Genomic DNA, 55,275 nt, shown 5'->3' on the forward strand with positions numbered 1-55,275 from the left:
TTTTTTACAGCCAAATAGGCAAGAGCATCCTCGATGCTCAATTCGAACGAAAGATGCTCTGACTCTTTTACTTCAGTGGGGTCTTTCAGTTGCAGCGAATTTTGTAGATAACCCGCAGTTTCGAAGTCGCCGAACGGATCAAAAGTCATGCGCTGCGTTTCTTTGAACGCCTTTCCTGAAGGTAACGTCCTTGGAGCGTCAGGATCTCAGACTTGCTCAGAACGCCTTTTTTCTTGAGATTGACGAGCAACTGCTCGACGCCATCCAGCTCGACGTCATCGCCAGCCAAACGGGTGATGCTCACGGCCATACGGCTCATGCCGTCAGGGTCAGCAGTGACTTTGTGGTCCCTGGCAAGCTTGCGGACCTGACTTGCAACACTGACAGCCGCTGTTTGGGTCATCGGGAAGCCCTCTATTTACAGTCAAATCATAGCAGCGCGCTTGCTTTCCGTCTTCGCTGGCTCATCGAGGGAAAGAGCATGACATTTGTACCGGCAAGGCTGGGGTGTATGCCGATGCCGAGCCTGCGTTTGCGATTGCCTTTTAAGATGGGCCTAGGGTTTCGCCACGGGGATTCAGGACCAGTCGATTCAGATCAAGGGTAACCCGGCGCTGGTGATCTGGTTTCAGGGGTAGACCGAGTTGGATTCTTCGCGAGCGGGCTCGCTCCCACAGGGTTTAGGTGATCTGTGTGGGAGCGAGCCGGCTCCGGGCGGCGATCCGACGAATGCTTTTAGGCCGGGGTAAATTGCGAGGCGAGCTCGCGCAGCAGCACTTCAGCTTCGAGGACTTTGCTGACTACGTCGTTGGCTTTTTCGCGCGTCAAACCAACACGCTCCAGCAACGCATCCGGGATGTCTTCATCCGGGCCAGAGCCGATGCCACGGCTACGCAGCAGGCGCACGGACAGGCAGACAAGGTTCGGGTACTCGGCGTACGCGCCGTCGTAGCTTGGGTCGTGCTGGAAGCGCAGCGCGGTGGCCAGTTCGTCCGGCATGTCCCAGTAGCGCATCAGCCATGCGCCGATCTGTTCGCGGCTGATGCCCAGCAGGTGTTGCTCGACGTAGCTGTGGCACAGGTGCGGGTTGACCTCCAGGTGGCGGCAGATCAGCGAGAAGTGCGGCGGAAACACGTGGGCCAGCAGCAAGTAGCCGAAGTTGTGCAGCAGGCCGGCGAGGTAGGTCAGGCCGGCTTCCGGGCGCTGGGCGCGCGGCATGGCGCGGGTCAGGCCTTCGATGACGGCGGCGGTGTAGATCGATTGCTGCCAGTACGGGGTGGTGTGTTGCGGGTGGTCTTTGGGCAGGCTCAGGGTTTTACCCAGGGCCAGGCCCAGCGCGAGGTTGATCACCAGGTCGAAACCGAGCACGCGCACGATGGCGTCTTCAACTGAACGGATCTTGCCCGGCGAGGCGTAGTACGGCGACGCAGCCCAGCTCACGACTTGTGCCGCCAGGGCCGGGTCGGTTTCGACGACGCCGGTAATGTCGTCAATGGTGGCGTTGGGGTCGACGCGCAGTTTGATGATTTTCTGTGCGGTCTCGGCCAGCGGTGGAATTTCGATGGTTGCTTCCAGGCGTTGCTGGATGCGTCGCGCGGTGAACGCTTGAACGGCCTGGGTGATTTCCTGGCGGTCATCGTCGGGGCGGTCGAGGTTCGGGCGGATGCTGGTCAGGGCTTCGCCGAAGTTGGCGGCGCTGGCCTTGGTCAGCATGGTTTTAAAGGCTTCGCTGGTGATTTCCAGCAGCACACCCGGCTCGCCCGAGTTGATCAGCAACTTCGGTTCGCGCAGCAGGCTTTCTTCGTACAGGCACGGTGAAGTGGTCAGCGCCGGCAGGCCGGGCAGCAGACTCAGGTTGTGTTTGCCGAGCATTTTCACCAGGCGCTCGGTGGACACTGCGGTGAGGCGGCGGCCGGTGAGTTCAGCGAGACGGTTGAGGTCCAGCAACTGACTCTGTGGGAACAGCACCATCAGTGCGCCAACAGCGTCATCGACCAGAACCGCCTGGACCTTGCGCGAGGCATTCAGGCCGTGGTGGTCGAGGACTTCTTCATAGGCGATGCCTAGTTTGCCCAGCAACAGCCGAATAACCGACGGAGCGTGCGGGGGGGCGGGTGCGTAGGCAACTTCGGTCATGGTCTGTATCCGTTCGAAAACAATTGCAGGAGTATAACCAGCTTGTTTAAAGCCAGGGCCCGGAAACTGAGACGGTGCTCACACTTGGCCGTATTGCTGTCCATGGCGCAACCAACGGTCGAGCAACGGGCTGACGTGATCCGGCCAGCGTTCCAGCAGCGCCTGAGCGGCGTCGCGCACGGCGGGTAACAGGTCGGCGTCGCGCATCAGGTCGGCGACCTTGAATTGCAGCAGACCGGTCTGGCGCGTGCCGAGCATTTCGCCGGGGCCGCGCAATTCGAGGTCTTTTTCAGCGATGACAAAGCCGTCGTTGGTTTCGCGCATGATGCCCAGCCGCTGACGCCCGATCTGTGACAGCGGCGGATGGTAAAGCAGCACGCAATGGCTGGCGGCGCTGCCTCGACCGACTCGGCCGCGTAACTGGTGCAGTTGCGCGAGGCCGAGGCGCTCGGGGTTTTCGATGATCATCAGGCTGGCATTCGGCACGTCGACGCCGACTTCAATCACCGTGGTGGCGACCAGCAGCTGCAAGTTGCCCGCCTTGAATTCTGCCATCACGGCGGCTTTCTCGACGGGCTTCATGCGGCCGTGGATCAAGCCGACCTTCAGCTCGCCGAGGGCGGCGGTGAGGTCTTCGTAGGTGGTTTCGGCCGCTTGGCAGGTCAGCTCTTCCGACTCTTCGATCAGCGTGCACACCCAATAGGCCTGGCGCCCTTCTGCACAGGCACCGCGCACGCGTTCGATGACTTCGACGCGCCGGGTATCGGTGATCAATACCGTGTTCACCGGGGTTCGGCCGGGTGGCAATTCGTCGAGGATCGAGGTGTCGAGGTCGGCGTAGGCGCTCATGGCCAGCGTCCGTGGGATTGGCGTGGCCGTCATGATCAGTTGATGCGGACACATCCGCCCGCCGACGCCTTTCTGCCGCAGCGCCAGCCGCTGTTGCACGCCGAAGCGGTGTTGTTCGTCGATGATCGCCAGCGCCAGGTTCTTGAACTGCACTTCGTCCTGGAACAGCGCGTGAGTGCCGACCACCATGGGTGTACCACTGGCGATCTGTTCCAGCGCCGCAACGCGGTTCTTGCCCTTGAGCTTGCCGGCCAGCCACGCGACTTCGATGCCCAGCGGTTCGAGCCAGCGCTTGAAGGTGATGAAGTGCTGTTCGGCGAGAATCTCGGTGGGTGCCATTAGCGCCACCTGATAACCCGCTTCCAAAGCCTGGAGCGCGGCGAGGGCAGCGACCACGGTTTTACCCGCGCCGACATCGCCCTGAATCAGTCGTAGCATGGGTTCGTGCTGACTGAGGTCGTATGAGATTTCGTTGCCGACTCGTTGCTGCGCGCCGGTCGGCGTAAAGCCCAGATTGGCCAGGTACCTGGCCGGCAGTTGGGTGGCCTTGGGCATCGCCGGCGCGCGCAGGGAGCGCATGCTTTCGCGCAGGCGCTGCTGGGACAGTTGATGGGTCAGCAGTTCTTCGAAGGCCAAACGGTGCTGCGCCCAGTGATGACCGAGGGCCAGCTCGTCGACATCGGCATCGGCAGGCGGGTGATGCAGGTAGCGGATTGCATCGGCCAGCGGCGCCAGTTGATAGTCCCGCGCCAGTTCGGTCGGCAACCAGTCGGGCAGACTTTTGGGGCCGAGCAGCGTCAGGGTTTGCATGCACAGTTGGCGCAAGCGCTGTTGGGTCAGGCCTTCGGTGAGCGGATAAACCGGGGTCAGGGTTTCATCCACCGGCGGCGGCTCGTCACCGGTAATGGCGCGGTATTCCGGGTGGTAGATTTCCAGCCCCGACGCACCGGGCCGAGCTTCGCCGTAGCAGCGAATCCGCGTGCCGCGTTTGAGGCCTTCTTTTTGCGCGTTGCTGAAATGGTAGAAGCGCAGACTCAGCCCGCCGGTGCCGTCTTGAAGGCGAACCACGAGGCTGCGGCGACGGCCCATGACCACGTCGGCGCCGCTGACGGTGCCTTCGATCACGGCGTCTTGCCCAGGTCGCAAGTGGCCGATCGGGACCACGCGAGTTCGGTCTTGATAACGCAACGGCAGGTGGAACAGCACATCCTGGAGATTCTCCAGGCCGACTTTGGCCAATTTCTCGGCCATGGCCTCGCCGACACCCTTGAGCGCCGTCACCGACACTTGCGACAACTCGGTCATGGCAGCAACTTAAGCCGCAACCACCGGCACCGGCGGCTTGGCCACCGAGCACAGGCGAATGGAGTCAGCGAGAATCTCAATCGCTTTCGGTCGCGGGAAGCTCGCACGCCAGGCGATCGCCACGGTGCGGAACGGCACTGGCGGCGTCAGTGGACGCACTTCGAGGACGCCAGGGGCGTAGTGATGGCTGTCCACCGCCGACAGCGGCAGGATCGAAATGCCCAGGCCGGACGCGACCATGTGACGGATGGTTTCCAGGGAGCTGGATTCCACGGTGGTGTGCTTGGCGCCGTCGTTGCCTTTGGCCAGGGTCGGGCAAGCTTCCAGCACTTGATCGCGGAAGCAATGGCCTTCGCCGAGCAGCAGCAGGCTCTTGTCGTTGAGCAGGGCTGCGTCGATGGATTGTTTTTGCGTCCACGGGTGCTGGGCCGGCATCAGGACGTAGAACGGCTCGTCATAGAGTGGCAGGGTCAGCACATCGGCTTCGTTGAACGGCAGGGCGATGATGATCGCGTCCAGTTCGCCGTTGCGCAGTTTGTCGCGCAGGACGTGGGTGAAGTTTTCTTCGATGTACAACGGCATCTGCGGGGCGACCCGGTGCAGTTGTGGAATCAGGTGCGGGAACAGGTACGGGCCGACGGTGTAGATCGCGCCGACTTTCAGCGGGGCGGTCAGCTGGTTCTTGCCGGCCTGGGCCAGTTCGCGGATGCCTTGGGCCTGTTCCAGGACTTTCTGCGCCTGGGCCACGATGCCTTCGCCGACCGGGGTCAGGCGCACGGCGCTTTTGCTGCGCTCGAAAATCAGCACACCGAGTTCGTCTTCAAGCTTTTTCACGCCCACCGACAGAGTCGGCTGGCTGACGTGGCAACGCTCGGCCGCGTGGCCGAAGTGCTGCTCTTGGGCGAGAGTAACGATGTAGCGTAATTCTGTAAGAGTCATAGCAAGCGTCCATGAAGTTGCGGGCCAAGCATACCGGCTGCAATCGATAGACGCACGTTATCAGACTGAGTGCGTGTAGGAGCGAGCTTGCTCGCGAAAAACCTGAGACCATCGCGGGGTGTCAGGCTTCAAGCGTTATCGTTCACCCTCTTCGCGAGCAAGCTCGCTCCTACAGGGGGGCAGCGGTGGTTTACCGCCGACGTTCCAGCGAATAAACAAACGGTGCAACGATTTCGATGGAGCCGTTGTTCAGCATGTTGGCCGGTGGCTTGGGCAGCGGTTGGGCGCGGCGGATCATTTCCAGGGTGGCCCGGTCCAGATCGGCGTTGCCGGAGAGGCCCACCAGTTCGAACGACAACACGTTACCTTCGCCATCCACCACGAAGCGCAGACGGTTCAACCCTTCCTTGCCCCGGGCCTGTGCGCTGGCCGGGTACTTTTTGTACTTGGCCAGGTGAGCGAGCAGGGTGCCTTGCCAGTTGGCGTTGGCAGCCTGCTGCGCTGGCGACGGCCCTGGTGCCGGTTGAGCGGTTTTTTCCGTGGGTGCCTGAGTCGGTGGCGTGTCGCTCGGTTTTTCCTCGGGCGGCTTTTCCTTCGGCGGTTCCGGTTTTTTCTCCACCGGCTTGGGCGGTTGAGGCTTCGGCTTGGGTTTGACCGGCTTTGGCACGGCAATCTCGGCCTTCGGTGCTTCAGCCAGTTTCGGAATGGGCAGTTCTTCCACCGGGGCGGGTGGCTGTGGCGGCGTTATCACCTTCGGCGGGGCCGGTGGTGGCGGGGCCGGAGCGGGCGCCAACTCGACCATCATCGCCTGCGGTGGCAGCTCGATGGGTGGGCGCGCTGTCCAGTTCAGCGCCAGCGCAATGGCCAGCGCGTGGACACCCAGCACCACGGCCAGACTCCCGCTATAACGCGTCAGCTTTTGGCGCGTCGTGATCATTTCTTGACTGCCGTCTCGAGTCCGACCAGACCTACCTTCAGGTAACCGGCGGCGCGCAAGTTGTCCATCACGCTCATCAGGTCGCCGTAGTCCACGCCTTTATCGGCCTGGAAAAAGATCGTCGTGTCTTTCTTGCCCTGGGTTTTGGCGTCGAGTGTGGCGCCGAGTGCTTCGGCTTTCACTTCGTCTTCGCCGAGGAACAGGCGTTGGTCAGCTTTGACGCTGAGGAACACCGGCTTCTCTGGCCGTGGTGCCGGTTTGGCACTGGAGGCGGGCAGGTCGACCTTGATGTCCACAGTGGCCAGCGGGGCCGCCACCATGAAGATGATCAACAGCACCAGCATCACGTCGATGAACGGCGTGACGTTGATTTCGTGGTTCTCGGCCAGATCGTCGTCTGCGCCTTCTTTCAAATGCAGGCCCATGGCCGATTACCCCACTTTCACCATGTGCGGTTGCGAGATGCGCTCGGGCGGCGTGTGGTCGAGGTCACGGCTGACCAGCAACAGGACTTGCGCCGAAGCGTCGGACACCTGCGCCTTGTAGCCGGCGATGGAGCGGGCGAAGACGTTGTAGATCACCACGGCTGGAATTGCGGCAACCAGACCCAGCGCGGTGGCCAGCAGGGCTTCGGCGATGCCGGGTGCCACGACGGCAAGGTTGGTGGTCTGGGTTTTGGCGATGCCGATGAAGCTGTTCATGATGCCCCACACGGTGCCGAACAGACCTACGAACGGCGCGGTGGAGCCGATAGTGGCGAGCACCCCGGTGCCGCTGCTCATGTTGCGACCGCAGGCTGCCACCAGGCGTTCAAGGCGGAAGCTGACGCGTTCCTTGATGCCTTCTTTTTCGCGGCTATTGGTCGACAGGCGCATTTCTTCCAGCGCATCGTGCACCAGCAGGTTGGCGAGGGTGCCAGCCTTGGCGGCCGAAGCGCTGGCTTCTTTAAGGGTGGTGGCTTTTTTCAGGTGGGCGATTTCGCTGCGCAGACGACGCTTGGCGCCCATCAACTCGAAGCCCTTGGCGATCCAGATGGTCCAGGTGATGATTGAGGCGATGGCCAGACCGATCATCACGATTTTCACGATGATGTCGGCGTTCTGGTACATGCCCCACGGCGACAGGTCATTGGCCATGCCCAAGGTGTTGTCGGCTTCGAGGACTTCAGGAACCTCTTCGGCGTTGGCGTCGACAGCCTGGGCCGGGTCGGTTGCGACCGGAGCCTCGGCGGGTGCGGCGTGATTGGCGGGTGCTGGCGCGGCGGCGGTCGCCGTAGCGGCTGGCGCTTGTGCGTCGGCGAAAGCGGCGATCGGCGCCAGCATGAGGCTGATCAGCAGGGCGGCCACTGCGCTCCAGGCGCGAGGTCGTTTGGTTGGCGAAGCGGGGAATTGATTGCGTGTCATGCTGGCCGGACCTGAGAGAAAAAGACGGTTGACGTTCTTCCAGGCCTCGTAAGGCCGAGAACAAAAGTGGCGGGCATTATTGCAAATACTTCTTGTTAACAAAAGTAATAGAGTCTCTTTTTTTCCTCCATTGCTAGCCGCTCGTCCTTTGCAGGCGCTAGTCTTTGTCTTTCCGAAGGGAGTTTTCTAATGTCCGCACCCTCTGTTTTGATCGCCGGCTGCGGTGATATCGGTAGTCGTCTGGCGACCCAATTGTTGGCTTTTGGGTGGGAGGTTTATGGTCTACGGCGTGACATCTCACGCCTGCCCAAGGGAGTGATTGGCGTTGCTGGCGACTTGTTCAATGAAGACTGTCCGGAGACTTGGCCAGTCGGTGCGGTGGATTACCTGGTGTATTGCGCGGCAGCCACGGATCGCGATGAAGCCGGTTATCGCGCTGCTTATGTGCAGGGCTTGCAGCATGTGCTGGGCTGGCTGAACGACTACGGTCAGGTGCCCAATCGACTGCTGTTCGTTTCCAGCAGCAGTGTTTATGGCCAGCAGGATGGCGAGTGGGTCGATGAGACTTCGCCAGCGATGGCCGCGGGCTACTCGGGACGTTTGATGGTTGAAGCCGAGCAGGTTGCCCTGAACAGCGGCATCCCGGCCAGCATCGTACGGCTGACCGGTATCTACGGGCCGGGTCGCGAGTGGTTGTTGACTCAGGTTCGTCGGGGTTATCGCGTCGAGGTCGATCCGCCGCTGTATGCCAATCGCATTCATGCCGACGATGCCGCAGGGTTGATGGCGTGCCTGCTGGAGGCGGATGGGCGCGGCGTGGCGCTGGATGATGTCTATATCGGTGTCGACGATGCGCCAGCGCCGCTTGCCGAGGTGGTGGGCTGGTTACGCGACTATTTGGGCGTGACGGAATGGGCCGATGACGCGAGCGTGCGGCGCACCGGGAGCAAGCGTTGCAGCAATGCTCGAGTGAAAGCATTGGGCTGGGTGCCAAAGTACCCGAGCTATCGCGAAGGCTACGCCGCCATCCTCGAAGGCCGCTGCTGACTTCCAGGCACCGCAAACCAAATGTGGGAGCGAGCCTGCTCGCGATGGCGGCATAACAGTCAACGATGATGTTGAATGTTACGACCTCATCGCGAGCAGGCTCGCTCCCACATGGTTAATGCGTTGCTTACTGCTTCTCGAGCAACCACTTGCGATCACCCGGGGTGAACGAAGGCATCTCGTCCCCCTGCGCGGTGTTCACAGCCTGGAGAATCTCCAGTTCCTTGCCCTTGCGCGCAAAGATCCAGGTATTGCCCTGGCCGTTCAGTTGCAACCACATGTTGTCGTTGCCACCGCTCATTGACGCGCAATCGCCGGCGAGACACAGCGCATAACGATCCGCACCTGGCAGACCTGCAACCTGGCCGTCGGCCTGGAACTGCACGGTGTTGCCTTCACCGGGACCGTTGACGACTGTCCAGCTGCCACCCATATAAGCGGAATACAGCGCGCGTTCGAAACTGGCGCCAATCGGTGCGCCCTCCGGCACTGAAATCAGGGCGCGGTCGAAGACCTGTGCCGGTTCATTATCATTGGCGATCTGGCTCAGTTGCTTGCCATCACGCTTCAGCTCGCTGGCGGAGCTGCCATAAAAGTCGACTTTCCAGGCGCCGGACTCTTCGCCCAGCAGCTTGCCTTCGACGTTTTCAAAGCCGTTGGTGTAGCGGGCCTGAGCGGCCTTGGTGTTGACGTCCCATTCCAGGTTCGGGCCGTAAGCCTGGAGCGCTTCACGCAGGGGGCCGCCTTTGGATGCAGCATCGATCGCCGCCTGATTGATCCAGGTGCCACTGATATCACGGTCGGCAGGGTTGCTGGCACATCCGCCCAAGAGTAGGGCGGCCAGCGAGAGAGCTAGCGCAGTGCGCATGGTGAAATCCTTTCAAAACGCTTTTATACATACGGCAGCGGCGCAACCTTTGAAGGTTGCGCCGGACGCATTACTCGATGACCAGAATGGCATCCATTTCAACCTGCGAACCCTTTGGCAGGGCCGCTACGCCGATGGCGGCGCGGGCAGGGTATGGCTGGTCAAAGTACTTGCCCATGATTTCGTTGACCTTGGCGAAGTGGCTCAGGTCGGTGAGGAAGATGTTCAGTTTGACGATGTCCTTGAACGAACCACCGGCAGCTTCAGCCACGGCCTTGAGGTTCTCGAACACCTGGACGGTCTGGGCTTCGAAACCTTCAACCAGTTCCATGGTTTTTGGGTCCAGAGGGATTTGACCCGACATGTAGACGGTGTTGCCAGCCTTGATCGCCTGGGAGTAAGTACCGATGGCAGCCGGGGCCTTGTCGCTGGTGATAACAGTCTTGGTCATGGATGACTCCTTGTAATGGGTGGGTTACGCACGCATGCGGGTGATGCGAATCACCCCGGTCAGGGCGCGCAGTTTCTTGATCACTCGGGCCAGGTGTACGCGGTCGTGCACACTGACCACCAGTTGGACCACGCTGATGCGACCATCGCGCTCGTCCATGCTGATTTTTTCGATATTGCCGTCGGCGGCGTTGACGCTGCTGGCAAGCAGCGCGATCAGGCCGCGCTGGTGTTCCAGCTCGACGCGCAGTTCGACGTTGAATTCGCCGGTGACATCCTTGGCCCACGAGAGCTGGATGCATTTTTCCGGGTTGTGGCGGATTTCGCTGATGTTGCGGCAGTTGTCCAGGTGCACGACCATGCCTTTGCCCGCCGACAAGTGGCCGACAATCGGGTCGCCCGGGATCGGCGTGCAGCACTTGGCGTAGCTGAGCACCAGGCCTTCGGTGCCGCGAATGGCCAGCGGACCTTCCGCGTTTGGCAGCTGTTCGCCTTCGCCGATCAGGCGGCGGGCGACCACATAGGCCATGCGATTGCCCAGGCCGATGTCTTCGAGCAAGTCTTCGATCAGTTCAAGGCGATACTCGGTGAGCATCGCTTTGACGCGCTCGGCTGCAACCTTCTCCAGGGAGCTGTTGAAGCCGTTGAGGACCTTGTTCAGCAGGCGTTCGCCGAGGCTGATGGACTCGGAGCGGCGTTGCAGCTTCAGTGCGTGGCGGATGTGCGTACGTGCCTTGCCGGTGACCACGAAGTTGAGCCACGCCGGGTTCGGCCGTGCGCCGGGGGCGCTGACGATCTCGACCGTGGAGCCGCTTTGCAGGGGTTCGGACAGCGGTGCGAGACGTCGGTTGATCCGGCAGGCAATGCAACTATTGCCCACGTCAGTGTGTACCGCGTAAGCAAAGTCGACCGCGGTGGAGCCTTTGGGCAGCTCCATGATCCGGCCTTTGGGCGTGAACACATAGACCTCGTCCGGGAACAGGTCGATCTTCACGCTTTCAATGAATTCCAGCGAGTTGCCGGCGCGTTGCTGCATTTCCAGCACGCCTTTGACCCACTGACGGGCTCGGGCGTGAGTGCCTTTGGGCTGCTCGTCGCCGCTGGATTTGTATAGCCAATGGGCGGCGATGCCGTTGTTGGCCATCTCTTCCATTTCACGGGTGCGGATCTGGATCTCGATCGGAACACCGTGCATGCCGAACAGCGTGGTGTGCAGCGACTGATAGCCGTTGGCCTTGGGGATCGCGATGTAATCCTTGAAGCGACCCGGCAGTGGTTTGTATAAGTTATGCACAGCACCCAGCACGCGGTAGCAGGTGTCGACCTTGTCGACGATAATCCGGAACGCGTACACGTCCATGATCTCGTTGAAGGCCCGACGTTTGCCGCGCATTTTTTTATAGATGCCGTAGAGGTGTTTCTGGCGTCCGCTGACTTCGCCCTGGATTTCGTCGATGGCCAGGCAGTGGCTGAGGGACTCTTCGATCTTGTTGACGATTTCCTTGCGATTGCCCCGGGCGCGTTTGACCGCCTGGTAGATTCGCGCGGAACGCATCGGGTGCATCGCCTTGAAGCCGAGGTCTTCGAATTCTATGCGGATGGCGTGCATGCCCAGCCGGTTGGCAATGGGGGCATAGATTTCGAGGGTTTCCTTGGCGATGCGTCGGCGTTTCTCGCCCGACAGCACCTCCAGCGTGCGCATGTTGTGCAGGCGGTCGGCCAGTTTGACCAGGATCACGCGAATGTCGCGCGCCATGGCCATGGCCATTTTCTGGAAGTTTTCGGCCTGGGCTTCGGCTTTGGTCTCGAAGTTCATCTGGGTCAGTTTGCTGACCCCGTCGACCAGTTCGGCCACGGTTTCGCCGAACTGCGCTTGCAGCGCTTCCTTGGCAATGCCGGTGTCTTCGATCACGTCATGCAGCATCGCAGCCATCAGGCTCTGATGGTCCATGTGCATGTCGGCAAGAATGTTCGCAACCGCGAGTGGGTGCGTGACGTACGCTTCGCCGCTACGGCGGCGCTGGCCGTCGTGGGCTTGTTCGGCGTAGAAGTACGCTCGGCGGACCAGGTTGACCTGGTCCTTGCCGAGGTAGGCCGATAAGCGATCGGCGAGGGCGTCTATGCTCGGCATGATGACTCCTGCCGTTCGCTGTGACCCCGCGCCGTGCTACGTCGACCAGGCATAGGCTTAGACGGCCTCGTTGGACTCGTCCTCGAACGCTGCGAACAGCGGTTCGTCTTCGACGATTTCAGCATTGGCGATGAACTCGTAGCTCATCAGGCCTTCAGCGATTTCACGCAGCGCTACAACGGTAGGCTTGTCGTTTTCCCACTGTACCAGTGGCTCTTTGCCGCCGGTGGCCAGTTGACGGGCACGCTTGGTGGACAGCATGACCAGTTCAAAACGGTTTTCCACGTGGTTCAGGCAGTCTTCAACGGTTACGCGGGCCATGGTATTCCTCGGAGCGAATGCAATATGCGCGCTGCCCGGGTGGGCGAGCGGACTCAACAGTTTAAAAAATCACCAGCGATTAGGGAAGCGCTGATTTTTTGACCAAGCCCTTCACGCGCTGCAAGTGCCAATGTAAAGCCCTTGCAGCGCTTTTGGGAAGTGCTGTTTAGCCGAGCAATTCAGCCAAAAGTTTTCCGTTGCGCTGCTGCTGACGCTTCTGATGCAGCTGATTGGCACGGAAAATCGCCTGCAAATCGCGCAGTGCGTGGGCGAAATCGTCGTTGATGATCAGGTAGTCGTAGTCGACGTAGTGGCTCATTTCGCTGACGGCTTCGCGCATCCGGCCATCGATGACCTCGTCGCTGTCCTGGCCGCGATTGTTCAGGCGCTGATGCAAGGCTTGCAGCGACGGCGGCAGAATGAAGATCGAACGGGCCTGGGGCATCAACTTGCGCACTTGCTCTGCACCCTGCCAGTCGATTTCCAGAATCAGGTCATGGCCTTCGTCCAGGGTCTGCTGCAGGTGGCTCTGCGAAGTGCCGTAGAGATTGCCGAACACTTCGGCGCGCTCGAGGAAATCCCCGTGCTCGATCATCTTCACGAACTCGCTGCGTTCGACGAAGTGATAATTCACGCCGTTCACTTCACCGGGGCGCATGGCACGGGTGGTGTGGGAGACCGAGACACGGATCTCCTGATCAGCGTCGGTCAGGGCCTTGACCAGGCTGCTCTTGCCCGCGCCCGAAGGGGCGGAAATGATGTACAGGGTGCCGGTGCTGTGGGTCATGTCGGGTTTGCCTTACTCAATATTCTGCACTTGTTCGCGCATCTGCTCGATCAACACTTTGAGGTTGACCGCCGCTTGGGTGCTACGCGGGTCGAAGGCTTTGGAGCCCAGTGTGTTGGCTTCGCGGTTGAGTTCCTGCATCAGGAAGTCCAGGCGCCGACCGGCAGCGCCGCCGGACTTGAGCACCCGGCGAACTTCGATGATGTGAGTGCTCAGGCGATCCAGTTCTTCGGCGACGTCGCTCTTCTGAGCGAGCATGACCATTTCCTGTTCCAGTCGCTGCGGGTCCATCTCGGCTTTCATGTCGGCGAAGCGGTCGAGGACTTTCTGGCGCTGAGTCGCAAGCATCTGCGGGACCAGCTCTCGCAGGGTTACCACGTCTTCTTCAATGGAGGTCAGGCGATCGTTGATCAGCCGCGCCAGCTCGGCGCCTTCGCGTTCGCGGCCGGCCTTGAGCTCTTTCAGGCCTTCGTTGAACAACGCCAGCGCTTCGGCATTCAGCGCTTGCGGGTCGGTGGCGTCGCCCACGAGTACGCCGGGCCAGGCCAGGACTTCGAGTGGATTGAGTGCGGCCGGGTTCTTGATCAGGCTGGCGATCGTCTCGGCGGCGGCGACCAATTGCGCGGCGCGCTCGCGGTCCACTTGCAGTGGCTTGTCGGTATTTTCTTCGGTGAAGCGCAGGGTGCATTCGAGCTTGCCCCGGGAGATGCCCTGACGCAGGGCTTCGCGGACTGCGCCTTCGAGGTCGCGAAACGACTCCGGCAAACGCACGTGCGGTTCCAGGTAGCGGCTGTTGACCGAGCGCAGTTCCCAGCTCAGGGTGCCTTGGGCACCGGCTTTTTCGACGCGGGCGAAGGCGGTCATGCTGTGCACCATGGAGGTACCTCGCAATGCAGGTCCATGCGTTACCGAAGGTTTCGCGGACCCGCTATCTGTGAATTAAAGCCGACAGGCAGTAAAGGCGCAGGATTGTAGCGCAGTGGGGCGGATGCGCCCAAACACACGGAGTGACAAAGGGCTGCAGGCCGTCGGCAAAGCGCTGTTCTAAGCTCAAGCAAGGGCCTTCAATCGTCGGGCGGATTTTTTAGAAGTGCCCAGTCTTGGTTGACGGCTCTATAATGCTCGGCAGTTTTCCGTCCCCGTACAGGTATTCCCTATGAAACGTCCAAGTGGTCGCGCTGCCGATCAGCTCCGCTCGATCCGCATCACCCGCAACTACACCAAACACGCCGAGGGATCTGTACTGGTCGAGTTCGGTGATACTAAAGTCATTTGCACCGTCAGCGTCGAAAACGGCGTGCCGCGTTTCCTGAAAGGTCAGGGCCAAGGCTGGCTGACCGCCGAATACGGCATGCTGCCGCGCGCCACCGGCGAGCGTAACCAGCGTGAAGCGAGCCGTGGCAAACAAGGCGGCCGTACCCTGGAAATCCAGCGTCTGATCGGTCGTTCCCTGCGCGCGTCCCTGGACATGTCCAAGCTGGGCGACGTCACCCTGTACGTCGACTGCGACGTGATCCAGGCTGATGGCGGCACCCGCACCGCGTCCATCACCGGTGCCATGGTTGCACTGATTGATGCCTTGAAAGTGATCAAGAAACGCGGCGGCCTGAAAGGCGGCGACCCGCTGAAACAAATGATCGCCGCCGTTTCGGTCGGCATGTACCAGGGCGAGCCTGTGCTCGACCTCGACTACCTGGAAGACTCGGCTGCCGAGACCGACCTGAACGTGGTGATGACCAGCACGGGCGGTTTCATCGAAGTTCAGGGCACTGCCGAAGGTGCACCGTTCCAGCCAGAAGAGCTGACCGCTATGCTGGAACTGGCGAAGAAAGGCATGACCGAGATCTTCGAACTGCAAAAGGCTGCACTGGCCGACTGATTGGACCGCTCCACGCAAGGAGGACGCCATGAGTGACGAGCAACTGCCGCTTCCCACGCCGAGCCATGAGGTTCGTCAGTGGGCGATGTTTTGTCACTTGTCCGCCTTGCTGGGGATCTGGGTTCCCTTCGGTACGCTGATCGGCCCGCTGATTCTCTGGCAGATGAAGCGTGAGATGGACCCGTTCATCGATGCGCAGGGCAAGGAGGCGCTGAATTTTCAGATCACTGTCGCCATTGCCTCCGCCATTTGCTTGTTGCTGATGGTGGTGATCGTCGGGTTCTTCCTGTTCGGTCTGGTCGCGATCGGTGCGCTGGTGCTGGCGATCATCGGCGGCGTGAAGGCTAATGAAGGGCTGCCTTACCGGTATCCGTTCACTTGGCGGTTGATCAAATAACGATCAGCTGTAGGAGCGAGCTTGCTCGCGATGGTGTGTCAGCTACATTGATGTTGACTGACACACCATCGCGAGCGAGCTCGCTCCCACATTGAAAAATCAGCGTGCACAAAAAAACCGCCAGCAATCAGGCTGTGTGAAACGCAGTTCCCCGCGGTTTAAAACAAATGCCCCGACTTTTCGGGGCATTTGTTTTTATGAAATTAAATTAACCTCTCCAGCCCACACACGTTTCGTTCTTACACTTTTAGTCACAACTGCAAAGCCTCAGCACGGCCTATATGTTTGGCGTTGAGACTTGTCGGTTGATAAAGTTGCCACAAGTAATATTTATTCAGAAATATTTCGATATATTAAGGCCATTGACGGTCCTTGAATTTAAAAAACAATCAGTGTTGAGACGATCAACCTGTTCAAGAGGCGTGTCCAGGTAAAAAGTTCGCCCCTGAATATATATCCAAGAATATCCCAATGATTCAGCTCGATTTTTATGGAACACTTGTGGCCGCCTCTTTAGTACTGTTACTGGGGCGCGGGCTGGTCACACGAATCGGTTTTTTACGCAGTTACAATATCCCTGAGCCTGTAGCAGGTGGTCTGGTAGTGGCTCTGCTTCTTCTGGCTTTGCGGGGGGGTGATATCGATGTCCGATTTGACACCTCACTGCAAACTCCCTTGATGTTGGCTTTTTTTGCCACCATCGGCTTGAGTGCAGACTTTGCCAGCCTGAAGAAAGGCGGGCGCGTAGTAGGGATCTTTCTTCTGGCGGTCATCGGGCTTCTGGTGGTCCAGAATGCCATGGGCATTGGCCTCGCAAAGGCCTTGGGGCTCGATCCGTTGATGGGCTTGTTGACGGGCTCGATTACGTTGTCTGGCGGTCACGGTACCGGCGCTGCATGGGGAGCGACGTTCAGCGAGAAGTTTGGCCTGGCTTCCGCCTCCGAACTCGCGATGGCCTCTGCTACGTTTGGCTTGGTGCTGGGTGGTTTGATTGGTGGTCCGGTCGCTCGCCTGCTCATCAAACGTGTCCAGACACCCGGTTGCGAGAAAGATAAGCCGCCACTGCCGAAGGGCTTTGAGCAGCCAAACAAAGAGCGCTCGATCACGCCGTTTTCGTTTATCGAGACGCTCGCCCTGATCGCCGTCAGTCTGATGGCAGGCTCCCTCTTGAATGGCCTGCTCCACGGAACTGCATTTGAGTTGCCGACGTTCGTATGTGTCTTGTTCGTGGGTGTGGTCTTACGCAATGGCCTTTCCGCACTTGGCTTGTATCAGGTGTTTGAGCGTGAAGTTTCCGTGTTGGGGAATGTCAGCTTATCGCTGTTTCTGGCGATCGCTCTGATGTCGCTCAAGCTGTGGGATCTGGCAGCACTGGCGTTACCGATCTTTATCATCCTGGCCGCGCAAGCGTTGGTCATGGCACTGTTTGCGATTTTCGTGACATTCAGAATGATGGGCAGCAACTACGATGCGGCAGTTCTGGCGGCAGGGCACTGCGGTTTTGGACTAGGAGCAACGCCAACGGCCATCGCTAACATGCAGGCGGTGACACAACGCTACGGACCTTCGCAGATAGCGTTCCTGGTGGTGCCAATGGTGGGAGCTTTCTTCATCGATATCATTAATGTCGTCGTGATCAAGTTGTACCTTGCGCTGCCGTTTTTCGCCGCTGTTTGAAGTTCTGGTCACTGGGCCTGTGTTGACAGGCCTGAGTGAACTACTTAGTGCATAAAAAAATGCCCGTATCTTGCGATACGGGCATTTTCTTTGACCGGCGAGTAGATTGCCCGGTTTTCATACAGTCTGACTGACGTCGGCGTGTTCGCGTCTGCGAAGCGACGCTTAGATGGTCAGCGTCCAGTCGTAGTCCACGATCAGCGGTGCATGCTGCGAGAACCGTGGTTGACGTGGCAAGCGTGCGCTGCGAACGAAACGACGCAGGCCCGGAGTCAGCAACTGATAGTCGAAGCGCCAACCGAGGTTGAGCATTTCCGCCTGTTCGTTGTCCGGCCACCAGCTGTACTGGTCGCCTTCACGGCTGACTTCGCGCAGGGCATCGACATAACCCATGTTGCCGACAATCTCGTCCATCCAGGCCCGTTCAGGTGCCAGGAATCCCGGGGATTGCTGGCTGTCGCGCCAGTTCTTGATATCCAGCTTCTGTTGCGCCACGTACAGCGAGCCACAGTAGATGTACTCGCGACGTTTGCGTCGCTGTTTATCCAGATAACGGGCGAAATCGTCCATTAGCTTGAACTTCTGGTTCAAGTCTTCATCGCCATTCTGCCCCGAAGGGAGCAGCAAGGTCGCGATGCTGACCTTATCGAAATCGGCTTGCAGGTAGCGCCCGTAGCGGTCGGCCGTCTCGAAGCCGAGACCGCTGATGACTGCCTTCGGTTGCAACCGCGAATACAAAGCCACGCCACCCTGGGCGGGAACTTCGGCTTCGCAGGCATAAAGGAAGTAGCCATCCAGTTGGAAGGCTGGATCGTCCAGTTCAAAGGCGGAGGCGCGGGTGTCCTGCAGGCAGATGACGTCGGCATTCTGTGCTTGCAGCCAACTGAGCAAACCTCGCTCCACTGCAGCCTGAATACCATTGACGTTCACACTGATGATCCGCATAAATGGCCCCAAAAATCGCGTGCGTGTATGATACACGGCGTCAACCTAATTAGCTAAATCCGTGGTATTTGGGGTTTTTTTCATGCAAGCGTATCAGCGCGACTTCATTCGTTTTGCCATTGATCGTGGCGTTTTGCGCTTCGGTGAGTTCACCCTGAAGTCCGGGCGTACCAGTCCATACTTCTTCAATGCCGGCCTGTTCAACTCAGGTTCGGCCCTGGCGCAGCTAGGTCGTTTCTACGCGGCAGCCATCGTCGAGAGCGGTATTTCCTTCGACGTACTGTTCGGTCCGGCCTACAAAGGCATCCCGTTGGCTGCGACCACCGCAGTGGCGCTGGCCGAACACCATGGCCGTGATTTGCCATGGTGCTTCAACCGCAAGGAAGCCAAGGCCCACGGCGAAGGCGGTAGCCTGGTCGGCGCCCCGCTGACCGGCGACGTATTGATCATCGACGACGTGATCACTGCAGGCACTGCCATCCGCGAAGTGATGCAGATCATCGCGTCCCAGGACGGCGCCAAGGCTGCCGGCGTACTGATCGCCCTCAACCGTCAGGAGCGTGGCAACGGCGAGTTGTCGGCGATCCAGGAAGTGGAGCGCGATTTCGGTATTCCGGTGATCAGCATTGTTTCGCTGAACCAGGTGCTGGAGTTCCTGGCGGACGATCCGCAGCTCAAGCAATACTTGCCGGCGGTAGAAGCCTACCGCGCCCAGTTCGGCGTCTGACAACATGGATTCTGTAGGAGCGAGCTTGCTCGCGATGGACATAAGAGCACCGCGTTTCGTCAGGCGCCCCGCGTAATCGTTGACGTTTTTCGCGAGCAAGCTCGCTCCTACAGGGATCGCAGGCAAAAAAAGACCCCGCTCAACCAGGTTGAGCGGGGTCTTTTTGTGTGTGCTGCTTAGGGACGCTTGCGATTGCTGATCAACGTGCCCACGCCGGTATCGGTGAAAATCTCCAGCAGGATCGCATTCGGCACCCGACCGTCGATGATCAACGAGCTACCCACGCCGCCCTGAACCGCTTCCAGCGCGCAACGGATCTTTGGCAGCATGCCGCCATAGATGGTGCCGTCGGCGATCAACTCGTCGACCTGCTGGGTGGTCAGGCCGGTCAGGACCGTGCCTGACTTGTCCATCAGGCCGGCAATGTTGGTCAGCAGCATCAGCTTCTCAGCTTTCAGTGCTTCAGCCACTTTACCAGCCACCAGGTCGGCGTTGATGTTGTACGACTCGCCATTGGCGCCCACACCAATCGGTGCGATCACCGGAATGAAGTCACCTTTGACCAGCAAGTTCAGCAGATCGGTGTTAATCCCGACCACTTCGCCAACCTGGCCGATGTCGATGATTTCCGGTTGGGTCATCTCCGGCGTCTGGCGGGTCACGGTGAGCTTTTTCGCACGAATCAGCTCGGCGTCTTTGCCGGTCAAGCCGATGGCGCTGCCGCCATGACGGTTGATCAGGTTGACGATGTCCTTGTTCACCTGGCCGCCGAGGACCATTTCCACCACGTCCATGGTCTGCGCGTCAGTCACCCGCATGCCGTCGATGAAGTGGCTCTCGATCGACAGACGCTTGAGCAGGTCGCCGATTTGCGGGCCGCCACCGTGAACCACCACCGGGTTAATGCCGACGGCTTTCATCAGCACGATATCGCGGGCGAAGCCGGTCTTCAGCTCCTCGCTTTCCATCGCGTTGCCGCCGTATTTGATCACCAGCGTCTTGCCGACATAGCGGCGAATGTAAGGCAGCGCTTCGGACAGGACCTTGGCGGTGTTGGCGGCGGCTTCGCGTTCGAGGGTCATTCAGGGCTCCGGCACTTCGATAAAAGGCGCTTCAATAAATTAAAACGGTAGTTGGAGATCAGGTGCAACACGCTTCAACTGGACTTTGAAAACGTCCTTGATGCGTTGCAATTCCGCCTCGTCATCGGCCTCGAAACGCAGCACCAGCACCGGTGTGGTGTTGGACGCGCGCACCAGGCCCCAGCCTTTGGCGTAGTCGACTCGCACGCCGTCAATGGTGGTCAGGTCAGCGCCTTCTCCCCACTTCGCGTCGTGCAATGCATCAATGATGCTGAATTTGCTCTCTTCGGTCACATGGATATTGATTTCCGGCGTAGAAATATCGTTCGGGAAGGTCGCAAACAGCTCTTCCGCCGAGGATTTTTCCTTGCTGAGGATTTCCAGCAGTCGCGCGGCGCTGTAAATGCCGTCGTCGAAACCGAACCAGCGTTCCTTGAAGAAGATGTGCCCGCTCATTTCGCCGGCCAACAGCGCGCCGGTCTGTTTCATTTTCTTTTTGATCAACGAGTGACCGGTCTTCCACATGAGCGGGCGACCGCCGTATTCCTTGATTAGCGGCGTCAGGCGGCGGGTGCATTTGACGTCGAAGATGATTTCCGCGTCGGTGTTGCGCGCCAGTACGTCGCGGGCGAACAGCATCAGCAAGCGGTCCGGGTAGACGATGCTGCCGGTGTTGGTCACTACGCCTACGCGATCGCCGTCGCCGTCGAAGGCCAGGCCGATGTCGGCGTTGGTTTCCTTGACCTTGGCGATCAGGTCCACAAGATTTTCAGGCTTGCCCGGATCCGGGTGATGGTTCGGGAAGTTGCCGTCGACTTCGCAGAACAGCGGGATGACTTCGCAGTTCAATGCTTCGATAAGTTGCGGGGCAATCACGCCGGCAGCGCCGTTGCCGCAGTCGACCACCACCTTCAGACGGCGGGCGAGTTTGATGTCCTGGACGATTTCGGTGTTGTAGCGATCGAGAATCTCGACCTGGGTGACGCTGCCTTTGCCGCTGCTCAGATTGTTGGTCTTGAGGCGGTCGTGCAGGGCCTGAATCTGTTCGTTGGCCAAGGTGTCGCCAGCGATGACGATCTTGAAGCCGTTGTAGTTCGACGGGTTGTGGCTGCCGGTGAGCATCACCCCGGATTTACCGGCCAGGACGTTGGCGGCGTAATACAACGCAGGCGTAGGCACCAGGCCAACGTCGCTGACGTGGCAACCGCTGTCGGCGAGGCCTTTGATCAATTGTTCAACCAGTTCCGGGCCGGACAGGCGACCGTCGCGGCCAACGGATACGTTCGGTTCGTCCTGGGCCAGACTCTGGGCACCGATGGCGCGACCGAGCCAATAAGCGGTTTCAGCGTTCAGAAATTCCGGGACGGTGCCGCGAATGTCGTAGGCGCGGAAGATGCTGTCGGGGAATTTGGGTGCGACTTGGGCTGGGCTGCTCATTACTGGAAATGCTCCATCTCGAAGGTGGCTGGACCTGGCCGCGAAGTACTCGTCGACCGGCTCAAACTGAAGGGTATGACGGCGTTTTCCACTGAGAGTTCGTGGTGCGAAAAGGCCATGACATCGACGTCAGTGCGTATTTGGTCGGCCAATGCCTTGATTTCCGAAGCTAAAACTGTCGCTGAAATAGACCCGATTTCCCTGTAGGAGCTGCCGAAGGCTGCGATCTTTTGACTTTGGCTTTAAAAACAAGATCAAAAGATCGCAGCCTGCGGCAGCTCCTACAAGGAGGACTTCAGTGGCTGCCGGAATGCCCGAAGCCGCCCGCGCCGCGCTCGGTTTCAACGAACTCTTCGACCATCTCGAAGTGTGCTTGAACCACCGGCACCAGAACCAGCTGAGCCAGGCGTTCGCCAACCACCATGTTGAAATCGGTCTGGCCACGGTTCCAGCACGAGACCATCAATGGCCCCTGGTAGTCGGAGTCGATCAAACCGACCAGATTGCCCAGTACGATGCCGTGTTTATGGCCCAGACCTGAGCGCGGCAGAATCAGCGCCGCCAAACCTGGGTCGCCGATATAGACGGACAGGCCGGTCGGGATCAGCACGGTTTCGCCCGGCTTGATCACGGTGTCTTTTTCCAGCATGGCGCGCAGGTCGAGGCCGGCGGAGCCAGGTGTGGCGTACTGCGGCAGCGGGAATTCGCTGCCGATGCGAGGGTCGAGGATCTTGGCTTGCAAAGCGTGCATGTAAATTAAACCTGGTTCAGACGTTCGGCGATAAAAGTGACCAATTGTCGAGCAATCTTGCTCTTGCTGGTCTGGGCGAAAAGTGTGGCGTGTAACTGACGGTCGATCACGCTGCAGGCGTTTTCTTCGCTGTTGAAGCCAATACTCGGGTTGGCGACGTCGTTGGCGACGATCAAATCGAGGTTCTTGTCTTTCAACTTGCGGGCCGCGTAATCGAGTAAGTGTTCGGTTTCGGCGGCGAAACCGACACTGAACGGACGGTCGGGGCGCGTGGCGATGGTGGCCAGGATGTCCGGGTTGCGCACCATCTGCAGCAACAAGCCGTCGCCGTTCGTAGGGTCTTTCTTGAGTTTCTGTGGGGCCACGACTTCTGGGCGGTAGTCCGCGACCGCTGCCGAAGCGATAAACAGGTCGCAAGGGATCGCGGCTTCACAGGCGGCGAGCATGTCGCGGGCGCTCACCACATCGATGCGCGTCACGCGATCCGGGGTCGGCAGGTGCACCGGGCCGGTGATCAAGGTCACGCGGGCGCCAGCTTCCACCGCGGCTTCGGCCAAGGCAAAGCCCATTTTGCCGGAGCTGTGGTTGGTGATGTAACGCACCGGATCGATGTTTTCCTGGGTCGGGCCGGCGGTGATCAGCACGTGTTTGCCGGTCAGTGCCTGGCGCTGGAAGCAGTCTGCTGCGCACTGTGCGAGGTCGGTGGCTTCGAGCATGCGGCCCATGCCGACGTCGCCACAGGCCTGGCTGCCGGAGGCCGGGCCGAAGACTTTCAAATGGCGGCTTTCGAGGGTTTGCAGGTTGGCCTGGGTCGCCGGATCGCGCCACATGGCCTGGTTCATCGCCGGGGCAACGGCGACCACCGCGTCGGTGGCCAGCACCAGCGTGGTCAGCAGGTCGTCGGCAATGCCTTGGGCCAGGCGGGCAATCAAGTCGGCGGTGGCGGGGGCGATCAGCACCAGGTCGGCCCATTTGGCCAGCTCGATGTGGCCCATCGCCGCTTCAGCCGCCGGGTCCAGCAGGTCGAGGTGGACCGGGTGCCCGGACAACGCCTGCATGGTCAATGGTGTAATGAACTCGCTGCCGCCACGGGTCATGACCACGCGCACTTCGGCGCCCTGATCGATCAGGCGACGGACCAGGTCGGCGCTTTTGTAGGCAGCGATGCCGCCGCCTACGCCCAGAACGATGCGTTTCCGATACAGCCGCTGCATAGGCCTGCCTTTCAATTCGATGGTGGCTGCATGGCGATACCCCCTCCCCAGGGATGAAATCGCCAGCAAAAAAGATGGGCTACGATATCACAGCGACCGCTACGGAACAGCGGCGCCCACACGACAAGGAGGTGCTATGAGTATTCGCGATTGGCCGGCGGCCGAGCGGCCGCGGGAGAGGTTACTTACGCTGGGGGCGGCGAGTCTTTCAGATGCCGAGTTGCTGGCAATCTTTCTACGAACCGGCGTATCCGGCAAAAGCGCGGTGGATCTAGCTCGGCATCTACTGAGTCAGTTTGGCAGCCTGCGCTCACTGCTCGAGGCCGATCTGGCCACGTTCAGCAGGCATTTGGGGCTTGGACCCGCGAAGTTCGCTCAATTGCAGGCGGCCCAGGAAATGAGCAGGCGGCATTTGGCCGAGCGGGCACGCCAAAAACCGACACTGGAAAACCCGCGCGCGGTTCGGGAGTACCTGAAATCGATGCTGCGCCACGAGCAGCACGAGGTGTTCGGCTGCCTGTTTTTGGACTCCAAGCATCAGGTGCTGACCTTCGAGGCGCTGTTTCGCGGTTCTATCGACAACACCAGTGTCCATCCGCGGGAGGTGGTCAAGCGTGCGTTGGCTAACAACGCAGCAGCCTTGATCCTCTGTCACAACCACCCGTCGGGGAACACCGACCCCAGTCAGGCCGACCGGGTGTTGACCAAGCGCCTGCAAAAGGCGCTGGAGTTGATCGATGTGCGGGTGCTCGACCATTTCATCATCGGCGACGGCGATCCGCTGTCCATGGCCGAGTACGGGTGGATGTAACCCACGTTCATGTAGGAGCGAGCTTGCTCGCGATAAACCTGAGAACGCCACGGGGTGTCAGGCTTCCCGCGTTATCGTTGGCCATCATCGTCGGAACGCCGCCCGGAGCAAGCTCGCTCCTACAGGTTTTGTGGCGAAATTATTTGAGGTTGACCTTCGAGTAATCCTGACGGCCGAACGGGCTGACCGAGTAACCCTCGACGTCTTTGCGCGTCAACGCGAAGGCGGTCGGGTGCGCCAGTGGCAACCACAGCGCCTGTTGCTGGATCTGTGTCTGGGCCTGTTCGTAGAGCTTGGTGCGCACACCTTGCTCACCGGTGGTCTTGCCGGCGCTGATCAGTTTGTCCAGGTCCTGGTTGCAATAACGGGCGAAGTTGGTGCCGGACTTGACCGCCGCGCAGGAAAATTGCGGCGTGAGGAAGTTGTCCGGGTCGCCGTTGTCGCCAGCCCAGCCCATGAACAGCAAGTCATGTTCACCGGCCTTGGCGCGGCGAATCAGCTCGCCCCACTCGATCACCCGGATCTCGGCCTGAATGCCGATTTCCGCGAGATCGGACTGAAGCAATTGCGCGCCGAGGCTCGGGTTCGGGTTCAGCAGACTGCCAGAGGGGCGGGTCCAGATGGTGGTCTGGAAGCCATCCTTCAATCCGGCCTTGGCCATCAATGCGCGGGCCTTTTCGACGTCATGCGGATAGCCCGGCAAGCCTTTGGCATAGCTCCAGGTGTTGGGCGGATACGGGCCGTTGGCGGGTTCGGCGGTGTCTTCGAAGACCGCTTTGATGTAGTTGGCCTTGTCGAACGCGAGGTTGATCGCCTGACGCACTTCAGGTTTATCCAGTGGCGGATGCTGGCTGTTGATGCCGACGAACGCGGTCATGAAAGCGTCAGTTTTTTCGACTTTCAATGTCGGCTCTTTCAGTGCTGCCTGTACGTCCAGAGGCTTGGGCGACAAAGCGATCTGGCACTCGTTGCGGCGCAATTTCTGCAAGCGCACATTGGCATCCGGCGTAATGGCAAAGATCAGCGGATCTACCGAAGGCTTGCCGCCGAAATAGTCGGCGTTAGCCTTGTAGCGAATTGAAGCGTCCTTCTGGAAGCGGGTGAAAATGAACGGGCCGCTGCCGATCGGCTGGCTGTTGAGCTTCTCCGGGGTGCCGGCCTTCATCAGCTTGTCGGCGTATTCAGCCGAATAGATTGAGGCGAAGCCCATGCTCAGGGTCGCGAGGAAGGTCGAGTCCGGATGGTCGAGGGTAAAGCGCACGGTCAGCGGGTCAAGTGCGTCGATCTTCTTGATCAGCGCTGGTAATTGCATCGATTGGGCGTGGGGGAAGCCGCCCTGTGCAACGGTGTGCCAGGGGTTTGCCGGGTCGAGCATGCGGTCGAAGCTGAACTTCACATCCTCAGCGGTCAGGTCACGTGTCGGACTGAAATATTCGGTGCGGTGGAATTTCACCTGCGGATGCAGTTTGAACACGTAAGTCAGGCCATCGGGCGTGATTTCCCAACTGTCCGCGAGGCTGGCGACCACTTTGCCGCTGGCGGTGTCGAAGTCCACCAGGCGGTTCATCAGCACGTCGGCAGAGGCGTTGGTGGTGGTCAGCGAGTTGTATTGCACCACGTCGAACCCTTCAGGGCTGGCCTCGGTGCAGACAGTCAGCGCGGCCGCCATAGCCTGTGGGCTCAGAAGAAGAGGGGCAAGCAGCAGGGGTAGGGCAGCGAGGCGCATGGTCGGATTCCTTTACAGATCGAAGGCCCATCTGCAAGTGCAGTCTGGAAAAGGCTTACCCTAGTGGGCTCTTTTGCAAATGACTATCCCCTTTTTCATTTTAAGGGGACTATAGGCGACTGTTTTCAGTGAGTGCTGGCTGAGAAAAATCCTGAATCGGCGCGTTGCCCGATTCTCTGCGACGAGCGGTCTTCATCGACGATAGCCTTTATCCTAGGCGCTCAAAGCCCGAAAAATGGGGTTTTTATCAGTTCAACGCACACGGAATGTTGTTGCTCTCTAGTCTTTCTGGTATAAAGCAGCGCTCTTTTCTAGGGGCCCGGTTCCTTCGTTTGTAGGTGTAGCCGGTAAGACCCTTAAAGAAACGCGGCGCCTGGCGCCAAATGACTGAGAGATTAAGCGGCCAACCCATGCCGGGTTGGGCATGTGGTTTTAGAGGGCTGAGGCATGTCGAGAGTCTGTCAAGTTACCGGTAAGGGTCCGGTGACTGGGAATAACATTTCCCACGCAAATAACAAAACCCGTCGTCGTTTCCTGCCGAACCTGCAGCATCACCGCTTCTGGGTTGAAGAAGAGAAACGTTTCGTGCGTCTGCGCGTATCTGCCAAAGGCATGCGCATCATCGACAAGCGTGGCATCACTGTCGTGCTGGCCGAAATCCGCGCCGCTGGCAAGATCTAAGGGAGCTAATCATGCGTGAATTGATTCGTTTGATTTCGAGCGCCGGTACTGGTCACTTCTACACTACCGACAAGAACAAGCGCACTACTCCGGACAAAATCGAGATCAAGAAATTTGATCCGGTTGTTCGCAAGCACGTGATCTACAAAGAAGGCAAAATCAAGTAATTGATTTTTCTCTCTTACGAAAAAGGCCCGTATCGCGAGATACGGGCCTTTTTTGTTGTTTGTCGAATCGGGTGCTATTAACGGCCCCAAGTTCTTAACAAAGATAGATTAACTGATTAGCCGCACTGGAAGTGGGTATAGAAGTTTCCTTCGTCGCTGATCACTCGGAGGCGATCGCTCCTGTATTCCTGGGTGTAAGTCTCGCCTGATTTTTCATGGCGTACGATTGCCGCCCCTGACAATAGGCGCAGCGCTTCTAAAAGCCCTGGTGTGACCTGAGTCGGCACGAAGGTGTTGTATGCAAAGTTACTATTGCATCGGCCAGGCTTGTTTGTGTTCTCGGCGGCCGAGGCTTCAAACATTCCAAAGCTCAGAGCAAGTACGGCTGTCAGGGCAGAACCTTTCAGAGAAGTGATTTTAGGCATCATGTTGCTTCCTTGCGTAATTGATTTTCAAAGCGCCTTTTTAGTTGGGTGTGAATCAGGTTTTTTGATCAGCCGCACTCGATGCTGACAATGATCCTGTCAGCATTGGTGTGCAGGTTGATTCGTCGCGGACGCAGGTCGAAAGTCGAGGGATACGTTGGCCCGGTGGCCCTTACGGGAGCCCCATTGGCCAGGGCGCGAACTTCTTCCAGCAACTCGGGAGTGCATTTCTGGCCGAGAGTGTACTGCGCGACGCTGAGGTCGCATTGATCAGGTAAGACAGGCATTTTGCCTCCTTGCAAATGTATTGGGTCAGGGCGCTCAATCGTCGGGTCGGCCGCACATCCTGTGCGTTACCGTCCCGACAATGAAATAGGTGGCGCCTGTTAACAGTCTTATCCGTTGTTGCGGGAATTGGCCAGCGACCGAATGTCAGCTTCTGTTTCAGTTTTTCAAGGTTCAGGCCTTCTGTTCAAACGCCACATAGATCTTGCGGCAAGGCTCCAGCACTTCCCAAGTGCCCCGGAACCCGGCCGGGATCACAAAGCGATCACCCGCGCGCACGGTTTTGCTATTGCCGTCATTGTCGCGCAGCACTGAGACGCCCTGAACGATTTCGCAGTACTCGTGTTCGGTGAAGTTCACCAGCCACTGGCCGACTTCGCCTTCCCAAACGCCTGCATTCAACTGGCCGCAAGGGCTGTTGTAGTGGTTGTACACCGCTTGTTCAGGGTCGCCCTTGAGGACTTTCGCCGGGTCCGGCCGATAGCGATCTGGCTGGGTGGTGGCTTGGCTGAAGTCGACGACATCCTGGATATTCATTGTTGTAATTCCCCGTGATTGCGGCGCGATGGCTGGAAAGACCCAAAGTCTATGTTTATTAAAATGAACACTGCAAGGCCGTTTGCCGACCTTGTGTCAAATATATTGAAACAACCCCGGTCACTGGTTTAGGGTGGCAGGTGCCTTGGGCCGATTGCAGGCTGGCCGGGCAGAATTCCTGACAGCACCCGCGAAGAACGCGGGGCGCTCGTATTCAATAAGAGGAGGACACTCGTATGACCACCCTGACTCGTGCCGATTGGGAGCAACGGGCTCGCGATCTGAAGATCGAAGGCCGTGCCTACATCAATGGCGAATACACCGATGCCGTCTCCAGCGAGACCTTCGAGTGCATCAGCCCGGTCGATGGCCGTCTGCTGGGCAAGATCGCCAGCTGTGACGCCGCCGACGCCCAACGCGCTGTTGAAAACGCTCGCGCCACCTTCAATTCCGGCGTCTGGTCGCGCCTGGCGCCAACCAAGCGCAAAGCCACCATGATTCGTTTCGCCGGTCTGCTGAAACAGCACGCCGAAGAGCTGGCCTTGCTTGAAACCCTGGACATGGGCAAGCCGATCAGCGATTCCTTGTACATCGACGTTCCAGGCGCGGCGCAAGCCCTGAGCTGGAGCGGTGAAGCCATCGATAAAATCTACGACGAAGTGGCGGCGACCCCGCACGACCAACTGGGTCTGGTGACCCGCGAGCCGGTCGGCGTCGTCGGCGCCATCGTGCCGTGGAACTTCCCGTTGATGATGGCCTGCTGGAAACTCGGCCCGGCGCTGTCCACCGGTAACTCGGTGATCCTCAAGCCGTCCGAAAAATCCCCGCTGACCGCCATCCGCATCGCTGCGCTGGCTGTTGAAGCCGGCATTCCGAAAGGCGTGCTGAACGTGCTGCCCGGCTACGGCCACACCGTCGGCAAAGCCCTGGCCCTGCACAACGACGTGGACACCCTGGTGTTCACCGGTTCGACCAAGATCGCCAAGCAACTGCTGATCTACTCCGGCGAATCGAACATGAAGCGCGTCTGGCTCGAAGCCGGCGGCAAGAGCCCGAACATCGTGTTTGCCGATGCCCCGGACCTGCAAGCGGCCGCTGAAGCCGCTGCCGGCGCCATCGCCTTCAACCAGGGTGAAGTCTGCACCGCTGGCTCGCGTCTGCTGGTCGAGCGTTCGATCAAGGACACCTTCCTGCCGCTGGTGATCGAAGCACTGAAAACCTGGAAGCCGGGCAACCCGCTGGACCCGGCGACCACTGTCGGCGCACTGGTGGATACCCAGCAGATGAACACCGTGCTGTCTTACATCGAATCCGGTCACACCGACGGCGCCAAACTGGTGGCTGGCGGCAAGCGTATTCTTCAGGAAACCGGTGGCACTTATGTTGAGCCGACGATTTTCGACGGTGTAAGCAACGCGATGAAAATCGCTCAGGAAGAGATCTTTGGGCCGGTACTGTCGGTGATCGCGTTCGATACCGCCGAAGAAGCCATTGCGATTGCCAACGACACGCCTTACGGCCTCGCCGCTGCGGTGTGGACCAAGGACATCTCGAAGGCTCACCTGACCGCCAGGGCGCTGCGTGCCGGTAGCGTGTGGGTCAACCAGTACGATGGCGGCGACATGACCGCACCGTTTGGTGGCTTCAAGCAGTCGGGCAACGGTCGCGACAAGTCGCTGCATGCGTTCGACAAGTACACCGAGCTGAAGGCGACCTGGATCAAGTTGTAAGTCGGTTTTCTTAACGACGCAGATCCCTTGTGGGAGCGAGCCTTTGTGGTGAGGGGATTTATCCCCGTTCGGCTGCGAAGCAGTCGCAAAACCAGTGAATGCGGTGTATCGATACTCCGCTGTTGCAGGTTTTGGGGCCGCTGCGCAACCCAACGGGGATAAATCCCTTCACCACAAAGGCTCGCTCCCACATTTGTTTTGTGTCGTCTGTGAAAAATAATATCCACAGGAGCGTGGAACATGCGTTGGGCGACTTATTTCGCCGTGTTGGCGTCGGTCTTGAGTGTCGGCCTGGCCCTGGGTGTCAGCATGCCGCTGGTGTCGTTTCGCCTGGAAAGCTGGGGTTACGGCTCGTTCGCGATCGGCGTGATGGCGGCGATGCCGGCGTTGGGTGTCTTGCTGGGCGCGAAAATCTCCAGCCACCTGGCGGCGCGTCTCGGCACGGCCAATCTGATGCGCCTGTGCCTGTGGGCCGGGGCATTGTCCGTCGGTTTGCTAGCGCTATTACCGAGTTATCCGATCTGGCTGCTGCTGCGGTTGATGATCGGGGTGGTGCTGACACTGGTCTTCATCCTCGGTGAAAGCTGGATCAATCAACTGGTGGTCGAGCAATGGCGTGGGCGGCTGGTGGCGCTGTATGGCAGCACCTACGCATTGAGCCAGTTGGGCGGGCCATTGCTGTTGGGAGCCTTGGGCACCGAGCAGGATTACGGCTTCTGGGTCGGCGTCGGTTTGCTGGTGGCGGCGCCGTTGCTGTTGCTGGGCCGCAGTGGCGCGCCCAGCAGCGAAGCCAGTAGCGTGACCTTCGGTGACTTGCTGAGTTTCTGCCGAGGCCTGCCGGCCATTGCCTGGGCGGTTTCGCTGTTCGCGGCGTTTGAAGCGATGATCCTGACCTTGCTGCCGGTGTATTGCCTGCGTCAGGGCTTCACGGCGGAAATCGCCCTGGCGATGGTCAGCACAGTCGTGGTCGGCGATGCCTTGTTGCAGTTGCCGATAGGGGCGTTGGCTGATCGCTTGTCACGACGCACGCTGTTCACCGGGTGTGCAGTGGTTTTGCTGCTGTCGAGCCTGGCGATCCCGCTGCTGATCGACACGTTGTTGATCTGGCCGTTGTGGGTGTTATTCGGCGCCAGTGCCGGGGGGCTGTTCACCTTGTCACTGATCCTGATCGGCGAGCGATACCGCGACGATGCGCTGGTGCGGGCCAATGCTCACATCGCGCAGCTGTGGGGGATTGGTTGTCTGGTCGGGCCACTGGCGGCCGGTGCCGGCAGCCAATGGATCAGTGGGCATGCATTGCCGTTGCTGATGGCGGCCGGTGCGTTTGGATTGGTGATTCTGGTGTCGCGCCAGGGTGCATTTGGCGCGGCGCAGCCGGCATGATTTTGTAGCAGCTGGCGAAGCCTGCGTTCGGCAGCTGCTACGGATCGCGTTATTGTGCTGGACGCGAGTTATGCGCCTACAACATCCGCTCCAGGCCGACGGTGGTGCTCATCCAGGCGTTGAAGCGCCGCCACCAGCTACCCGGCTCCTTGGTCAGGGTGTGCATCTTGCCGTCATCTTCGGTGACCCAGACGATCTTGCCTTGTTCCAGCTTCACCTGATAACTCAAAGGCGGCGCCATACCTTGCAGTGCCAGTTCGCGGACACGGGTCGCGAGTTCCGGGCTGTCCACCAGCACGCCGACTTCGGTGTTCCACAGCACTGAGCGCCGGTCGAAGTTAAACGAGCCGATAAAGGACTTCTGCTGGTCGAAGATCATTGCCTTGCTGTGCAGGCTGGAATCGGAACTCGGCGAGGATTTGCTGCCAAGAAAATGCGGTCCGCTGCCCCCGCCTTCGCCGGGCTGCCGACGCAATTCGAACAATTGCACGCCATGCTCCAGCAGCGCCTTGCGGTACGGCGCGTAACCACCATGCACCGCCGGCACATCAGTGGCCTCCAGTGAGTTGGTCAGCAGCTTCACTGAGACGCCAGCATCGGCACGTCCGGTCAGGTACACCAGCCCCGGCGGGCCGGGGACGAAGTACGCCGAGATCAAGATCAGCTCTTTGCTGACCCCGTTGAGCTCGGGCGCCAGCTGCGTGGTCAGCAGCAACTGCGGGTCGGGCTCGCCGTTGGCCAGCACCTTGCTCGGCGCATCCCACAACACCTGGCTTCGGGCCCAGATAAGCTCCCTGCGCCATATGTCCAGGCGAGGGTGCCTGGCGTAGGTCGTCAGGTGCTGATAGAGCGCGTGATTCTGTTTGCGCGTTTCGTCCAGGGATGCCTCTAGTCGGGTCCGGGTATTGTCGAAGTCCTTGGCGGTCGGTTTGTACGTGAGAAATTCATTGATCGGCTTGCTCAGCGCACTGTTCCAGTACTGGTCGAAACTGTGCCCCAGTTGCTCGGCAACCGGGCCAACGCTGAGCATGTCGATGTCAGTGAAATTCAGGTTGGGCTCGGCATCGAAATACTCATCCCCCAGGTTGCGCCCGCCGACAATGGCCACGCTGTTGTCCGCCAGCCACAGCTTGTTGTGCATGCGCCGGTGTTGCTGCGACAGGTTGAACAAGCGGCCCATGGTTCGCGTTACACCGGTGCTGCGGCCCAGGTGCAGCGGATTGAACAGCCGGATCTGGATCTGCGGATGTACCGCCAGGGTGGCGATGACCCAGTCCAGACCGTCGCTGCTGGTGTCATCGAGGAGGATTCGCACGCGCACGCCACGGTCGGCAGCTTTGAACAGTTCGTCCACCAGCATCCGAGTGCTGATGCCGTCGTGGACGACGTAGTACTGCAAATCGAGACTGCTTTGGGCATTGCGGATCAGCTCGGCGCGGGCCGTAAAGGCATCGGTACTGTTGGGCAGCAGTCGAAAGCCGGATTGCCCTTGGTGGGACGCGGCCTGGGACTGGATTGACCGGCCAAACACTGAGTCGCTGGCAGGCAGCGCCTGGCTGGGTTCGCGCTCAACGTGGAGGCTGGCGCAGCCGGCAAGGAACGACGTGAGTAACAGTAAAGCGAGCAGGGGCTGTCTGACTCTCACGAGGGATCGTTCCGATTGACGGCAGATGTTGGCATATGGACGCTGGTTTCCTGGTAAAGGTCAGTCGGTGATGGCGTTAGTTTCTGCCAGCAATTTGATTGCTGCGGCGCCGACCTTGCGCACCGCTTCCTCAATCAGCGCTGTTGGTTTGGCAGCGTAGTTCATGCGCAGGCAATTGCGGTACTTGCCCGAGGGAGAAAAGATGCTGCCGACGGCAATCTGTACGCCTTGATCGTGCAAGGCGCGATTCAGTTTCAGGGTGTCGAAGCCTTCCGGCAGTTCGACCCAGAGCATGAAACTGCCTTGCGGGCGACTGGCGCGGGTGCCGGCCGGGAAATACCGACTGACCCAATCGATCATCATGTCGCGATTGCGTTGGTATTGGGTGCGCATTCGCCGTAAATGCGGTTCGAAGTGCCCGGCCTTGAGGAATTCCGCGATCGCGATCTGCGGTTGCGGTGCCGTAGAGCCTGTGCTGATGTATTTCATGTGCAGCACCCGTTCCAGATACCGGCCCGGCGCAACCCAGCCGATCCGCAATCCAGGTGCGAGTGTCTTGGAGAACGAACTGCACAGCAGGACGCGGCCGTCTTCGTCGAAGGATTTGATCGTGCGTGGACGCGGGTAGGTGTAGGCGAGTTCGCCATACACATCGTCCTCGATGATCGCCACGTCGAACCGTTGGGCAAGCGTCAACAAGGCCCGTTTACGCGACTCCGGCATGATGTAGCCGAGCGGGTTGTTGCAGTTCGGCGTCAACTGTATGGCTTTGATCGGCCATTGCTCCAATGCCAGTTCCAATGCATCGAGGCTGATCCCGGTGAGCGGGTCGGTGGGAATCTCGAGGGCTTTCATGCCCAGCCCCTTGAGGGTCTGCATGGCGCCGTGAAAGCTTGGCGAATCAACCGCCACGATGTCTCCCGGATCGCAAATCGCCCGAATGCTGGTGGACAGCGCTTCGTGGCAACCGGTGGTGACCACCAGCTCGCTGGCGGTCAACTGGCAGCCCGAATCGAGCATCAGGCGGGCGATCTGTTCGCGCAGCTCCAGGGTGCCAAGGATGTTGTCGTAATACAGACCGGGCATGTCCTGCCGGCGGCTGATGCGCGCCAGACCGCGCAGCAGGGGTTTCATCGTCGGCGTAGTGATGTCCGGCATGCCGCGACCCAGTTGCACCACGTCCTTGCGCGGCACCGCGCGGATCAGCTCCAGCACTTGATCCCACTGGGAAATATCCACCGGGCGCTGGGCCGGCCGGCCAATGGCTGGCAGCTCGGGCAGCGCTCGACTCACCGGCACGAAATACCCGGATTTTGGTTTCGGCGTCGCCAGTCCGCTGTCTTCCAGCATGCGATAGGCCTGCTGCACCGTGCTCAGGCTGACCCCGTGTTCGACACTCAATGCCCGCACCGATGGCAGCCGGTCACCGGGGCGATAGAAGCCCTGTTCGATACGCGTGCCGAGCAATTCGGCGAGATTGACGTAAAGGGTCATGGCGCAGTCTCGGTAGGGTTATTCGCTAGAGCAGTACAGATTAGGCAAAAAATTGCGATTCAGAGGTCGAAATGGCAAATCTGTATGGAATTAATACAGGCGCGTTGAATCTGTAATGCTTTTCGTCGTCCCCGCATCATGAAAGCTCTGGCTACCCAAGTAAACAGGAGCGATAGAAATGAGCAGCTTGAGCGATGTGCGGCTGACGTTACACAGTCAGGAGCTGGTGGCAGGGCAAATCAACGGCGCGCGTGAGGCGGTCATGCGTAACGTACCGTCCGGCCTGGGTCGTTGGGGGTTGTTCTGGCATCGTCTGCACACACGCAAGGCCTTGCTGGAGCTGACACCCCAGCAGCTAAAGGATGTCGGATTGAGCCGTGAGCAGGCGCGGGAGGAGGGGTTAAAAGCATTTTGGCGCCTGTGAATACAGTCCCGTGTAGGAGCTGCCGAAGGCTGCGATCTTTTGATCTTGATCTTAGAAACAAGATCAAAAGATCGCAGCCTTCGGCAGCTCCTACAGGGGGGTGTTGATGTCAGATCAATTCTTTAAGCCGATGCCACAACATCCCCAACGCCAACAACGGCGAGCGCAAATGCTTTCCACCCGGAAAGGTCATGTGCGGCACCTTGGCAAACAGATCAAACCCACCACTGTGCTGCCCGCTGATGGCCTCAGCCAACAACTTGCCCGCCAGATGGGTGGCATTCACGCCATGGCCGGAGTACGCCTGGGCGTAATACACATTCGGCTGGTCCTTGAGCCGACCGATCTGCGGCAGACGATTCGCGCCGATGCCAATCATGCCGCCCCATTGATAGTCGATTTTCACCCCGGCCAATTGTGGGAAAACCTCCAGCATCTTCGGCCGCATATAAGCAGCAATGTCCTGTGGGTCACGGCCTGAATAATGGCAGGCACCGCCGAACAGCAAGCGTCGGTCCGCCGAGAGCCGGTAGTAATCCAGCGCCACCCGTTGATCGCAGACGGCCATGTTTTGTGGCAGCAAGGCGTGCGCCTGTGCTTCGCTCAAGGGTTCGGTGGCGATGATGTAGCTGCCGGCGGGCAGCACTTTGCCGCTGAGTTCGGGATTGAGCCCGTTGAGGTAGGCATTGCAGCCCAGCACCAACGTCTTGGCGCGGACCAAGCCTTGAGCGGTATGAACCTTGATCTCGGGGCCATAATCGATGCGGGTGACTGCCGATTGTTCGAACAGCCTGGCGTCCAATTGTTGGGCGGCAGCGGCTTCGCCAAGGGCCAGGTTCAATGGGTGCAGATGCCCCGAACCCCAGTCGATCAGGCCGCCGACGTAACGGTCGGAACCCACCACGCTGTGCATTTCGTGGGCTTGCAGTAGCCGGGTTTCGTAACGGTAACCGAGACTGCGCAGTTCTTCGGCGTCTTCGGCGAAGCCTTCGAGGTCGCGAGGCTTGTTAGCGAGGTCGCAATAGCCCCAGGTCAGGTCGCAAGGGATCTGAAAACGCTCGACTCGCTGTCGGACGATTTCCACCGCTTCGAGCCCCATGAGTTTCATCTGACGCACACCTTCCGTGCCGATGACGTTGGTGAATTGATCGAGGCCATGGCCAACGCCTCGAATCAGTTGCCCGCCATTGCGTCCGCTGGCGCCCCAACCGATTTTGCGGGCTTCGAGCAGTACCACGCTGAGGCCGCGCTCGGCCAGTTCAAGCGCCGTGTTCAGCCCGGAGAACCCACCGCCAACCACGCAAACGTCCGCGACCAACTCGCCCGCGAGCGCCGGATGATCGGGCTGCGGCAGGCTGCTGGCGGCGTAGTACGAGGCAATGTGCTGGGCACGGGCATTCATGCGCATCATCCTGATTTTTTGTGTTTACAAAATTTGACGGAGCATAAGCCGGACCCTCGAACGCGGGCAACATTGGTCGGTTGGTGCTGTCTGGATCGGGGTTTTTGCTGCAGAATCCCGCTCTATTCCGCTTTCGGTCACCGTTTCGATGAGTTGCAACAGTCAGAAAATTCGCACGCTTCGGCAGCAGATTCCCTCGTTCGAGTGCGTGCCCGGCTGCCATGACTGCTGCGGGCCGGTGACCACTTCGCCGGAAGAAATGTCCCGCCTGCCGCGCAAGACCCGCGCCGAGCAGGATGCGGCGATGGATGAGCTCAATTGCGTCCACCTTGGACCCAATGGCTGCACTGTATATGACGAGCGTCCACTGATCTGCCGATTGTTTGGCACCACCAAGACCTTGCCATGCCCCAATGGGCGAGGGCCGGTGGAGCTGATTCATCCACGGGTCGAGAAGCAGATCCACGAGTACATGGCTTCTACCCGCCAAGTGCTGGTTTAGGCGCCGCCAGTTAAAAGATCGCAGCCTTCGGCAGCTCCTACAGGGGAGCGAGCACACCTGTAGGAGCTGCCGAAGGCTGCGATCTTTTGATCTTCAATCCGGAATCGGCAGATTCAAGCTCTCTTTCACCTCTTCCATCACGATATAGCTCTTGGATTCGCGCACATGCGGCAGCTTGAGCAGGATGTCGCCCAGCAGCTTGCGGTACGAGGCCATCTCGGAAATCCGCGCCTTCACCAGATAGTCGAAATCCCCTGACACCAAATGGCATTCCAGCACGTGAGGCAGTTTCAGCACCGCGCGTCGGAACTCTTCGAAAGTGTCGCCGGATTTGTAGTCGAGGCTGATCTCGACGAACACCAGGAGACTGCCCTTGAGGTGCTGCGGATTGAGCCGGGCGTTATAGCCCATGATGATCCCTTCGCGCTCCAGGCGCCGGACCCGCTCGGTACAGGGCGTGGTCGACAGCCCGACCTTTTCCCCCAGCTCGGTGAAGGAGATGCGCCCGTCCGCTTGCAGGATCCGCAAGATGTTGCGGTCGATCTTGTCCAGCTCACGTTTGGTTTGAGTGTTGGTACGCATAGGGGATGCGCCTCCGTGAAAAGCGTTTTTGCCGAGAATTCTCGCCAAATATAGGCACTTATATAGTGAAAAGCACTGCCTAATCTTTTTTACACTGCGCACATCTAATGCTTTGAACAACAAACGTCAGCGGTAAGCCGCGATGAGGGATATGAAAATGCGCGTTATGGTCTTGGGTAGCGGCGTCATCGGTACCGCCAGTGCTTATTATCTGGCACGTGCCGGATTCGAAGTGGTGGTCGTGGACCGTCAGCCGGCCGCTGCCATGGAGACCAGTTTCGCCAACGCCGGGCAGGTCTCGCCGGGTTATGCCTCGCCGTGGGCCGCGCCTGGCGTGCCGCTCAAGGCCATCAAGTGGCTGCTGCAACGCCACGCGCCTTTGGCGATCAAGGCCACTGCCGACATCGACCAATACCTGTGGATGGCGCAGATGTTGCGCAACTGCACCGCCAGCCGTTACGCGGTAAACAAAGAGCGTATGGTCCGCCTGTCCGAGTACAGCCGTGACTGCCTCGACGAATTGCGCGCCGAAACGGGTATTGCCTATGAAGGCCGTAGCCTCGGTACGACCCAACTGTTCCGCACCCAGGCTCAGCTCGACGGCGCCGCAAAAGACATCGCCGTTCTGAAAGAGTCCGGCGTGCCGTTCGAATTGCTCGACCGCGCCGGCATTGCCCGCGTCGAACCCGCGTTGGCCAGCGTCACTGACATTCTCGCCGGTGCACTGCGCCTGCCGAACGACCAGACCGGCGATTGCCAGATCTTTACCACCCGCCTGGCCGAAATGGCCACCAAGCTGGGTGTGGAGTTTCGCTTCGGCCAGGACATTCAGCGTCTCGACTACGCCGGTGACCGCATCAATGGTGTGTGGATCGACGGCAAGCTGGAAACCGCCGATCGCTACGTGCTGGCGCTGGGCAGCTACTCGCCGCAGTTGCTTAAGCCACTGGGCATCAAGGCGCCGGTGTATCCGCTCAAGGGTTACTCCCTGACCGTGCCGATTACCAATCCGGCGATGGCGCCGACGTCGACCATTCTCGACGAGACCTACAAAGTCGCGATCACCCGTTTCGACAACCGTATTCGCGTCGGTGGCATGGCTGAGATAGCCGGTTTTGACCTGTCGCTGAACCCGCGTCGGCGCGAAACCCTGGAGATGATCGTCAACGACCTTTATCCTCAGGGCGGCGATCTGGCCCAGGCGAGTTTCTGGACCGGTCTGCGTCCGACCACCCCGGACGGCACGCCAATCGTTGGCGCCACGCCGTTCAGTAACCTGTTCTTGAACACGGGTCACGGTACGCTCGGCTGGACCATGGCGTGCGGTTCCGGCCGTTTGCTGGCTGACCTGATAGCGAAGAAAACGCCGCAGATCAGCGCTGAAGGCCTCGATATTTCCCGTTATGGCAAAAAAATTCAGGAGTCCGCAAAACATGGCAATCCAGCGCCAGCTCACCAATGAGCGCATGAGTCAGATCGTCGCTCACAATGGAACGGTGTATTTGGCAGGGCAGGTCGGCGATGACATGAGCGCCGGGATTGAACAGCAGACCCGTGAAACCCTGGCCAACATCGAGCGTCTGCTTGATCTGGCCGGGACTGACAAGCGCCATCTTTTGTCAGTCACCATCTACCTGAAAGATATAGACGCACACTTTGAAGGCATGAACGCGGTGTGGGACGAGTGGCTGCCAAAAGGCGTCGCCCCGGCCCGCGCGACGGTTGAATCGAAACTGTGCGAGCCGGAAATACTGGTTGAGCTGTCGGTTGTAGCTGCTCTGCCGTAACGGCTCTGAAACAAGTTGCTCAGAAAGATCCCTCTCCCGGTGCAGCAGGCGGTTAACGCCGTCAGCCAGCGCCGGTTTTTATTCCCAATGACCGACCAGAAGTCTGCCGCCATGCGTCCTGCCCGTGCCCTGATCGACCTTCAAGCTCTGCGACACAATTACCAAATCGCCCGTGAAGTCACGGGGGCCAAGGCCCTCGCGGTGATCAAGGCCGATGCCTACGGCCATGGCGCGGTGCGTTGCGCCCAGGCGCTGGAAGCCGAGGCGGACGGGTTTGCGGTGGCCTGCATTGAAGAAGCGTTGGAACTGCGCGCGGCGGGCATTCGGGCGCCGGTATTGCTGCTGGAAGGTTTTTTCGAAGCCGATGAGCTCTCGCTGATCGTCGAACATGATTTCTGGTGTGTAGTGCATTCGCTGTGGCAACTCGAGGCCATCGAAAAAGCCACACTGAGCAAGCCGATCACGGTCTGGCTCAAGCTCGATTCGGGCATGCACCGGGTCGGTCTGCATCCGAAGGATTACCAGGCGGCCTATCAACGGCTTCTGGCCAGCGGCAAGGTCGCGAAGATCGTGCTGATGAGTCATTTTGCCCGCGCCGATGAACTGCACGATCAAACCAGTGCCGAGCAGGTTGCGGTGTTCGACGCGGCACGTCAGGGGTTGTCGGCCGAAATCAGCCTGCGCAACTCGCCGGCGGTGATGGGTTGGCCACAGATTCCAAGTGATTGGGTTCGCCCGGGCATCATGCTCTACGGTGCCACCCCATTCGAAGAAGCCAACGCCGTGGCCTCTCGTCTGCAACCGGTGATGACTCTGGAGTCGAAAGTCATTTGCGTGCGTGAACTGCCGGCTGGCGAGCCGATTGGTTACGGCGCCAAATTCATTACCCAGAAACCGATGCGCGTTGGCGTGGTGGCCATGGGGTATGCCGATGGCTACCCGCGTCAGGCGCCCACCGGTACCCCGGTGCTGGTCGCCGGGCAGCGCAGCCAGTTGGTTGGCCGGGTGTCGATGGATATGCTGTGCATTGATTTGACCGACGTGCCGCAAGCCGGTCTCGGTTCGACCGTCGAGTTGTGGGGCAAAAACATCCTGGCCAGCGACGTCGCCGCGGCCGCTGACACGATTCCTTACCAGATCTTCTGCAACCTGCGCCGGGTGCCACGGCTCTATTCCGGGAGCTAGGCGCAAGCAGCCCGAACCGGAAGTCGTCTCACCGAACAGGATTCAGGTCAAAGTGTTGTAAATACTGAACGCTGTCGCCATGATAACGCTCATATTTCCAACAACCTGAATTCCTGGAGGCGCAAGCATTGGACGTCGGTGAACGACTGCAATCGATCCGTAAGCTCAAAGGACTTTCCCAGCGTGAGCTCGCCAAGCGCGCGGGTGTCACCAACAGCACCATTTCGATGATCGAGAAGAACAGCGTCAGCCCTTCGATCAGTTCGCTGCGCAAGGTGTTGGGCGGGATTCCCATGTCCATGGTCGAGTTCTTTTCCGAAGAAATCCTGCAGGAAAAGCCGACTCAGATCGTCTACAAAGCCAACGAGCTGATCGATATTTCCGATGGTGCAGTGACCATGAAACTGGTCGGCCGGGCTCACCCGAGCCGTGCCATCGCGTTCCTCAACGAAATCTATCCGCCAGGCGCCGACACCGGTGACGAGATGCTCACCCATGAAGGTGAGGAAACCGGAATTCTGCTCGAAGGGCGACTGGAGTTGGTGGTCGGGCTGGAAACTTTTGTGCTCGAAGCCGGCGATAGCTACTACTTTGAAAGTACCAAGCCGCATCGTTTCCGTAATCCGTTCGATGCGCCGGCGCGACTAATCAGCGCAGCTACACCCGCGAATTTCTAAGGGAAGAGGCGTCCTGCCAGCATTGCGCAGGCGCCCGGGCAGTTTTTCCGCCGATGATAAGACCCCTTCGACTTTGGGGTTGTTTCAGAGTGGCGGGCTTACCGCTATACTTGCGCCCGCCTGCGAACCGTGGCCGTAGGCGTGACTAGCCACCATTGAGGGTGAACGCGTGAACCTAATTATGAAAATGCTGGCCGTACCAGCAACCGTATTGGCCCTTTGGGCAGTGAGCGCACAAGCAGCAACCAACGACGATATCGCTAAACGCCTTGAGCCAGTCGGCCAGGTCTGTGTTCAAGGTCAAGAGTGCAAGGGGATGGAAGTCGCGGCTGCGGCAGGCGGCGGTGGTGGTGCCAAAACTCCGGACGAAATCATTGCCAAACACTGCAATGCTTGTCATGGCACTGGCCTGTTGGGCTCACCGAAAATCGGTGATGCAGCAGACTGGAAAAAACGCGCCGATAAAGAAGGCGGCACCGCCGCAGGCTTAGCGAAGGTCGCGTTCACAGGGCTTAATGCAATGCCGCCAAAAGGCACGTGCAGTGACTGTGAAGTGAAAGATCTTGAAGGCGCCATCCAGAAGATGTCCGGCCTGAAATAGGCGTTCATCTTCAGCGAAAAAGCCGCTTCCGAGCGGCTTTTTTGTGCCCGCTGATCGCCCGTAGGAGCTGCCGCAGGCTGCGATCTTTTGATCTTGATTGTTAAGAACAAGATCAAAAGATCGCAGCCTGCGGCAGCTCCTACAAGGGTTTTGGTGCTGTTCATTGCAGCAAAGACCCGGCAAGCTCGGTCCAACCCCAATTCACGGAATGTAAGGGAGGATCAGATGGTGCAGCTGTGTTCTATCGAGCAGGCGGTCGATGATGTCTTGGCACGGTTGCCGACGCATATTCATATGGGCTTGCCCCTGGGCCTGGGCAAACCCAACCACTTCGTCAACGCGCTGTATCACCGTGTTGCGCAATTGCCCGATCGCCAACTGACGATCTACACGGCCCTGTGCCTCGGCCGACCTTCGTTGGGCGACGGCTTGCAAAAACGCTTCCTCGAACCCTTCATCGAACGGGTTTTCGGCGATTATCCGGAGCTGGAGTTCCTCGCGGGGCTGCACCAGGACAACCTGCCGCCCAACATTCATATCCAGCAATTTTTCATGCAGCCAGGCAGCCTGTTACACAGCGCATCCGCTCAGCAGGATTACATCAGCAGCAACTACAGCCACGCGGCCCGAGACATCAACGCGGCCGGTTTGAACCTGGTAGCGCAACTGGTGGCCAGCCAAGGTGAACATCCCGATCGCCTGAGCCTGAGCTGCAACCCGGACATCACCCTCGACCTGTTCCCGATGATCGCCAAGCGCCGCGCGGCCGGCGAGACGATCCTGCTGGTGGGCCAAGTGCACAACGAGTTGCCCTACATGCCCGGTGACGCGGAAGTCGGCATCGACACCTTCGACCTGCTGATCGACGAGAAGGACAGCACCACGCTGTTCTCCACGCCGAACATGCCGGTAGGTTTCCAGGATCACTTCATCGGCCTGCACGCCAGCACGCTGGTGCGTGACGGCGGCACCTTGCAGATTGGCATCGGCGCCATGGGCGATGCGCTGACTGCTGCGTTGCTGGCGCGGCAAGCGGACAATGAGGGTTACAAGGCATTGCTCGCGGATGTGAATCTCAGCCAATGGGCGCAGTTGATCGATCGCGAAGGAGGGATCGAGCCTTTCGTGAAGGGCCTTTACGGCTGCAGCGAAATGTTCGTCAACGGTCTGTTGGTGCTGGCCGATGCCGGGATTGTGCGGCGCAAGGTCTACCCGGATGTGCCGACCCAGCAACAGGCGAATGCCGGCACCCTCGACGAAGCCGCGCAAACCGATGGTATTTCCGTCCACGGCGGTTTCTTTCTCGGGCCGCGCAGTTTTTACCAACGCCTGCGCGAGCTGCCGCAAAGCAAGCGGCTCGAATTCAACATGACCCGCATCAGCTACATCAACGAACTGTACGGCCATGAAGAGCTCAAGCGATTGCAGCGCCTCGATGCGCGGTTCGTCAACACGGCGTTCACCATGACCCTTCTCGGGGCCGGCGTGGCCGATCAGCTCGAAGACGGGCGCGTGCTTAGCGGCGTGGGCGGGCAATACAACTTCGTTGCGCAGGGGCATGCGCTGGAAGGCGCGCGTTCGGTATTGATCCTGCGCAGTTGGCGTGAATCGGGCGGTGAGGTCAGTTCGAACATCGTTTGGGAATACGGTCACTGCACGATTCCGCGACACCTGCGGGACATTGTGATCACCGAGTACGGTATCGCCGATCTGCGGGGCAAGACCGATGCGGCAGTGATCGAGGCGTTGCTCAACATCAGCGATTCACGGTTCCAGTCGGGGTTGATCGCGCAGGCGCAGGGCGTCGGCAAACTGCCGAAGAATTTCCGCCTCGATCCACGATTCACCGACAACACTCCACAGCGTTTACAGGCCATCCAGGCGCGGCATCCGAACCTGTTTCCGGAGTATCCACTGGGGTGTGATTTCACCGGGGTGGAGCGGGATGTATTGCGGGCGCTGAACTGGCTGAAGAGCAAGTTCAAGCTCACGGAGATTTTGGAGTTGGGGAAAGCAGCGCTGGATGCGCCGGAGCCTGCATCATTTCCCGAGCATTTGGAGCGGATGCAGCTGACCAACCCGGAAGGGTTGAAAGAGGATTTGTTTCAGCGACTGCTGCTCGCAGGCCTCAAAGCCACCGCGATATAACAGCCAACCGAAAATACCTGTAGGAGCGAGCTTGCTCGCGATGGTGTGTCAGCAGACACCACGTCGCTGACAGACCATCGCGAGCAAGCTCGCTCCTACAGGGGGATATGCGCTGTGGCGTTATTCGATGAAGGTCACGACGCCGCCCACCAGGGACTGCACCCGGGCCAGCGATTCAACGCGATAACCCTGCGCATCCAGTTCCGCGCGGCCGCCCTGAAACGACTTCTCGATCACGATACCCAAACCTGCCACGGTGGCGCCGGCCTGTTTGATGATCGAGATCAGCGCCTGCGACGCTTTACCGTTAGCCAAAAAGTCATCAATGATCAGCACGCGGTCGCTGCTGGTCAGGTGGCGCGGGGAGATCGCCACGGTGCTTTCGGTTTGCTTGGTGAACGAGTAAACGGTCGCCGACAGCAGGTTTTCGGTGAGGGTCAGGGACTGGTGCTTGCGCGCAAAAATCACCGGCACACCCAGGTTCAGACCGGTCATGATCGCCGGGGCAATGCCCGAGGCTTCGATGGTGACGATCTTGGTGATCCCCGAGTCCTTGAACAGCGTGGCGAATTCGTCGCCGATCAACTTCATCAGGGCCGGGTCGATCTGGTGGTTCAGAAACGCGTCGACTTTCAGGACCTGGTCGGAAAGCACGATGCCTTCTTCGCGAATTTTCTTGTGCAGTGCTTCCATGAAGCGTTCCTCTTTGGGCGCCTTGTGCGCCTAAGCTCGTAAATACGGTCGGTTTAAAAAACAGTCGGTTAAAAAATAATCAATTCTAGCGCTTTAACATCGCGCGTATGTCCGCCAGCGCGGTATTGCCGCGAACCGCTTTGACTTCAACCGGCGTGTCGTCGGTGCCTTCCCAGGCCAGGTCGTCCGGCGGCAGTTCATCGAGGAAGCGGCTTGGCGCGCAGTCGATGATCTCGCCATATTGCTTACGTTTGGCAGCGAAGGTGAAGGCTAGTGTCTGACGCGCTCGGGTAATCCCGACGTAGGCCAGGCGGCGTTCTTCTTCGATTGTGTCGGCTTCGATGCTGGAGCGGTGGGGAAGAATTTCCTCTTCCATTCCCATGATGAACACGTAAGGGAATTCCAGGCCCTTGGAGGCATGCAGCGTCATCATCTGCACGCCTTCGGCGCCGTCTTCCTCTTCCTGCTGACGCTCCAGCATGTCACGCAAGACGAGTTTGCCGATGGCGTCTTCGACGGTCATCTCGCCTTCTTCGTCTTTCTCCAGGGTGTTTTTCAACGCCTCGATCAGGAACCAGACGTTACCCATGCGGTAGTCGGCGGCCTTGTCGCTGGAGCTGTTGGTGCGCAGCCAGTTCTCGTAGTCGATGTCCATGACCATGCTGCGCAGGGCCGAGATCGGGTCTTCGCCGGCGCACTGCTCGCGCACCTTGTCCATGAAGCGCTTGAAACGCGACAGGCGATCGGTGAAGCGCGTATCCAGGTGCTCGCCCAAACCGATTTCGTCGGTGGCGGCGTACATCGAGATTTTGCGTTCGGTGGCGTAGTTGCCGAGCTTTTCCAGCGTTGTCGAGCCAATCTCCCGGCGTGGGACGTTGATCACCCGCAAGAAGGCGTTGTCGTCGTCCGGGTTCACGATCAGGCGGAAGTAGGCCATCAGGTCTTTCACTTCCTGACGTCCGAAAAAGCTGTTGCCGCCGGACAGTCGATAAGGAATCTGATGGTGTTGCAGCTTCAGTTCGATCAGCTTGGCCTGGTAGTTACCGCGATACAGGATGGCGAAATCGCTGTACGGCCGATCCGTGCGCAAATGCAGGGTCAGCAGTTCCACGGCCACGCGCTCGGCTTCGGCGTCTTCGTTGCGGCAGCGGATCACGCGGATTTCGTCACCGTGGCCCATCTCGCTCCACAGCTGCTTTTCGAATTCGTGCGGGTTGTTCGAGATCAGCACGTTGGCGCAACGCAGGATGCGACTGGTAGAGCGATAATTTTGCTCCAGCATCACCACTTTCAGGGACGGATAGTCGTCCTTGAGCAACATCAGGTTTTCCGGACGGGCACCGCGCCACGCATAGATTGACTGGTCGTCATCGCCCACCACGGTGAACTGATTGCGCGTGCCAATCAGCAACTTCACCAGCAAATACTGGCTGGCGTTGGTGTCCTGGTATTCGTCCACCAGCAGGTAACGAACTTTGTTCTGCCACTTTTCGAGGATGTCGGCATGTTCCTGAAACAGCTTCACCGGCAACAGGATCAGGTCGTCGAAGTCCACCGCGTTGAACGCCTTGAGCGTGCGCTGGTAGTGGGTGTAGACGATGGCGGCGGTCTGTTCTTTGGGGTTGCGCGCGTTTTCCAGGGCTTCGGGCGGCAGGATCAGGTCGTTTTTCCATGAGCCGATCATGTTCTTGATCTCGTCGACGCCGTCGTCGCCCGAGTATTCCTTCTGCATGATGTCGGTCATCAGGGCTTTGACGTCGGCCTCGTCGAAAATCGAGAAGCCCGGTTTGTAGCCCAGCCGTACATGCTCCTTGCGGATGATGTTCAAGCCCAGGTTGTGGAAGGTGCACACGGTCAGGCCGCGGCCTTCGCCGCCCTTGAGCAGGGTGCCGACCCGTTCCTTCATCTCGCGCGCAGCCTTGTTGGTAAAGGTCATGGCGACGATGTACTGGGCGCGAATGCCGCAGTTCTGAATCAAGTGCGCAATCTTGCGGGTGATCACGCTGGTCTTGCCGGAGCCTGCACCGGCGAGCACCAAAAGAGGGCCGCCGACGTAGCTCACGGCTTCTTGCTGCCGGGGATTGAGTCGGGACATACGGAATCAGGGAGTCGTTTGCGAAATGGGCCGGCATTTTAACAGGCTCAGCGAATTGTGCTGCTCTCTCCGACTTGTGACGCAACACGCTATCTATATTTGCCGGTTTTGATACTTTCACGCAGGATGCGTGAGGGATTCGCGTCTAATGTTCGTAATTCCAGATACAAAGGCCTCGCTTGATAACTGATGTCGTTTGGTCATTAGTTACTGGCGCGGCATAATGCCCGCCGCCTACATCATTGCAGAGTCTAGGGAGCTAGCTTGTCTACGCCTGTCGAACCCTTGCGTTTGCTGCTACTGGCCGAAGAGCCAGCGTGGGCAGCGTTGTTGCGCGAGTGTCTGGCTCCGATGGGGAGCTCGGCCGTGCTCATCAGCGCTCCGAGCTGGGAGTCGGTCAGCACTCTGTTCGACGACAACCGCAGCGCGGTATTGCTGACGATCCCGGCCCTTCAGCCAGCGCCGGGTCGTTGCAATTTGCCGACGGTGTTGCTGCTCGAACAAGAGCCGCTGTCGCCGCCCGATGGCGTGAGCGACTGGTTGGTGCGTGATCATCTCGACCCGGGCATGTTGCGCCGTTGCCTGCGCCATGTGCGTGAGCGCGGTGTACTGGAAAACACCCTGCAACGCCTGGCCGAGCAAGACCCGCTCACCGGCATCGCCAACCGCCAGGGTTTCCAGACCCTGCTGGCCGCGCGGCTGGCGGATAACGACGGTCGCGGCCTGGCCCTCGGTCACCTCGACCTCGACAATTTTCGTCACGCCAACGACGCCCTCGGTCATCAGGCGGGGGACCGGTTGATCCTGCAAGTGGTCGCGCGGCTGAAAAGCCAGCTTGAGGCCGGCGATCAACTGGCGCGTCTGGGCAGCGATGAGTTTGCCCTGCTGATCGACACCCGCCGCGCCCCTCAGCGCGCCGAGTGGATGGCCGAACGCATCACCGAAGCACTGGCCGAACCCTATTGGGTCGATGGCGAAAGCCTGTTGATCGGTTCAAGCCTTGGCATCGCCCATGCCCGGGCCCAAGCCGGTGCCGACCCGCTGATGTGGCATGCGCACATCGCCATGCAACAAGCCAAGAGCACACAGGGCTGCACCTTTCACATCTTCAACGAACGCATCAATCGCAATGCCCGCAGCATCGCAGACCTCGAAAGCGAGTTGCGCCGGGCTTTGCGCCGCGATGAGCTGGAACTGCACTACCAGCCACGGCTGAACCTTGAAGACGGGCAGATCGTCGGCCTCGAAGCCTTGGTGCGCTGGCGCCATGCGGAGCGCGGGCTGCTGCCGCCCAGCGAATTTGTGCCGCTGGCCGAGCAAAGCGGTTTGATCGTGCCGCTCGGTTATTGGGTCATCTCCCGGGCACTGCGGGACATGCAGGCCCTGCGCGAACTGGACCTGCCAGCGTTGCACATGGCGATCAACCTCTCGTTCCGGCAGTTCCAGGACAGCCAGTTACTCTCGACGCTGAGCCGCTTGATTACCGAGCGCGGCGTCGAGGCGCAATGGCTGGAATTCGAACTGACCGAAACCGCCGTCATGCGCCGCAGCGATCTGGTGAAGCAGACCATGGATGCCCTTGGGCGTCTGGGTGTGCGCTTCTCCCTGGACGACTTTGGCACGGGTTTCTCTTCCTTCGTGCACCTCAACAGCCTGCCGATTGCCTTGCTGAAGGTCGACAAGAGTTTTGTCGGTGGCATGGAAGAGCGCGAAGAGAATCGAAAACTGGTTCATGCAATGATCAACCTGGCGCACAACCTGAACCTGGAAGTGGTCGCCGAGGGCGTGGAAACACCCGAGCAGCTGGATTTGTTGCGCAGGTTTGGTTGTGATCAGGTGCAGGGGTATTTGATCAGCAAGCCGTTGCCGTTGGTGGATCTGGTTGAGTACTTGAGCTTTGGCAGTGGCCAGCAGGCCGCCCGGGAAGTCGTGAGCTAACACGAACCTTTTGTAGGAGCGAGCTTGCTCGCGATGGTGGGTCAGTCGATACCGATGCGCCTGGCACATCTTCGCGAGCAAGCTCGCTCCTACAAGGGGATCTCAGTCTGGCTGGGCCATCTGGAAATTTGCTTGCAAAGACGGCTCCCGCCGAATCATCCGCTTCATCTTCCACTCAAACGCCAGCGTCAGGCTCACCGCCGCACACGCCAACCCCAGCGCCAATCCCCACCAGACGCCCGTTGGCCCCCAGTGCAAATGGAAGGCCATCCACCAGGCGGCCGGCGCGCCAATCAACCAATAGCAGCCCAGTCCGACCAGAAACGTAGTCTTTGCATCCTTGAGCCCGCGAATGCAGCCCATGGCGATGGTTTGCGTGCCGTCGAACAGCTCGAACCATGCCGCCACCGCCAACAGGCTTACGGCCAGATTGATGACGTCGCGAAACGCCGGGTCGTTTTGATCGAGGAACAAACCGATCAACTGACTTGGCAGCAGCCAAAAGACCATGGCGAAGGCGAGCATCGACGCCGCCCCGAAAGCGATCCCGACCCGTCCGGCCAACCGCGCATCCAGTAGCTGCCCGGCGCCGTAGTGCTGGCCGATGCGCATGGTGATTGCATAGGAAATCCCCGCCGGCACCATGAACGCCACCGAGACGATTTGCAGGGCAATCTGATGGGCGCCCAGTTGCGTGCTGCCCATGGTGCCCATGCACAGCGCGGCGAACGCGAACAATCCGACCTCCACCGCGTAGGTGCCACCAATCGGCAGTCCCAGGCGCCACAGCTCCTTCAAATACTGCCGGTTGGGCCGCGACAGCCCCTGGCGCAACGGATAAACGTCGTAGGCCGGATGCCGACGGATGTGCCAGGCCAGCGCAAGGGCCATGCAGTTGGCGACAATGGCCGTTACCAGCCCGATGCCCATCAGGCCCAGTTTCGGCAGGCCAAACATACCGGTGATCAACGCATAGTTGAGCAGGAAGTTGGCAACCGTGCCGCCGAGGCTGATGACCATCACTGGCGTTGCCCGGCCGATGGCGCTGGTGAAACCGCGCAGGGCCATGAAGGTCAGGTAACCGGGCAGGGCGAATGGCAGGATCAGCAAAAATTGTCCGGCTGCGTGGACGTTGGTTTCGGTCTGGCCGAACATCAGCAACACCGGTTTAAGGTTCCACAGCAATAGCCCGGCCACCAACGCCATCAACCACGCCAGCCACAACCCGGCCTGGGTCAGCCGTGTGGCGCCGACGATGTCGCCGGCACCCTGACGGATCGCCACCAGGGTGCCGACCGCCGCAATGACGCCGATGCAGAAGATCGACACGAACGTGTAAGTCGCCGCGCCCAGGCCGCCGCCGGCCAGCGCCTCGGGGCTCAGGCGCGCCATCATCAAGGTGTCGGTGAGGACCATCAACATGTGCGCCAACTGCGAGGCAATCAACGGCCCCGCCAGCCGCAAGATGGCCCAGAGTTCAATACGCGCTGGATGCTGCATGGTCATCACGCTCGATTAACAAAGAGGACAGGAAAGTGTCGATTCTCGGCGCTTTGCGGGGTTTGCACAAAGGGATAAAAAGGATGGGTTGCATGATTAAAACTCATCCTGCGAAGTATCTGATAAGTTGGCGTCATTGCGCTGTAGGAGCCTTCCTTATGTCCCGTCGTCTTCCTCCGTTGTATGCCCTTCGAGCCTTCGAAGCGGCGGCGCGTCATAGCTCGTTTACCCGGGCCGCGGAAGAACTGTCGATCACGCAAAGTGCGGTCAGTCGGCACATTCGTACGCTCGAAGAGCATTTCGCCTGTCGGCTGTTTCATCGCAGTGGGCGCAACCTGCAACTGACCGAGTCGGCGCGGCTGATCCTGCCGGGTATTCGCGAAGGTTTCACCGCACTGGAGCGGGCCTGCAATACCTTGCGCGCCGAAGATGACATCCTGCGCATGAAGGCCCCGTCCACCCTGACCATGCGCTGGTTGCTGGCGCGTCTCAGCCGCTTTCGCCATTTGCAGCCGGGCAACGAGGTGCAGTTGACCAGCGCCTGGATGGACGTCGACTCGGTGGACTTCAACCATGAACCTTTCGACTGCGCTGTCATTCTCAGCAATGGAAACTTTCCGCCTGACTGGGAGGCGACTTTCCTGTTCCCCGAAGAACTGATTCCGGTGGGCGCGCCGAATCTTCTGAAGGATCAACCGTGGGACGTCGCCCGCCTGTGTTCCACCGAATTGCTGCACCCGACACCGGATCGTCGCGACTGGCGCAATTGGCTGGACCGCATGGGGCTGGCGGACCAGGTGTCACTCAAGGGCGGGCAGGTGTTCGACACGCTGGAGCTCGGCATGATTGCCGCCGCACGGGGTTATGGGGTGTCGATGGGGGATTTGTTGATGGTGGCCGAGGATGTGGCCCAGGGGCGTCTGAGCTTGCCGTGGCCGACCGCCGTCGCCAGTGGTGAGAGTTATTACCTCGTCTGGCCGAAAACGCGCCCGGGAGGTGAACGTTTGCGCCGTCTCAGCGATTTCCTGCAAAGCGAGGTCCGGGCCATGGAATTGCCGGCCGTCGAACACTTGAGCTGAATCGCCGATCCAATGTGGGAGCGAGCCTGCTCGCGAAGGGGACAACTCGATTACGACACTTATTGAGTCGCCGGCCGATACTGCAACGCCTCTGCCAGATGCTCACGGGTAATGCCATCGACCTGCTCAAGGTCCGCCAGGGTGCGCGCAACCTTCAACAGTCGATGGGCGGACCTTAGCGACAACGTCAACCGTTCACACGCTGTCTCCAGCCAGGTTTCGTCGACTGTGGATAACTTGCAATGCTTGCGCAGGCCCGGCAGATCAAGGAAGGCGTTGGCACAGCCTTGGCGTTTGTGTTGCCGCTCCCTGGCGTCGGCAACCAGAACGGCGGCGGTAGTGGTGTTGTCGCCGGGTATGACAGTCGGATTGAGGGCCGTGGCTTCGCGGGCAACGGTCAGGTGCAGGTCGATTCGATCGAGCAACGGGCCGGAAAGTTTGTTGCGGTAGCGCTGGACCATGTCCGGGGTGCAGGAGCAACGACCACTCGGGTCGCCAAGGTATCCACAGGGGCAGGGATTCATCGCTGCAACCAGTTGAAACCGGGCCGGGAAACGTACGCGATCCTTGGCGCGGGATATCACAATATGACCGGACTCCATTGGCTCCCTCAATACCTCCAGGACCCTGCGATCAAATTCTGGAAGCTCATCGAGAAACAGCACGCCATGGTGGGCGAGGGTGATTTCTCCGGGTTGGGGTTTCGAGCCGCCACCTACCAGTGCCGGCCCCGATGCCGAGTGGTGCGGTTGTCTGAAGGGGCGCTGTGGCCAGTGACTCAAGGGCACGCAGCTGACCACCGACTTGATCGCTGCAACCTCCAGCGCTTCGCTTTCGGCCAGTGGTGGTAAAAGCCCGGGAAGTCGACTCGCCAGCAGGGTTTTTCCGGTTCCCGGTGGTCCACTGAACAACAGGTTATGAGCGCCTGCTGCCGCAATCAGCAAGGCCCGTTTCGCCGAAAGTTGCCCCTGCACTTCATTCAAATCGGGGTAGGGCATGCTGGCATGCATCAACCCATCTGAAACATAAGGCTCGATGGGCGTATGGCCATTGAAATGCGCAACGGCTTCCAGCAGATGATCCACCGCAATGACCTTCAAGCCCGAGGCCAGACAAGCCTCCTCGGCATTCGCCCGAGGCACCATCAACGACCGCCCGGCCTTGCGCGCTGCCAGGGCGGCCGGCAACACACCCCTCACGGCACGTACCGCGCCCGAAAGCGCCAATTCTCCCAGGCATTCCACATCATCCAGCGTCAACGTCGGCACCTGCACACTGGCCGAAAGAATTCCCAAGGCAATCGCCAAATCGAACCGCCCGCCATCCTTTGGCAAATCAGCCGGAGCGAGATTCAACGTGATCCGCCGTGCTGGAAATTGCAGCCCTGAATTGATGATCGCGCTACGCACCCGATCCTTGCTTTCCTTCACCGCTGCTTCGGGCAGACCGACCATGGTCAGCGACGGCAAACCGTTGGCCAGATGGACTTCTACGGTAACGGCGGGCGCATCCACGCCAATTTGGGCGCGGCTATGGACGATGGAGAGGGACATGGTCGTTCCTTGAGCTTTACGGGAGCCGCTTCCTGCGGTCTTTTGAAGGGTAGTCGTGGAGTCTGAATTGAGCGCGGTTGGAGATGAGGGAAACCTTCGCAGGATGTTGCTGGAATGCACGATCTGTAGCAGCTGGCGCAGCCTGCGTTCGGCTGCGCAGCAGTCGTGAAACCGGCTGGCAAAGTCTGTCTGACGCACCGCGTGCTTTGATTTTGCGACTGCTGCGCAGCCGAACGCAGCCTTCGGCAGCTGCTACAAAGGTTGCGTCGGATTCTGTTGATTACAGCGACTGTATGGCCCGCGAAGCACGCTTCCACCACGGTGCATGACGCTCTCTTCGTGGTTGCTCTCTATCCGGTAATACGTGCGGAACATCCTGCAACCGAATCCACGGCTGGTTATTCCAATGCAGCAAACTCAACGACATCTCTGGCCAATTCAACAGGCTCAGTATTGGCCGTTCGGTTGAGGTGGGTTGTTCAGCGTCTCTGAGGGCAGGGACTACGTCGTGGGTCAGCCATTCGCGCAGGCCTCGGTATTCCGGGCAGTAATGATAAACCAACAATGCGTAGACGCCGGATTCGCTGATCAGCAGGGTGTTTTCGATGCTGCCGTGGATGAGCATTCGTGCGGTTTGGCGTTGGTCGGGGTCGAGTTTTCGGACGGCGCGTTCGTCGAGGAAGAGGCGGAGCAGTCGGCCGAGGTCGCGGGCGCTGAACCAGGGTTGGTTTTCAAGGAGGAGGGCGTGGAGGTGGAGTTTGTGGCGGGTGAAGACGTGAGGAGTTAGATAAGTGTCATCGCAATTCATTGATACAGCTCCTTTTGCCAAGAGGGCTGCCGGCAATCGTCGCCAAACAATTGGGTGGCAGCTGTACGCGGGTTGGCGAACCGGAGCAAAAGGAACCCGGCAGACCCGAAGGTCTCCCACGCACAACCGCCATGACTCGAGGATGGTCGTCGTGCTCCTTAAGCTTCCGGGTCGCCAAACCCAGTGCTGAATATTCAGCTGGGGGTGAGCTTAGGAACCGGGGCTTTGCGGCGCAATCGGACGGCGGTGGTTTTGTTGTAGGACGTTGCCGGGATTATTGCGAGGTTTTAGATCAAAAGTTCGCAGCCTGCGGCAGCTCCTACAGGGGTGGTCTGCGACCCCATTCGCGGGCAAGCCCGCTCCCACAGGGGATCGCATTTCACAGTGGGGCGGTGTGTTACTCGGCAGGCGGATTCAGCTTCGCTTCCAACTCCGCGACCTTCGCCTCAAGACTTTCCAACCGTGCCCGAGTCCGCGCCAGCACAACCATCTGACTATCAAACTCTTCCCGGCTCACCAGATCCAGTTTGCTGAAACCGCTCTGCAACAACGCCTTGAACTGGCTTTCGATTTCGCTTTTCGGCAGTGGGGTTTCGCCGCTGAAGAGGCGAGAAGCGGTGCCCGTCAGGGCGTCGAGGAAGTCTTTGGGTGCGAGCATGGGAAATGTCCTGGAAACAATGGCGGGCAGTGTATCACGCAGTGTCTATAGTCATTTCCGCAGGCCGCAGGCGCACGCTTTTCGCGCATGGGGACGGACGGCATCGCACCGTTGTTGTGCGTAAGGCGGCGAGCGTTGCAGCCAAGTGGCGGGTATCTGCGCCCAAGGTATTGAAAACAGGGGGTTTTGTGGAGATGGCAAGCTTTCTGCTTAGTCTCTGGTGACCCATGCACTAATGCAGTCGCTGTGACGAATGCGGTGCGCCAAGCGAAACGGGGGAAGAGTTTCGTACGGAGTGGTTAGCAGGCGTCGGACGGGCAGGTAAGGCCGACGATGCGTTACAAAGCCAGGCACTGCGCTTAGACTTGAGACGGGTTTGTTTTCCTGGGGCAAGTCCACCAATTCGGGAGAGAGTTTTCATGAAGCTAGTCACTGCCATCATCAAGCCGTTCAAACTGGACGACGTACGCGAGTCGCTGTCCGAGATCGGCGTGCAGGGCATTACCGTTACTGAAGTCAAAGGCTTCGGTCGGCAGAAGGGTCACACCGAGCTGTATCGCGGCGCGGAATACGTGGTCGATTTCCTGCCTAAGGTGAAGATCGATGTCGCCATTGACGACAAGGATCTTGACCGGGTTATCGAGGCGATAACCAAGGCAGCCAATACCGGCAAGATTGGTGACGGCAAGATCTTCGTGGTCAATCTGGAACAGGCGATTCGCATCCGTACCGGCGAAACCGATACCGACGCAATCTAAGCCGCCACAAACCCAACGCCCCAGGAGAAAACAATATGACTCTGCGTAAATTCGCAGGGCTTGGAGCCCTGTTGTCCATCGTAATGCCCGGCCTGGCTATGGCGGCAGATCCGGTGGCGCCTCCAGTCCTCAACTCCGGCGATACCGCCTGGATGTTGATCTCTACTGCCCTCGTGCTGTTCATGACCATTCCCGGCCTCGCGCTGTTTTACGGCGGTATGGTTCGCTCCAAAAACGTTCTTTCCGTGATGATGCAGTGCTTCGCCATTACCGGTCTGGTCACCATCCTGTGGTTCATTTATGGCTACAGCATGGCGTTTGACACCACGGGGATGGAAGTCAACGTCGTCAACCTCAACTCCTTTGTCGGCAGCTTCGCCAAGGCCTTCCTCGCCGGCATCACGCCTGCCAGTATTACCGGGCCTGCGGCGCTGTTCCCTGAGGCGGTGTTCGTCACCTATCAGATGACCTTTGCGATCATCACCCCGGCGCTGATCGTCGGTGCGTTCGCTGAGCGGATGAAGTTCTCCGCGATGCTGGTGTTCACAGGTCTCTGGCTCACGCTGGTTTACGCGCCGATCGCGCATATGGTCTGGAGCGGTCCGGGTTCGCTGTTGGGCGACTGGGGCGTGCTCGACTTCGCGGGCGGCACCGTGGTGCACATCAACGCCGGTGTGGCCGGTCTGATTGCCGCGCTGGTATTGGGCAAGCGCAAAGGC

53 protein-coding genes and 3 pseudogenes (2 of these 56 cut by a window edge) are annotated in these 55,275 nt (G+C 59.5%); 23 read left to right on the forward strand and 33 right to left on the reverse strand.

The window, feature by feature from the left end; all coding sequences use genetic code 11:
- Positions 1 to 149, reverse strand: a pseudogene (locus JFU37_RS13015) (Fic/DOC family protein); it reaches 617 nt to the left of the window's first position.
- The gene (locus JFU37_RS13020) at positions 146 to 403 is read right to left on the reverse strand and encodes a hypothetical protein (protein ID WP_201115671.1); all 258 of its coding nucleotides are present in this window, start codon (positions 401 to 403) and stop codon (positions 146 to 148) included. The pseudogene JFU37_RS13015 and the gene JFU37_RS13020 overlap by 4 nt, the downstream one beginning before the upstream one ends.
- 160 nt (positions 404 to 563) lie before the next feature.
- Between JFU37_RS13020 and JFU37_RS31280 the strand changes: the two are divergent.
- Positions 564 to 638: pseudogene (locus tag JFU37_RS31280) on the forward strand (helicase); the annotation flags it as partial.
- Positions 639 to 735: 97 nt separating this feature from the next.
- Here JFU37_RS31280 and JFU37_RS13030 read toward each other — a convergent pair.
- The 6 genes from JFU37_RS13030 to exbB form a co-directional block, all read right to left on the reverse strand.
- Entirely contained in the window at positions 736 to 2,136 is a 1,401-nt protein-coding gene (locus JFU37_RS13030; RefSeq protein WP_201115672.1) for an aminoacyl-tRNA deacylase and HDOD domain-containing protein, read from the reverse strand.
- A 78-nt stretch (positions 2,137 to 2,214) separates the two neighbouring features.
- Entirely contained in the window at positions 2,215 to 4,290 is a 2,076-nt protein-coding gene (gene recG / locus JFU37_RS13035) for an ATP-dependent DNA helicase RecG (RefSeq protein WP_201115673.1), read from the reverse strand.
- A 9-nt stretch (positions 4,291 to 4,299) separates the two neighbouring features.
- Positions 4,300 to 5,229, reverse strand: coding sequence for a hydrogen peroxide-inducible genes activator (locus JFU37_RS13040; RefSeq protein ID WP_201115674.1), 930 nt, complete (start codon positions 5,227 to 5,229; stop codon positions 4,300 to 4,302).
- A 190-nt stretch (positions 5,230 to 5,419) separates the two neighbouring features.
- Positions 5,420 to 6,166, reverse strand: coding sequence for an energy transducer TonB family protein (locus tag JFU37_RS13045; protein WP_201115675.1), 747 nt, complete (start codon positions 6,164 to 6,166; stop codon positions 5,420 to 5,422).
- On the reverse strand, positions 6,163 to 6,591 hold the full coding sequence (gene exbD, locus JFU37_RS13050) for a TonB system transport protein ExbD (RefSeq protein WP_008030611.1): 429 nt from the start codon (positions 6,589 to 6,591) through the stop codon (positions 6,163 to 6,165). Before exbD ends, JFU37_RS13045 begins: the two co-directional genes overlap by 4 nt.
- 6 nt (positions 6,592 to 6,597) lie before the next feature.
- On the reverse strand, positions 6,598 to 7,569 hold the full coding sequence (exbB, locus tag JFU37_RS13055) for a tonB-system energizer ExbB (protein WP_201115676.1): 972 nt from the start codon (positions 7,567 to 7,569) through the stop codon (positions 6,598 to 6,600).
- A gap of 189 nt (positions 7,570 to 7,758) precedes the next feature.
- Between exbB and JFU37_RS13060 the strand changes: the two genes are divergently transcribed.
- Positions 7,759 to 8,616: an SDR family oxidoreductase gene (locus JFU37_RS13060; RefSeq protein WP_201115677.1), complete on the forward strand. Its 858-nt coding sequence runs from the start codon at positions 7,759 to 7,761 to the stop codon at positions 8,614 to 8,616.
- 127 nt (positions 8,617 to 8,743) lie between these two features.
- Here the strand turns inward: JFU37_RS13060 and JFU37_RS13065 are convergent, their stop codons facing one another.
- From JFU37_RS13065 to JFU37_RS13090, 6 genes are all read right to left on the reverse strand, one after another.
- Positions 8,744 to 9,484, reverse strand: coding sequence for a hypothetical protein (locus JFU37_RS13065; protein WP_201115678.1), 741 nt, complete (start codon positions 9,482 to 9,484; stop codon positions 8,744 to 8,746).
- A gap of 70 nt (positions 9,485 to 9,554) precedes the next feature.
- Complete coding sequence (locus JFU37_RS13070) at positions 9,555 to 9,935, reverse strand: RidA family protein (protein ID WP_003229509.1); 381 nt, start codon at positions 9,933 to 9,935, stop codon at positions 9,555 to 9,557.
- A gap of 24 nt (positions 9,936 to 9,959) precedes the next feature.
- Entirely contained in the window at positions 9,960 to 12,065 is a 2,106-nt protein-coding gene (spoT, locus tag JFU37_RS13075) for a bifunctional GTP diphosphokinase/guanosine-3',5'-bis pyrophosphate 3'-pyrophosphohydrolase (protein WP_201115679.1), read from the reverse strand.
- Between the two features lie 57 nt (positions 12,066 to 12,122).
- Positions 12,123 to 12,386, reverse strand: coding sequence for a DNA-directed RNA polymerase subunit omega (gene rpoZ, locus JFU37_RS13080; RefSeq protein ID WP_007894670.1), 264 nt, complete (start codon positions 12,384 to 12,386; stop codon positions 12,123 to 12,125).
- 166 nt (positions 12,387 to 12,552) lie between these two features.
- A complete protein-coding gene (gene gmk, locus JFU37_RS13085; protein WP_201115680.1) occupies positions 12,553 to 13,173 on the reverse strand; it encodes a guanylate kinase in 621 nt (206 codons plus the stop codon).
- A 12-nt stretch (positions 13,174 to 13,185) separates the two neighbouring features.
- Positions 13,186 to 14,049, reverse strand: a complete 864-nt coding sequence (locus JFU37_RS13090; protein ID WP_201115681.1) for a YicC/YloC family endoribonuclease — start codon at positions 14,047 to 14,049, stop codon at positions 13,186 to 13,188.
- A 280-nt stretch (positions 14,050 to 14,329) separates the two neighbouring features.
- Between JFU37_RS13090 and rph the strand changes: the two genes are divergently transcribed.
- The 3 genes from rph to gltS all read left to right on the forward strand — a co-directional run bounded on the left by rph (position 14,330) and on the right by gltS (position 17,126).
- Positions 14,330 to 15,052: a ribonuclease PH gene (rph, locus tag JFU37_RS13095; RefSeq protein ID WP_201115682.1), complete on the forward strand. Its 723-nt coding sequence runs from the start codon at positions 14,330 to 14,332 to the stop codon at positions 15,050 to 15,052.
- A 28-nt stretch (positions 15,053 to 15,080) separates the two neighbouring features.
- The gene (locus JFU37_RS13100) at positions 15,081 to 15,449 is read left to right on the forward strand and encodes a DUF4870 domain-containing protein (RefSeq protein ID WP_201115683.1); all 369 of its coding nucleotides are present in this window, start codon (positions 15,081 to 15,083) and stop codon (positions 15,447 to 15,449) included.
- Between the two features lie 471 nt (positions 15,450 to 15,920).
- On the forward strand, positions 15,921 to 17,126 hold the full coding sequence (gene gltS / locus JFU37_RS13105) for a sodium/glutamate symporter (RefSeq protein WP_201115684.1): 1,206 nt from the start codon (positions 15,921 to 15,923) through the stop codon (positions 17,124 to 17,126).
- Positions 17,127 to 17,291: 165 nt separating this feature from the next.
- Here gltS and JFU37_RS13110 read toward each other — a convergent pair whose 3' ends face one another.
- Entirely contained in the window at positions 17,292 to 18,071 is a 780-nt protein-coding gene (locus tag JFU37_RS13110) for an exodeoxyribonuclease III (protein WP_007934608.1), read from the reverse strand.
- An 82-nt stretch (positions 18,072 to 18,153) separates the two neighbouring features.
- Here JFU37_RS13110 and pyrE point away from each other — a divergent pair, with 82 nt between their 5' ends.
- The gene (pyrE, locus tag JFU37_RS13115; RefSeq protein ID WP_201115685.1) at positions 18,154 to 18,798 is read left to right on the forward strand and encodes an orotate phosphoribosyltransferase; all 645 of its coding nucleotides are present in this window, start codon (positions 18,154 to 18,156) and stop codon (positions 18,796 to 18,798) included.
- 176 nt (positions 18,799 to 18,974) lie between these two features.
- Here the strand turns inward: pyrE and argB are convergent, their stop codons facing one another.
- From argB to coaBC, 4 genes and pseudogenes are all read right to left on the reverse strand, one after another.
- Positions 18,975 to 19,880, reverse strand: coding sequence for an acetylglutamate kinase (gene argB / locus JFU37_RS13120; protein ID WP_045059191.1), 906 nt, complete (start codon positions 19,878 to 19,880; stop codon positions 18,975 to 18,977).
- Between the two features lie 39 nt (positions 19,881 to 19,919).
- A pseudogene (locus JFU37_RS13125) lies at positions 19,920 to 21,323 on the reverse strand (phosphomannomutase/phosphoglucomutase); the annotation flags it as partial.
- A gap of 289 nt (positions 21,324 to 21,612) precedes the next feature.
- The gene (gene dut / locus JFU37_RS13130) at positions 21,613 to 22,068 is read right to left on the reverse strand and encodes a dUTP diphosphatase (protein WP_201115687.1); all 456 of its coding nucleotides are present in this window, start codon (positions 22,066 to 22,068) and stop codon (positions 21,613 to 21,615) included.
- Positions 22,069 to 22,073: 5 nt separating this feature from the next.
- On the reverse strand, positions 22,074 to 23,282 hold the full coding sequence (coaBC, locus tag JFU37_RS13135; protein WP_201115688.1) for a bifunctional phosphopantothenoylcysteine decarboxylase/phosphopantothenate--cysteine ligase CoaBC: 1,209 nt from the start codon (positions 23,280 to 23,282) through the stop codon (positions 22,074 to 22,076).
- A gap of 136 nt (positions 23,283 to 23,418) precedes the next feature.
- Between coaBC and radC the strand changes: the two genes are divergently transcribed.
- A complete protein-coding gene (radC, locus tag JFU37_RS13140) occupies positions 23,419 to 24,093 on the forward strand; it encodes a RadC family protein (protein WP_201115689.1) in 675 nt (224 codons plus the stop codon).
- 139 nt (positions 24,094 to 24,232) lie between these two features.
- Here radC and JFU37_RS13145 read toward each other — a convergent pair whose 3' ends face one another.
- Positions 24,233 to 25,819 carry an ABC transporter substrate-binding protein gene (locus tag JFU37_RS13145; protein WP_201115690.1) on the reverse strand — a complete coding sequence of 529 codons (1,587 nt, stop codon included), beginning with the start codon at positions 25,817 to 25,819 and terminating at the stop codon, positions 24,233 to 24,235.
- Positions 25,820 to 26,266: 447 nt separating this feature from the next.
- Here JFU37_RS13145 and rpmB point away from each other — a divergent pair, with 447 nt between their 5' ends.
- Positions 26,267 to 26,500: a 50S ribosomal protein L28 gene (rpmB, locus tag JFU37_RS13150; RefSeq protein WP_003176907.1), complete on the forward strand. Its 234-nt coding sequence runs from the start codon at positions 26,267 to 26,269 to the stop codon at positions 26,498 to 26,500.
- A gap of 11 nt (positions 26,501 to 26,511) precedes the next feature.
- Positions 26,512 to 26,667: a 50S ribosomal protein L33 gene (rpmG, locus tag JFU37_RS13155; RefSeq protein WP_007894709.1), complete on the forward strand. Its 156-nt coding sequence runs from the start codon at positions 26,512 to 26,514 to the stop codon at positions 26,665 to 26,667.
- Positions 26,668 to 26,783: 116 nt separating this feature from the next.
- Here the strand turns inward: rpmG and JFU37_RS13160 are convergent, their stop codons facing one another.
- The 3 genes from JFU37_RS13160 to JFU37_RS13170 form a co-directional block, all read right to left on the reverse strand.
- Complete coding sequence (locus JFU37_RS13160; protein WP_201115691.1) at positions 26,784 to 27,095, reverse strand: hypothetical protein; 312 nt, start codon at positions 27,093 to 27,095, stop codon at positions 26,784 to 26,786.
- Between the two features lie 65 nt (positions 27,096 to 27,160).
- Positions 27,161 to 27,379 carry an I78 family peptidase inhibitor gene (locus tag JFU37_RS13165; protein WP_201115692.1) on the reverse strand — a complete coding sequence of 73 codons (219 nt, stop codon included), beginning with the start codon at positions 27,377 to 27,379 and terminating at the stop codon, positions 27,161 to 27,163.
- Positions 27,380 to 27,551: 172 nt separating this feature from the next.
- Entirely contained in the window at positions 27,552 to 27,914 is a 363-nt protein-coding gene (locus tag JFU37_RS13170; protein WP_201115693.1) for a cupin domain-containing protein, read from the reverse strand.
- 236 nt (positions 27,915 to 28,150) lie between these two features.
- Here JFU37_RS13170 and JFU37_RS13175 point away from each other — a divergent pair, with 236 nt between their 5' ends.
- Together JFU37_RS13175 and JFU37_RS13180 are read left to right on the forward strand one after the other, a co-directional pair.
- Positions 28,151 to 29,644 carry an aldehyde dehydrogenase gene (locus JFU37_RS13175; RefSeq protein ID WP_201115694.1) on the forward strand — a complete coding sequence of 498 codons (1,494 nt, stop codon included), beginning with the start codon at positions 28,151 to 28,153 and terminating at the stop codon, positions 29,642 to 29,644.
- Between the two features lie 240 nt (positions 29,645 to 29,884).
- Positions 29,885 to 31,027 (forward strand): MFS transporter, encoded by a 1,143-nt coding sequence (locus JFU37_RS13180; RefSeq protein ID WP_201115695.1) that lies wholly within the window; start codon positions 29,885 to 29,887, stop codon positions 31,025 to 31,027.
- A gap of 76 nt (positions 31,028 to 31,103) precedes the next feature.
- On the opposite strand, the gene JFU37_RS13185 is transcribed toward JFU37_RS13180, so the two are convergent.
- On the reverse strand, positions 31,104 to 32,672 hold the full coding sequence (locus tag JFU37_RS13185; RefSeq protein WP_201115696.1) for a phospholipase D-like domain-containing protein: 1,569 nt from the start codon (positions 32,670 to 32,672) through the stop codon (positions 31,104 to 31,106).
- 60 nt (positions 32,673 to 32,732) lie between these two features.
- Complete coding sequence (locus JFU37_RS13190) at positions 32,733 to 34,166, reverse strand: aminotransferase-like domain-containing protein (RefSeq protein ID WP_201115697.1); 1,434 nt, start codon at positions 34,164 to 34,166, stop codon at positions 32,733 to 32,735.
- A gap of 178 nt (positions 34,167 to 34,344) precedes the next feature.
- On the opposite strand from JFU37_RS13190, the gene JFU37_RS13195 reads away from it, so the two are divergent.
- Entirely contained in the window at positions 34,345 to 34,590 is a 246-nt protein-coding gene (locus JFU37_RS13195; protein ID WP_201115698.1) for a DUF1127 domain-containing protein, read from the forward strand.
- A gap of 109 nt (positions 34,591 to 34,699) precedes the next feature.
- Here the strand turns inward: JFU37_RS13195 and JFU37_RS13200 are convergent, their stop codons facing one another.
- Positions 34,700 to 35,992, reverse strand: coding sequence for an NAD(P)/FAD-dependent oxidoreductase (locus tag JFU37_RS13200; protein ID WP_201115699.1), 1,293 nt, complete (start codon positions 35,990 to 35,992; stop codon positions 34,700 to 34,702).
- Between the two features lie 148 nt (positions 35,993 to 36,140).
- Here JFU37_RS13200 and JFU37_RS13205 point away from each other — a divergent pair, with 148 nt between their 5' ends.
- The gene (locus tag JFU37_RS13205; RefSeq protein WP_007947437.1) at positions 36,141 to 36,494 is read left to right on the forward strand and encodes a YkgJ family cysteine cluster protein; all 354 of its coding nucleotides are present in this window, start codon (positions 36,141 to 36,143) and stop codon (positions 36,492 to 36,494) included.
- Positions 36,495 to 36,587: 93 nt separating this feature from the next.
- Here JFU37_RS13205 and JFU37_RS13210 read toward each other — a convergent pair whose 3' ends face one another.
- Complete coding sequence (locus tag JFU37_RS13210; protein ID WP_003206849.1) at positions 36,588 to 37,076, reverse strand: Lrp/AsnC ligand binding domain-containing protein; 489 nt, start codon at positions 37,074 to 37,076, stop codon at positions 36,588 to 36,590.
- Positions 37,077 to 37,233: 157 nt separating this feature from the next.
- Between JFU37_RS13210 and dadA the strand changes: the two genes are divergently transcribed.
- The 6 genes from dadA to JFU37_RS13240 all read left to right on the forward strand — a co-directional run bounded on the left by dadA (position 37,234) and on the right by JFU37_RS13240 (position 43,474).
- Positions 37,234 to 38,538: a D-amino acid dehydrogenase gene (gene dadA / locus JFU37_RS13215; RefSeq protein WP_201115700.1), complete on the forward strand. Its 1,305-nt coding sequence runs from the start codon at positions 37,234 to 37,236 to the stop codon at positions 38,536 to 38,538.
- Positions 38,510 to 38,863 (forward strand): RidA family protein, encoded by a 354-nt coding sequence (locus JFU37_RS13220; RefSeq protein WP_201115701.1) that lies wholly within the window; start codon positions 38,510 to 38,512, stop codon positions 38,861 to 38,863. The genes dadA and JFU37_RS13220 overlap by 29 nt, the downstream gene beginning before the upstream one ends.
- A gap of 111 nt (positions 38,864 to 38,974) precedes the next feature.
- The gene (gene alr, locus JFU37_RS13225) at positions 38,975 to 40,048 is read left to right on the forward strand and encodes an alanine racemase (RefSeq protein ID WP_201115702.1); all 1,074 of its coding nucleotides are present in this window, start codon (positions 38,975 to 38,977) and stop codon (positions 40,046 to 40,048) included.
- A 128-nt stretch (positions 40,049 to 40,176) separates the two neighbouring features.
- On the forward strand, positions 40,177 to 40,725 hold the full coding sequence (locus JFU37_RS13230) for a cupin domain-containing protein (protein ID WP_008150195.1): 549 nt from the start codon (positions 40,177 to 40,179) through the stop codon (positions 40,723 to 40,725).
- 181 nt (positions 40,726 to 40,906) lie between these two features.
- Positions 40,907 to 41,326: a c-type cytochrome gene (locus JFU37_RS13235; protein ID WP_201116487.1), complete on the forward strand. Its 420-nt coding sequence runs from the start codon at positions 40,907 to 40,909 to the stop codon at positions 41,324 to 41,326.
- Between the two features lie 225 nt (positions 41,327 to 41,551).
- Positions 41,552 to 43,474, forward strand: coding sequence for an acetyl-CoA hydrolase/transferase family protein (locus JFU37_RS13240; RefSeq protein ID WP_201115703.1), 1,923 nt, complete (start codon positions 41,552 to 41,554; stop codon positions 43,472 to 43,474).
- A gap of 120 nt (positions 43,475 to 43,594) precedes the next feature.
- On the opposite strand, the gene JFU37_RS13245 is transcribed toward JFU37_RS13240, so the two are convergent.
- Together JFU37_RS13245 and rep are read right to left on the reverse strand one after the other, a co-directional pair.
- On the reverse strand, positions 43,595 to 44,167 hold the full coding sequence (locus JFU37_RS13245; RefSeq protein ID WP_201115704.1) for a xanthine phosphoribosyltransferase: 573 nt from the start codon (positions 44,165 to 44,167) through the stop codon (positions 43,595 to 43,597).
- Positions 44,168 to 44,252: 85 nt separating this feature from the next.
- Entirely contained in the window at positions 44,253 to 46,262 is a 2,010-nt protein-coding gene (rep, locus tag JFU37_RS13250) for a DNA helicase Rep (RefSeq protein WP_201115705.1), read from the reverse strand.
- Between the two features lie 264 nt (positions 46,263 to 46,526).
- Here rep and JFU37_RS13255 point away from each other — a divergent pair, with 264 nt between their 5' ends.
- Positions 46,527 to 48,200, forward strand: coding sequence for a putative bifunctional diguanylate cyclase/phosphodiesterase (locus JFU37_RS13255; protein WP_201115706.1), 1,674 nt, complete (start codon positions 46,527 to 46,529; stop codon positions 48,198 to 48,200).
- 102 nt (positions 48,201 to 48,302) lie between these two features.
- Here the strand turns inward: JFU37_RS13255 and JFU37_RS13260 are convergent, their stop codons facing one another.
- Positions 48,303 to 49,700: a NorM family multidrug efflux MATE transporter gene (locus JFU37_RS13260; RefSeq protein WP_201116489.1), complete on the reverse strand. Its 1,398-nt coding sequence runs from the start codon at positions 49,698 to 49,700 to the stop codon at positions 48,303 to 48,305.
- Positions 49,701 to 49,858: 158 nt separating this feature from the next.
- Here JFU37_RS13260 and JFU37_RS13265 point away from each other — a divergent pair, with 158 nt between their 5' ends.
- Positions 49,859 to 50,779: a LysR substrate-binding domain-containing protein gene (locus tag JFU37_RS13265; protein WP_201115707.1), complete on the forward strand. Its 921-nt coding sequence runs from the start codon at positions 49,859 to 49,861 to the stop codon at positions 50,777 to 50,779.
- A 59-nt stretch (positions 50,780 to 50,838) separates the two neighbouring features.
- On the opposite strand, the gene JFU37_RS13270 is transcribed toward JFU37_RS13265, so the two are convergent.
- The 3 genes from JFU37_RS13270 to JFU37_RS13280 form a co-directional block, all read right to left on the reverse strand.
- Positions 50,839 to 52,332, reverse strand: coding sequence for a YifB family Mg chelatase-like AAA ATPase (locus JFU37_RS13270; RefSeq protein ID WP_201115708.1), 1,494 nt, complete (start codon positions 52,330 to 52,332; stop codon positions 50,839 to 50,841).
- A 280-nt stretch (positions 52,333 to 52,612) separates the two neighbouring features.
- A complete protein-coding gene (locus JFU37_RS13275; protein ID WP_201115709.1) occupies positions 52,613 to 53,140 on the reverse strand; it encodes a BRO-N domain-containing protein in 528 nt (175 codons plus the stop codon).
- A gap of 397 nt (positions 53,141 to 53,537) precedes the next feature.
- A complete protein-coding gene (locus tag JFU37_RS13280; protein ID WP_046032213.1) occupies positions 53,538 to 53,798 on the reverse strand; it encodes an accessory factor UbiK family protein in 261 nt (86 codons plus the stop codon).
- A gap of 419 nt (positions 53,799 to 54,217) precedes the next feature.
- On the opposite strand from JFU37_RS13280, the gene glnK reads away from it, so the two are divergent.
- Positions 54,218 to 54,556 (forward strand): P-II family nitrogen regulator, encoded by a 339-nt coding sequence (gene glnK, locus JFU37_RS13285; protein ID WP_002555808.1) that lies wholly within the window; start codon positions 54,218 to 54,220, stop codon positions 54,554 to 54,556.
- A gap of 35 nt (positions 54,557 to 54,591) precedes the next feature.
- Positions 54,592 to 55,275, forward strand: partial view of an ammonium transporter gene (locus JFU37_RS13290; RefSeq protein WP_201115710.1) — the 5' portion only. Its footprint extends 654 nt past the window's final position; the window shows 684 of its 1,338 coding nt (coding positions 1-684); its start codon is at positions 54,592 to 54,594; the stop codon falls past the right edge of the window.

This window comes from Pseudomonas sp. TH41, from assembly GCF_016650695.1.
Lineage (GTDB): Bacteria > Pseudomonadota > Gammaproteobacteria > Pseudomonadales > Pseudomonadaceae > Aquipseudomonas.

Coding starts and splice junctions, on each gene's coding strand:
- JFU37_RS13020 (WP_201115671.1), bottom strand. CDS start 403: ATGACCCAAACAGCGGCTGTCAGTGTTGCAAGTCAGGTCCGCAAGCTT.
- JFU37_RS13030 (WP_201115672.1), bottom strand. CDS start 2,136: ATGACCGAAGTTGCCTACGCACCCGCCCCCCCGCACGCTCCGTCGGTT.
- recG (WP_201115673.1), bottom strand. CDS start 4,290: ATGACCGAGTTGTCGCAAGTGTCGGTGACGGCGCTCAAGGGTGTCGGC.
- JFU37_RS13040 (WP_201115674.1), bottom strand. CDS start 5,229: ATGACTCTTACAGAATTACGCTACATCGTTACTCTCGCCCAAGAGCAG.
- JFU37_RS13045 (WP_201115675.1), bottom strand. CDS start 6,166: ATGATCACGACGCGCCAAAAGCTGACGCGTTATAGCGGGAGTCTGGCC.
- exbD (WP_008030611.1), bottom strand. CDS start 6,591: ATGGGCCTGCATTTGAAAGAAGGCGCAGACGACGATCTGGCCGAGAAC.
- exbB (WP_201115676.1), bottom strand. CDS start 7,569: ATGACACGCAATCAATTCCCCGCTTCGCCAACCAAACGACCTCGCGCC.
- JFU37_RS13060 (WP_201115677.1), top strand. CDS start 7,759: ATGTCCGCACCCTCTGTTTTGATCGCCGGCTGCGGTGATATCGGTAGT.
- JFU37_RS13065 (WP_201115678.1), bottom strand. CDS start 9,484: ATGCGCACTGCGCTAGCTCTCTCGCTGGCCGCCCTACTCTTGGGCGGA.
- JFU37_RS13070 (WP_003229509.1), bottom strand. CDS start 9,935: ATGACCAAGACTGTTATCACCAGCGACAAGGCCCCGGCTGCCATCGGT.
- spoT (WP_201115679.1), bottom strand. CDS start 12,065: ATGCCGAGCATAGACGCCCTCGCCGATCGCTTATCGGCCTACCTCGGC.
- rpoZ (WP_007894670.1), bottom strand. CDS start 12,386: ATGGCCCGCGTAACCGTTGAAGACTGCCTGAACCACGTGGAAAACCGT.
- gmk (WP_201115680.1), bottom strand. CDS start 13,173: ATGACCCACAGCACCGGCACCCTGTACATCATTTCCGCCCCTTCGGGC.
- JFU37_RS13090 (WP_201115681.1), bottom strand. CDS start 14,049: ATGGTGCACAGCATGACCGCCTTCGCCCGCGTCGAAAAAGCCGGTGCC.
- rph (WP_201115682.1), top strand. CDS start 14,330: ATGAAACGTCCAAGTGGTCGCGCTGCCGATCAGCTCCGCTCGATCCGC.
- JFU37_RS13100 (WP_201115683.1), top strand. CDS start 15,081: ATGAGTGACGAGCAACTGCCGCTTCCCACGCCGAGCCATGAGGTTCGT.
- gltS (WP_201115684.1), top strand. CDS start 15,921: ATGATTCAGCTCGATTTTTATGGAACACTTGTGGCCGCCTCTTTAGTA.
- JFU37_RS13110 (WP_007934608.1), bottom strand. CDS start 18,071: ATGCGGATCATCAGTGTGAACGTCAATGGTATTCAGGCTGCAGTGGAG.
- pyrE (WP_201115685.1), top strand. CDS start 18,154: ATGCAAGCGTATCAGCGCGACTTCATTCGTTTTGCCATTGATCGTGGC.
- argB (WP_045059191.1), bottom strand. CDS start 19,880: ATGACCCTCGAACGCGAAGCCGCCGCCAACACCGCCAAGGTCCTGTCC.
- dut (WP_201115687.1), bottom strand. CDS start 22,068: ATGCACGCTTTGCAAGCCAAGATCCTCGACCCTCGCATCGGCAGCGAA.
- coaBC (WP_201115688.1), bottom strand. CDS start 23,282: ATGCAGCGGCTGTATCGGAAACGCATCGTTCTGGGCGTAGGCGGCGGC.
- radC (WP_201115689.1), top strand. CDS start 23,419: ATGAGTATTCGCGATTGGCCGGCGGCCGAGCGGCCGCGGGAGAGGTTA.
- JFU37_RS13145 (WP_201115690.1), bottom strand. CDS start 25,819: ATGCGCCTCGCTGCCCTACCCCTGCTGCTTGCCCCTCTTCTTCTGAGC.
- rpmB (WP_003176907.1), top strand. CDS start 26,267: ATGTCGAGAGTCTGTCAAGTTACCGGTAAGGGTCCGGTGACTGGGAAT.
- rpmG (WP_007894709.1), top strand. CDS start 26,512: ATGCGTGAATTGATTCGTTTGATTTCGAGCGCCGGTACTGGTCACTTC.
- JFU37_RS13160 (WP_201115691.1), bottom strand. CDS start 27,095: ATGATGCCTAAAATCACTTCTCTGAAAGGTTCTGCCCTGACAGCCGTA.
- JFU37_RS13165 (WP_201115692.1), bottom strand. CDS start 27,379: ATGCCTGTCTTACCTGATCAATGCGACCTCAGCGTCGCGCAGTACACT.
- JFU37_RS13170 (WP_201115693.1), bottom strand. CDS start 27,914: ATGAATATCCAGGATGTCGTCGACTTCAGCCAAGCCACCACCCAGCCA.
- JFU37_RS13175 (WP_201115694.1), top strand. CDS start 28,151: ATGACCACCCTGACTCGTGCCGATTGGGAGCAACGGGCTCGCGATCTG.
- JFU37_RS13180 (WP_201115695.1), top strand. CDS start 29,885: ATGCGTTGGGCGACTTATTTCGCCGTGTTGGCGTCGGTCTTGAGTGTC.
- JFU37_RS13190 (WP_201115697.1), bottom strand. CDS start 34,166: ATGACCCTTTACGTCAATCTCGCCGAATTGCTCGGCACGCGTATCGAA.
- JFU37_RS13195 (WP_201115698.1), top strand. CDS start 34,345: ATGAGCAGCTTGAGCGATGTGCGGCTGACGTTACACAGTCAGGAGCTG.
- JFU37_RS13200 (WP_201115699.1), bottom strand. CDS start 35,992: ATGAATGCCCGTGCCCAGCACATTGCCTCGTACTACGCCGCCAGCAGC.
- JFU37_RS13205 (WP_007947437.1), top strand. CDS start 36,141: ATGAGTTGCAACAGTCAGAAAATTCGCACGCTTCGGCAGCAGATTCCC.
- JFU37_RS13210 (WP_003206849.1), bottom strand. CDS start 37,076: ATGCGTACCAACACTCAAACCAAACGTGAGCTGGACAAGATCGACCGC.
- dadA (WP_201115700.1), top strand. CDS start 37,234: ATGCGCGTTATGGTCTTGGGTAGCGGCGTCATCGGTACCGCCAGTGCT.
- JFU37_RS13220 (WP_201115701.1), top strand. CDS start 38,510: ATGGCAATCCAGCGCCAGCTCACCAATGAGCGCATGAGTCAGATCGTC.
- alr (WP_201115702.1), top strand. CDS start 38,975: ATGCGTCCTGCCCGTGCCCTGATCGACCTTCAAGCTCTGCGACACAAT.
- JFU37_RS13235 (WP_201116487.1), top strand. CDS start 40,907: ATGAAAATGCTGGCCGTACCAGCAACCGTATTGGCCCTTTGGGCAGTG.
- JFU37_RS13240 (WP_201115703.1), top strand. CDS start 41,552: ATGGTGCAGCTGTGTTCTATCGAGCAGGCGGTCGATGATGTCTTGGCA.
- JFU37_RS13245 (WP_201115704.1), bottom strand. CDS start 44,167: ATGGAAGCACTGCACAAGAAAATTCGCGAAGAAGGCATCGTGCTTTCC.
- rep (WP_201115705.1), bottom strand. CDS start 46,262: ATGTCCCGACTCAATCCCCGGCAGCAAGAAGCCGTGAGCTACGTCGGC.
- JFU37_RS13260 (WP_201116489.1), bottom strand. CDS start 49,700: ATGCAGCATCCAGCGCGTATTGAACTCTGGGCCATCTTGCGGCTGGCG.
- JFU37_RS13265 (WP_201115707.1), top strand. CDS start 49,859: ATGTCCCGTCGTCTTCCTCCGTTGTATGCCCTTCGAGCCTTCGAAGCG.
- JFU37_RS13270 (WP_201115708.1), bottom strand. CDS start 52,332: ATGTCCCTCTCCATCGTCCATAGCCGCGCCCAAATTGGCGTGGATGCG.
- JFU37_RS13275 (WP_201115709.1), bottom strand. CDS start 53,140: ATGAATTGCGATGACACTTATCTAACTCCTCACGTCTTCACCCGCCAC.
- JFU37_RS13280 (WP_046032213.1), bottom strand. CDS start 53,798: ATGCTCGCACCCAAAGACTTCCTCGACGCCCTGACGGGCACCGCTTCT.
- glnK (WP_002555808.1), top strand. CDS start 54,218: ATGAAGCTAGTCACTGCCATCATCAAGCCGTTCAAACTGGACGACGTA.